58 protein-coding genes and 1 tRNA gene (2 of these 59 cut by a window edge) are annotated in these 56960 nt (G+C 62.3%); 42 read left to right on the forward strand and 17 right to left on the reverse strand.

The features are described from left to right. Positions 1-464, forward strand: the 3' portion of a protein-coding gene (locus ACN0X7_RS05090; protein ID WP_417514792.1) for a PAS domain-containing protein. It extends 70 nt beyond the left edge of the window; only the last 464 of its 534 coding nucleotides appear in the window; its start codon lies off the left edge, out of view; it ends in the stop codon at positions 462-464. Continuing rightward, positions 461-979, forward strand: coding sequence for a PAS domain-containing protein (locus ACN0X7_RS05095; RefSeq protein ID WP_417514794.1), 519 nt, complete (start codon positions 461-463; stop codon positions 977-979). Before ACN0X7_RS05090 ends, ACN0X7_RS05095 begins: the two co-directional genes overlap by 4 nt. Positions 980-1001: 22 nt before the next feature. Here ACN0X7_RS05095 and ACN0X7_RS05100 read toward each other — a convergent pair whose 3' ends face one another. Both ACN0X7_RS05100 and ACN0X7_RS05105 read right to left on the reverse strand, forming a co-directional pair. After that, positions 1002-1715: a glutathione S-transferase family protein gene (locus tag ACN0X7_RS05100; protein ID WP_417514796.1), complete on the reverse strand. Its 714-nt coding sequence runs from the start codon at positions 1713-1715 to the stop codon at positions 1002-1004. A 17-nt stretch (positions 1716-1732) separates the two neighbouring features. After that, positions 1733-2491: a dienelactone hydrolase family protein gene (locus ACN0X7_RS05105; protein ID WP_417514798.1), complete on the reverse strand. Its 759-nt coding sequence runs from the start codon at positions 2489-2491 to the stop codon at positions 1733-1735. A 306-nt stretch (positions 2492-2797) separates the two neighbouring features. On the opposite strand from ACN0X7_RS05105, the gene ACN0X7_RS05110 reads away from it, so the two are divergent. The 3 genes from ACN0X7_RS05110 (at position 2798) to ACN0X7_RS05120 (ending at position 6865) form a co-directional block, all read left to right on the forward strand. Continuing rightward, on the forward strand, positions 2798-4045 hold the full coding sequence (locus ACN0X7_RS05110; RefSeq protein ID WP_417514800.1) for a polyhydroxyalkanoate depolymerase: 1248 nt from the start codon (positions 2798-2800) through the stop codon (positions 4043-4045). A gap of 12 nt (positions 4046-4057) precedes the next feature. Further along, entirely contained in the window at positions 4058-5257 is a 1200-nt protein-coding gene (locus tag ACN0X7_RS05115) for a hypothetical protein (protein WP_417514802.1), read from the forward strand. 96 nt (positions 5258-5353) lie between these two features. After that, positions 5354-6865, forward strand: coding sequence for an acyl--CoA ligase (locus tag ACN0X7_RS05120; RefSeq protein WP_417514804.1), 1512 nt, complete (start codon positions 5354-5356; stop codon positions 6863-6865). On the opposite strand, the gene ACN0X7_RS05125 is transcribed toward ACN0X7_RS05120, so the two are convergent. Further along, positions 6862-7440, reverse strand: coding sequence for a hypothetical protein (locus ACN0X7_RS05125; RefSeq protein WP_417514806.1), 579 nt, complete (start codon positions 7438-7440; stop codon positions 6862-6864). The genes ACN0X7_RS05120 and ACN0X7_RS05125 overlap by 4 nt on opposite strands. 48 nt (positions 7441-7488) lie before the next feature. Next, positions 7489-8013 (reverse strand): response regulator, encoded by a 525-nt coding sequence (locus tag ACN0X7_RS05130; RefSeq protein WP_417514808.1) that lies wholly within the window; start codon positions 8011-8013, stop codon positions 7489-7491. A gap of 154 nt (positions 8014-8167) precedes the next feature. On the opposite strand from ACN0X7_RS05130, the gene ACN0X7_RS05135 reads away from it, so the two are divergent. From ACN0X7_RS05135 to ACN0X7_RS05185, 11 genes are all read left to right on the forward strand, one after another. Continuing rightward, a tRNA-Arg gene (locus tag ACN0X7_RS05135) sits at positions 8168-8244 on the forward strand. A gap of 163 nt (positions 8245-8407) precedes the next feature. Continuing rightward, the gene (locus ACN0X7_RS05140; protein ID WP_417514810.1) at positions 8408-9610 is read left to right on the forward strand and encodes a tyrosine-type recombinase/integrase; all 1203 of its coding nucleotides are present in this window, start codon (positions 8408-8410) and stop codon (positions 9608-9610) included. Between the two features lie 45 nt (positions 9611-9655). Continuing rightward, a complete protein-coding gene (locus ACN0X7_RS05145) occupies positions 9656-10357 on the forward strand; it encodes a hypothetical protein (RefSeq protein WP_417514812.1) in 702 nt (233 codons plus the stop codon). Between the two features lie 132 nt (positions 10358-10489). After that, complete coding sequence (locus ACN0X7_RS05150) at positions 10490-10708, forward strand: helix-turn-helix transcriptional regulator (RefSeq protein WP_417514814.1); 219 nt, start codon at positions 10490-10492, stop codon at positions 10706-10708. A gap of 41 nt (positions 10709-10749) precedes the next feature. Next, positions 10750-11148 carry a helix-turn-helix domain-containing protein gene (locus ACN0X7_RS05155; RefSeq protein ID WP_417514816.1) on the forward strand — a complete coding sequence of 133 codons (399 nt, stop codon included), beginning with the start codon at positions 10750-10752 and terminating at the stop codon, positions 11146-11148. A 46-nt stretch (positions 11149-11194) separates the two neighbouring features. Beyond that, a complete protein-coding gene (locus tag ACN0X7_RS05160; RefSeq protein WP_417514818.1) occupies positions 11195-12316 on the forward strand; it encodes a tyrosine-type recombinase/integrase in 1122 nt (373 codons plus the stop codon). A 225-nt stretch (positions 12317-12541) separates the two neighbouring features. Then, positions 12542-13456, forward strand: coding sequence for a LysR family transcriptional regulator (locus ACN0X7_RS05165; protein ID WP_417515566.1), 915 nt, complete (start codon positions 12542-12544; stop codon positions 13454-13456). A 119-nt stretch (positions 13457-13575) separates the two neighbouring features. Further along, positions 13576-15105: an amidase gene (locus ACN0X7_RS05170; protein WP_417514820.1), complete on the forward strand. Its 1530-nt coding sequence runs from the start codon at positions 13576-13578 to the stop codon at positions 15103-15105. Positions 15106-15118: 13 nt separating this feature from the next. Beyond that, the gene (locus ACN0X7_RS05175) at positions 15119-16402 is read left to right on the forward strand and encodes a TRAP transporter large permease (protein ID WP_417514822.1); all 1284 of its coding nucleotides are present in this window, start codon (positions 15119-15121) and stop codon (positions 16400-16402) included. Between the two features lie 22 nt (positions 16403-16424). Next, the gene (locus ACN0X7_RS05180) at positions 16425-17399 is read left to right on the forward strand and encodes a TRAP transporter substrate-binding protein (RefSeq protein WP_417514824.1); all 975 of its coding nucleotides are present in this window, start codon (positions 16425-16427) and stop codon (positions 17397-17399) included. 138 nt (positions 17400-17537) lie between these two features. Next, positions 17538-17987 (forward strand): TRAP transporter small permease, encoded by a 450-nt coding sequence (locus ACN0X7_RS05185; RefSeq protein WP_417515568.1) that lies wholly within the window; start codon positions 17538-17540, stop codon positions 17985-17987. 88 nt (positions 17988-18075) lie between these two features. Here ACN0X7_RS05185 and ACN0X7_RS05190 read toward each other — a convergent pair whose 3' ends face one another. Beyond that, a complete protein-coding gene (locus ACN0X7_RS05190; RefSeq protein WP_417514826.1) occupies positions 18076-19005 on the reverse strand; it encodes a LysR family transcriptional regulator in 930 nt (309 codons plus the stop codon). 130 nt (positions 19006-19135) lie between these two features. Between ACN0X7_RS05190 and hpaH the strand changes: the two genes are divergently transcribed. The 7 genes from hpaH to ACN0X7_RS05225 are packed head-to-tail and all read left to right on the forward strand — an operon-like array spanning position 19136 to position 26101. Further along, the gene (hpaH, locus tag ACN0X7_RS05195) at positions 19136-19936 is read left to right on the forward strand and encodes a 2-oxo-hept-4-ene-1,7-dioate hydratase (protein WP_417514828.1); all 801 of its coding nucleotides are present in this window, start codon (positions 19136-19138) and stop codon (positions 19934-19936) included. A 14-nt stretch (positions 19937-19950) separates the two neighbouring features. Next, positions 19951-20916, forward strand: a complete 966-nt coding sequence (locus ACN0X7_RS05200) for an MBL fold metallo-hydrolase (RefSeq protein WP_417514830.1) — start codon at positions 19951-19953, stop codon at positions 20914-20916. Positions 20917-20944: 28 nt separating this feature from the next. Next, on the forward strand, positions 20945-22417 hold the full coding sequence (locus ACN0X7_RS05205; RefSeq protein WP_417515570.1) for an aldehyde dehydrogenase: 1473 nt from the start codon (positions 20945-20947) through the stop codon (positions 22415-22417). A gap of 17 nt (positions 22418-22434) precedes the next feature. Next, positions 22435-23313, forward strand: coding sequence for an extradiol ring-cleavage dioxygenase (locus ACN0X7_RS05210; RefSeq protein WP_417514832.1), 879 nt, complete (start codon positions 22435-22437; stop codon positions 23311-23313). Beyond that, entirely contained in the window at positions 23313-24254 is a 942-nt protein-coding gene (locus ACN0X7_RS05215) for a fumarylacetoacetate hydrolase family protein (RefSeq protein WP_417514834.1), read from the forward strand. Before ACN0X7_RS05210 ends, ACN0X7_RS05215 begins: the two co-directional genes overlap by 1 nt. Then, positions 24251-25240 (forward strand): 2-dehydropantoate 2-reductase, encoded by a 990-nt coding sequence (locus ACN0X7_RS05220; protein WP_417514836.1) that lies wholly within the window; start codon positions 24251-24253, stop codon positions 25238-25240. Before ACN0X7_RS05215 ends, ACN0X7_RS05220 begins: the two co-directional genes overlap by 4 nt. A 42-nt stretch (positions 25241-25282) precedes the next feature. Next, a complete protein-coding gene (locus ACN0X7_RS05225) occupies positions 25283-26101 on the forward strand; it encodes a DODA-type extradiol aromatic ring-opening family dioxygenase (protein ID WP_417514838.1) in 819 nt (272 codons plus the stop codon). Positions 26102-26298: 197 nt separating this feature from the next. Here the strand turns inward: ACN0X7_RS05225 and ACN0X7_RS05230 are convergent, their stop codons facing one another. After that, positions 26299-27123 (reverse strand): TauD/TfdA dioxygenase family protein, encoded by an 825-nt coding sequence (locus ACN0X7_RS05230; protein ID WP_417514840.1) that lies wholly within the window; start codon positions 27121-27123, stop codon positions 26299-26301. Between the two features lie 302 nt (positions 27124-27425). On the opposite strand from ACN0X7_RS05230, the gene ACN0X7_RS05235 reads away from it, so the two are divergent. The 3 genes from ACN0X7_RS05235 (at position 27426) to ACN0X7_RS05245 (ending at position 31392) form a co-directional block, all read left to right on the forward strand. Then, entirely contained in the window at positions 27426-27716 is a 291-nt protein-coding gene (locus ACN0X7_RS05235; protein ID WP_417514842.1) for a hypothetical protein, read from the forward strand. Beyond that, positions 27709-28857 (forward strand): TauD/TfdA family dioxygenase, encoded by a 1149-nt coding sequence (locus ACN0X7_RS05240; protein WP_417514844.1) that lies wholly within the window; start codon positions 27709-27711, stop codon positions 28855-28857. Before ACN0X7_RS05235 ends, ACN0X7_RS05240 begins: the two co-directional genes overlap by 8 nt. Positions 28858-29019: 162 nt before the next feature. Next, complete coding sequence (locus ACN0X7_RS05245; protein WP_417514846.1) at positions 29020-31392, forward strand: mechanosensitive ion channel family protein; 2373 nt, start codon at positions 29020-29022, stop codon at positions 31390-31392. Positions 31393-31405: 13 nt separating this feature from the next. On the opposite strand, the gene ACN0X7_RS05250 is transcribed toward ACN0X7_RS05245, so the two are convergent. The 4 genes from ACN0X7_RS05250 to ACN0X7_RS05265 all read right to left on the reverse strand — a co-directional run bounded on the left by ACN0X7_RS05250 (position 31406) and on the right by ACN0X7_RS05265 (position 35889). After that, positions 31406-32560, reverse strand: a complete 1155-nt coding sequence (locus tag ACN0X7_RS05250; protein ID WP_417514848.1) for a phytanoyl-CoA dioxygenase family protein — start codon at positions 32558-32560, stop codon at positions 31406-31408. Between the two features lie 206 nt (positions 32561-32766). Further along, entirely contained in the window at positions 32767-33636 is an 870-nt protein-coding gene (locus ACN0X7_RS05255; protein ID WP_417514850.1) for an NAD(P)-dependent oxidoreductase, read from the reverse strand. Next, the gene (tcuA, locus tag ACN0X7_RS05260) at positions 33633-35141 is read right to left on the reverse strand and encodes an FAD-dependent tricarballylate dehydrogenase TcuA (RefSeq protein WP_417514852.1); all 1509 of its coding nucleotides are present in this window, start codon (positions 35139-35141) and stop codon (positions 33633-33635) included. The genes ACN0X7_RS05255 and tcuA overlap by 4 nt, the downstream gene beginning before the upstream one ends. 31 nt (positions 35142-35172) lie before the next feature. Then, positions 35173-35889, reverse strand: a complete 717-nt coding sequence (locus tag ACN0X7_RS05265; protein WP_417514854.1) for a Crp/Fnr family transcriptional regulator — start codon at positions 35887-35889, stop codon at positions 35173-35175. A 322-nt stretch (positions 35890-36211) separates the two neighbouring features. Between ACN0X7_RS05265 and ACN0X7_RS05270 the strand changes: the two genes are divergently transcribed. From ACN0X7_RS05270 to ACN0X7_RS05295, 6 genes are all read left to right on the forward strand, one after another. Further along, positions 36212-37321 (forward strand): TIGR03032 family protein, encoded by a 1110-nt coding sequence (locus ACN0X7_RS05270; protein ID WP_417514856.1) that lies wholly within the window; start codon positions 36212-36214, stop codon positions 37319-37321. Positions 37322-37334: 13 nt separating this feature from the next. Further along, complete coding sequence (npdG, locus tag ACN0X7_RS05275) at positions 37335-38009, forward strand: NADPH-dependent F420 reductase (protein ID WP_417514858.1); 675 nt, start codon at positions 37335-37337, stop codon at positions 38007-38009. A gap of 8 nt (positions 38010-38017) precedes the next feature. Further along, positions 38018-38770 (forward strand): coenzyme F420-0:L-glutamate ligase, encoded by a 753-nt coding sequence (cofE, locus tag ACN0X7_RS05280; protein ID WP_417514860.1) that lies wholly within the window; start codon positions 38018-38020, stop codon positions 38768-38770. Continuing rightward, the gene (gene cofD, locus ACN0X7_RS05285) at positions 38767-39696 is read left to right on the forward strand and encodes a 2-phospho-L-lactate transferase (protein WP_417514862.1); all 930 of its coding nucleotides are present in this window, start codon (positions 38767-38769) and stop codon (positions 39694-39696) included. Before cofE ends, cofD begins: the two co-directional genes overlap by 4 nt. Next, the gene (locus ACN0X7_RS05290; RefSeq protein WP_417514864.1) at positions 39693-40634 is read left to right on the forward strand and encodes an ABC transporter ATP-binding protein; all 942 of its coding nucleotides are present in this window, start codon (positions 39693-39695) and stop codon (positions 40632-40634) included. The genes cofD and ACN0X7_RS05290 overlap by 4 nt, the downstream gene beginning before the upstream one ends. Positions 40635-40704: 70 nt before the next feature. Next, on the forward strand, positions 40705-41877 hold the full coding sequence (locus tag ACN0X7_RS05295; protein ID WP_417514866.1) for an isovaleryl-CoA dehydrogenase: 1173 nt from the start codon (positions 40705-40707) through the stop codon (positions 41875-41877). 19 nt (positions 41878-41896) lie between these two features. Here the strand turns inward: ACN0X7_RS05295 and ACN0X7_RS05300 are convergent, their stop codons facing one another. Genes ACN0X7_RS05300 through ACN0X7_RS05315 form a run of 4 tightly spaced genes read right to left on the reverse strand, consistent with a single transcriptional unit; the run spans position 41897 to position 45367 of the window. Then, positions 41897-43165, reverse strand: coding sequence for a cobyrinate a,c-diamide synthase (locus ACN0X7_RS05300; protein WP_417514868.1), 1269 nt, complete (start codon positions 43163-43165; stop codon positions 41897-41899). A 24-nt stretch (positions 43166-43189) separates the two neighbouring features. Then, positions 43190-44059: a uroporphyrinogen-III C-methyltransferase gene (gene cobA / locus ACN0X7_RS05305; protein ID WP_417515572.1), complete on the reverse strand. Its 870-nt coding sequence runs from the start codon at positions 44057-44059 to the stop codon at positions 43190-43192. Positions 44060-44097: 38 nt separating this feature from the next. Further along, on the reverse strand, positions 44098-44604 hold the full coding sequence (locus tag ACN0X7_RS05310; RefSeq protein WP_417514870.1) for a prolyl-tRNA synthetase associated domain-containing protein: 507 nt from the start codon (positions 44602-44604) through the stop codon (positions 44098-44100). Position 44605: 1 nt separating this feature from the next. Then, positions 44606-45367, reverse strand: a complete 762-nt coding sequence (locus ACN0X7_RS05315) for an enoyl-CoA hydratase/isomerase family protein (protein ID WP_417514872.1) — start codon at positions 45365-45367, stop codon at positions 44606-44608. Between the two features lie 154 nt (positions 45368-45521). On the opposite strand from ACN0X7_RS05315, the gene ACN0X7_RS05320 reads away from it, so the two are divergent. Together ACN0X7_RS05320 and ACN0X7_RS05325 are read left to right on the forward strand one after the other, a co-directional pair. After that, a complete protein-coding gene (locus tag ACN0X7_RS05320; RefSeq protein WP_417514874.1) occupies positions 45522-46355 on the forward strand; it encodes an MBL fold metallo-hydrolase in 834 nt (277 codons plus the stop codon). Between the two features lie 38 nt (positions 46356-46393). After that, the gene (locus ACN0X7_RS05325; protein ID WP_417514876.1) at positions 46394-47200 is read left to right on the forward strand and encodes a class I SAM-dependent methyltransferase; all 807 of its coding nucleotides are present in this window, start codon (positions 46394-46396) and stop codon (positions 47198-47200) included. Here the strand turns inward: ACN0X7_RS05325 and ACN0X7_RS05330 are convergent, their stop codons facing one another. Then, a complete protein-coding gene (locus ACN0X7_RS05330) occupies positions 47201-47752 on the reverse strand; it encodes a DUF924 family protein (RefSeq protein ID WP_417514878.1) in 552 nt (183 codons plus the stop codon). Positions 47753-47815: 63 nt separating this feature from the next. Between ACN0X7_RS05330 and ACN0X7_RS05335 the strand changes: the two genes are divergently transcribed. Genes ACN0X7_RS05335 through ACN0X7_RS05345 form a run of 3 tightly spaced genes read left to right on the forward strand, consistent with a single transcriptional unit; the run spans position 47816 to position 50798 of the window. After that, positions 47816-48832 carry an LLM class flavin-dependent oxidoreductase gene (locus ACN0X7_RS05335; protein ID WP_417514880.1) on the forward strand — a complete coding sequence of 339 codons (1017 nt, stop codon included), beginning with the start codon at positions 47816-47818 and terminating at the stop codon, positions 48830-48832. After that, a complete protein-coding gene (locus ACN0X7_RS05340; RefSeq protein ID WP_417514882.1) occupies positions 48829-50121 on the forward strand; it encodes an MFS transporter in 1293 nt (430 codons plus the stop codon). The genes ACN0X7_RS05335 and ACN0X7_RS05340 overlap by 4 nt, the downstream gene beginning before the upstream one ends. Beyond that, a complete protein-coding gene (locus ACN0X7_RS05345) occupies positions 50118-50798 on the forward strand; it encodes a gamma-glutamylcyclotransferase (protein ID WP_417514884.1) in 681 nt (226 codons plus the stop codon). The genes ACN0X7_RS05340 and ACN0X7_RS05345 overlap by 4 nt, the downstream gene beginning before the upstream one ends. Here the strand turns inward: ACN0X7_RS05345 and ACN0X7_RS05350 are convergent. Continuing rightward, on the reverse strand, positions 50783-52387 hold the full coding sequence (locus ACN0X7_RS05350; protein WP_417514886.1) for a tetratricopeptide repeat protein: 1605 nt from the start codon (positions 52385-52387) through the stop codon (positions 50783-50785). The two genes, ACN0X7_RS05345 and ACN0X7_RS05350, sit on opposite strands and share 16 nt — an antisense overlap. Positions 52388-52489: 102 nt before the next feature. Here ACN0X7_RS05350 and ACN0X7_RS05355 point away from each other — a divergent pair, with 102 nt between their 5' ends. Next, positions 52490-53512 (forward strand): methyltransferase, encoded by a 1023-nt coding sequence (locus ACN0X7_RS05355; protein WP_417514888.1) that lies wholly within the window; start codon positions 52490-52492, stop codon positions 53510-53512. On the opposite strand, the gene ACN0X7_RS05360 is transcribed toward ACN0X7_RS05355, so the two are convergent. Next, entirely contained in the window at positions 53513-54001 is a 489-nt protein-coding gene (locus ACN0X7_RS05360) for a MarR family winged helix-turn-helix transcriptional regulator (protein WP_417514890.1), read from the reverse strand. Between the two features lie 93 nt (positions 54002-54094). Between ACN0X7_RS05360 and ACN0X7_RS05365 the strand changes: the two genes are divergently transcribed. The 4 genes from ACN0X7_RS05365 to ACN0X7_RS05380 form a co-directional block, all read left to right on the forward strand. After that, the gene (locus ACN0X7_RS05365) at positions 54095-54484 is read left to right on the forward strand and encodes a response regulator (protein ID WP_417514892.1); all 390 of its coding nucleotides are present in this window, start codon (positions 54095-54097) and stop codon (positions 54482-54484) included. A 113-nt stretch (positions 54485-54597) separates the two neighbouring features. Further along, a complete protein-coding gene (locus tag ACN0X7_RS05370; RefSeq protein ID WP_417514894.1) occupies positions 54598-55701 on the forward strand; it encodes a DUF2336 domain-containing protein in 1104 nt (367 codons plus the stop codon). A 64-nt stretch (positions 55702-55765) separates the two neighbouring features. Then, positions 55766-56761 carry a GTP 3',8-cyclase MoaA gene (gene moaA, locus ACN0X7_RS05375; protein WP_417515574.1) on the forward strand — a complete coding sequence of 332 codons (996 nt, stop codon included), beginning with the start codon at positions 55766-55768 and terminating at the stop codon, positions 56759-56761. Between the two features lie 111 nt (positions 56762-56872). Next, a protein-coding gene (locus ACN0X7_RS05380) for an ankyrin repeat domain-containing protein (RefSeq protein ID WP_417514896.1) crosses the window boundary here: on the forward strand, positions 56873-56960 show its beginning. 1745 nt of this gene lie beyond the right edge of the window; the window shows 88 of its 1833 coding nt (coding positions 1-88); the start codon lies at positions 56873-56875; the stop codon falls past the right edge of the window.

Genomic DNA, 56960 nt, shown 5'->3' on the forward strand with positions numbered 1-56960 from the left:
TCGGTGCGCCGCCAGCCGACTATGCGCAGAAGATTCACACGATCTACGACTACTGGCTGGCCAAAAAAGGCACGGCCAGGGTCGCCGACCGCAAGGATCTGGATCCGATCATCGAAATCCCGAAACTCCTGTCCGGCGTCTGGCTCGTGGATATCATCCACACGCAGCCGCGTCGTTTTACCTATCGCCTGATCGGCAGCGACCTGACCCGCGCCGGAGTCGATTCGAAGGTCGGCGACGACATCGATTCACGCACCTCCGGCGAGGACGCCCATGCCACGATAATGGATCTGAACCGTGCATGCGAAGAACAGGTGCCCTACTGGCGCAGCGGCACCCCGCGCATTGTCCACGACAGGTTCGTCAAGGGACTGGAAGTAATTTTCCTGCCCCTGACCGTGGACAGATCACCTGAAGTGAAGATGTTCATGAACATGACGGTCTTTCGCTGGAGAAGCCAGTGAACCCCGATCTCGCATCGCGCATGAGCGCGCTGGGCGATGCGCCGGACGAATCCGGTTTCGGCGCGCCGCCCGCCGATTTCCATGAGGAAATACGGGCGATCCATGAATACTGGTGTTCCAAGCGCGTCTGCGACCGCATTCCGGACAGGTCGGACGTGGATCCGGTCGTCGAGATCCCGCGCCTGCTGGGGAATGTCTGGCTGCTGGATGTCGAAACGGATCCGCGCCGTTTTCGCTATCGGCTGCTGGGCAGCAATCTGACATCCGCCTCCACCCGGCCGAAGACCGGATCCTATCTGGACGAACAGCCGGGCTCGCGCACGATCTCGACCACGCTGGCCTCGATCGAGAAATGCTGCGATACGCAGACGCCGTTTTGGCGCAAGGGCTGGCCGCAACTGATCCACGACCGCTTCGTACCCACCCTCGAATATATTCTGCTGCCCCTGTCGGTCGATCGCTCGAAAGACACGCGCATGCTGATGAACCTGACGATCTACAACTGGCAGAAATGACCCGCGTCGCTTCGCGGCCCTGTCACGCCGCCGCCTGATCCGGGAACCAGAGCAGCCTGCACCGTTCGACATACTCCATCAGATTGGGATGTTTCCGGACCGCCTGATCCAGCGGTCCCTGATCGTGGGCGGGCACGACGATATTCGACACGTGCGCATAGGCGGTCGCATCGAGATAGCTCGGCGCGTCCCCCATCATGAACGGCTTTGCGCCCAGCCACGCCGCCAGCGCGTCGATATCGCTGATGCCGAACGCCATGATCTCCTCCCGGCTGTGGCGGCCCAGCCCATGACCGTGCAGATAACCCCGTATCTGCCGCCGGGCGACGATCGGGATGATGTTCCGCACCAGCGGCGGCAGGCCTGCAAAGAAGGTCTGCCTTGTCACCTCGAAGGCCGCATCGTTCATCCAGCGGCTGTAGACGATCGCCCAGTAGAGCCGTTCCTCGATCATGCGGGCGAACGCATGGCTCACGGCCTTCTGTTCGGTTGACAGTCCCGGCTCGAAATCGAATCCCGTGCGCTTCTCGATCTCCTGCCGGATCAGTTCGGAGTCCCCGATGGTGCGGCCGTCGACCTCGATCGCCGGAAGCTTGCCTTTCGGCCCCTTGCGCGGATCGTTGACGCGGACGTCCTCGTAATCGATCCCCGCCATCTTCAGCAGTATTTCCGCCTTCACACAGAAGGGACTCGGACAGGAAAGCCCGAAAGCCGCCTCATACTGAACAAGCTTCATTGTCCTGTCCTCTCGGGTCAGAGGTTCTTGGCAAGGAAGGCGCTGGTACGCTCCCACGCGAGCGCGGCATCCTCGCGATCGTACCGGGCCGTCGTGGGGTTCGCGAACCCGTGCTGGGCATCGTACCAGTAGGTCGTGACGGGCTTGCCCGCCTTGGCCATCTCGGCCTCGAACTTGTCGACCATCTCATGGTTGATCCACTGGTCTGACTCGGCGAAATGACCAAGCACGGGCCCCTTCAGTTCTTTCAGATCAGCAGCCTGGCGGGCGACATTGCCATAATAGATGACCGTTGCATCGACATCGCGGGCGATGGATGCGTTGAGCGACCATCCGCCTCCGAAGCACCAGCCGATGGTCGCGACCTTGCCGTTGCAGATCGGCTCCTGCTTGATCCAGTCGATCCAGCTCGACAGTGTGTCGATGGCATCCTCGCCGTTGACCTGCCCCATGTAGGATCGCGCGGTCTCGGGGTCGGTCGCCACCTTGCCGCCATAGAGATCGACAGCAATTGCGACGTAGCCCGCCTTGGCAAAGTCTGCCGCCACAGCCTTGATCTGGTCGTTCAGCCCCCACCATTCATGGATCAGGATGATCGCAGGTGCCGGTGTAGCCTCGGGAACCGCAACGAACCCCTTCACGTTCAGACCGCCGTTGGTGACGAGATCGGCTTCGTTGAGCGTCGCCGCGACCGCTTTCGAAAGCAGCGGATCAGCGAGAACCGCCGCCAGGGGCAGCGCCGCTGCGCCCTTCAGTACCGTTCTGCGTGCATACATGGTGAAAACCTCCATCAAACCGGGAACTGCAGTTCCGCAGTTTAGCGGCTTTCGAGACGGATCAAATTCACGCCCCCGTCATCCGACGGACGGGGCGAATGGAGGATTCGAAACGCCGCGCCGCAAAAACCGTCCGGGTTCCCGTAACCGGGATTTCCGTCTTCATCCGCATGAATTCAACGAAACATCAATCTTGACAGTATGTTAGTGAATCTTATGCAGCATGGTGACGATGGTGAGTGACATTGTGCGGCGCAATATGAAATACTCCCGTCACATATCTGTCACCGATCAGGAGACTCCGGCTTGCTCTATCAGCTTTACGAGATGAATCATGCGGCCTTCGCGCCGTTCAGGGCCGCCGCGCAGGTCACGCAGGCCATGCTGCGAAATCCCATGAATCCGGCGGCCTTCACCCTGCCGGGACGGGCGACCGCGGCGGCAGCCGACGTCTTCGAAAGCATCACGCGACGCTACGGCAAGCCGTCCTTCGACATCGATGAGGTTCTGGTCGACGGCCATCCGGTGGCCGTGACCGAACAGATCGTGCTGCGCAAGCCCTTCGGTCAGCTGAAATATTTCAAGAAGGACCGGACGGTGATGAGCGCCAAGACCGCGGACATGCCGCGCGTGCTGATCGTTGCGCCCCTGTCGGGTCACTATGCGACCCTGCTGCGCGGCACGGTGAATGCCATGCTGCCCGAACATGATGTCTTCATCACCGACTGGCGGGACGCACGCCAGGTACCGGTTTCCGAAGGCAAGTTCGGACTTGAGGACTACATCGACTATGTGATGGATTTCCTGCACGTGCTAGGCCCCAACACGCATGTGGTCGCCGTCTGCCAGCCGGGACCGGCCGTGCTGGCCGCAACGGCCCTGATGTCCGAGGACAACGATCCCTGCACGCCGGCAACCCTGACGATCATGGGCAGCCCCATCGATCCGCGGAAAAGCCCGACCATACCGAACGAACTGGCCACCTCGCGTCCGCTTGAATGGTTCAAGAGCCACGTCATCACCACCGTGCCCCTGCCCCATCCCGGCTTCACACGCCGTGTCTACCCCGGTTTTCTGCAGCTGACCGGCTTCATGACAATGAATCTGGATCGCCACATCGATGCGCACCGCAAGCTTTTCGACAGCCTGATTCAGGGCGATGGCGATTCGACCGACGGGCACCGCAGGTTCTACGACGAATATCTGTCCGTGCTGGACCTCGATGCGGCCTTCTATCTCGATACCATCGAGGTCATCTTTCAGAAGTTCGATCTGCCGAACGGTACGATGATGCATCGCGGACGGCGGGTCGATCCCTCGAAGATCAGGAAGACCGGACTGTTCACAGTCGAAGGCGAGAACGACGACATCTCCGGCATCGGGCAGACGCAGGCCGCGCACGACATCTGCACCGGGATACCGGCCAAGAAGAAGGCCGACTACATCCAGGCGAATGTCGGCCATTACGGCGTGTTCAACGGCAACCGGTTCCGCTCGGAGATCCAGCCGCGCATCCGCGACTTCATCAGGTCCTTCCCGACGCTCGGGGCCTGATCCGACCGGCCCATGACAGCACATCCCCTTTCAGTCGGGTTCAGGGGTGTTCTTGCAGCGTGGATCGCCTGGCGTGCGAATCTCGAAAAGCCCGGCATCCGATGGACCCCGCCTTTCGATGCGGTGACCGGATGCGGTCATCCCACGATGCGCGACCTGCTCTACCCAGACACACGTCCGGGGGTGAATCAGCGCTCCGATGCGGACCTGATCGATGACATCGAACGACTGGCACCACACCTGGTCAGGCCCGTCCGGCTGGTTGACCTTGCCGCCGCAAAACCGTCATTCCTGAAGCGGTTCATCGGCGGCGGCCGTTCGAACTCTGAAAATATCGACCTGACGAACCATCAGGCTGGCAGGCCGCTAGCAGTCAGGGAAGCCGCCGCACAACTGGTTCGCTGCATGTCGATCGACAGTTCCCGTCTTTGCGTCGTGCTCGCACGTGATTTCATCGCCCGGGGCGGCGACCTGCAGATTGACCGCACCGCATCAGCCGACGATGTTCCGCTCACCGGTTCGACATCGCCCGACGCGTTCGCCCCCTCCGTTGCGGTCGTCACACGGCGGACCTTCCGCGAGGAATTCGCCTATCGCCTCAGGTGCGCGGACGGGGAACCTCTCATCGTTATGCCGCTGGATCAGGACCTCGTTCTTGTGGAGCGATATCTCGGCACAGCCGGCACCGAAGAAGCGCTTGAGCATCTCAAGGAAACCTACGCAAACTGGTTCGGCACCCCGCTTGCACCGGACGTGCGCGCGGGACCGACATGCCATGACGATCCAACGGATTTCTCGTGTATTCAGGATCTCAGGCAGGGCGATTCATACCTGCAAGATGTCGCCGCGCGCGGTATCCCGCCGGTTGAGCGGGCGGGTCTGTCGTCGGATGGGCATATCGGCGACAGCTACGGCGCGTTCGCCAATACGCTCGCCGCGAATTACAGCCATCTCGATGCGGCCTACATTCGCGGCCTGGTGGCACGTCACGGGCCCGTCGCGCCTGACGTGCTTGGTGCATGCCACCGTGACGAGGACCTGGGCACAGACTTCGGTGGCGGCCTGCGGGCACGTGAAGCGAGATGGATGCTGGATCAGGAATTCGCCCGCAGCGCGGAGGACATCGCCTGCCGGCGCGGCCCCTTCGCCCTGCGTGGCACCGATATCGGCAAGCTTCAGGACTGGATCGACCGGGGCGCGCGCTTGAGGTAACGACGCCAGAGGCACGTCCGGGCGCACGATAGCGCTTCAATCGTTGCGCCGAACGCGATAGGAAGCCGGTTCGACACTCACAAAGGGAGCCGCGCCATGGCGAAAACCATCCGATCACTGCTCGACACCGGCGACCGGAACGCGCCGGCCATCGGTGCCGAGGATCGCAGCGACCTGACGCACGGCGGTCTGCGCGACTTCGCCGACGAAATGGTGGCGAGGCTGAACGCACTGGGCATCGGCCGCGACGACCGCATCGGGATCGTCCTGCCGAACGGACCGGAGATGGCCACGGCCTTCCTGACCTTCGCCTGCGCTGCGACGACGGCCCCGCTGAACCCGGCCTATCGCGCCGAGGAATTCGATTTCTATCTCTCCGACCTGAACGCGAAGGCGCTGGTCGTGCAGCAGGGAGAGGACAGCCCCGCGATCGCGGTCGCCGAGAAGAAGGGCATTGCCGTCTTCCGGCTGGTCCCGCGCACCGGGGATGCCGCCGGCCTGTTCGACCTGCACGGTGAGCCGGTGGGTGCCGCCGGCAAGCCCGGACCGGCGGAAGCCGATGATGTCGCCCTGATCCTGCACACCTCCGGCACCACATCGCGTCCGAAGATCGTGCCGCTCAGCCAGTCCAATCTGGTGGCCAGTGCGGAAAATATCGGCGCGGCCCTGGCCCTGACGCCACAGGATCGCTGTGTGAACATCATGCCGCTGTTCCACATTCACGGCCTGATTGCCGCGGTCCTGTCATCGGTGGCCGCTGGCGGCAGCACCTGGTGCAGCCCGGGCTTCAACGCGCTGCGCTTCTTCAACTGGATCGAGACGGCAAGACCGACCTGGTACACGGCAGTACCGACCATGCATCAGGCGATCCTGACCCGTGCGGGCCGGAACGCCGAGATCGTCAGGGCGCACCCGCTGCGGCTGATCCGTTCGTCCTCCTCCTCCCTGCCCCCGCAGGTGATGGCCGAACTGGAGGAAACCTTTTCCTGCCCGGTGATCGAGAGCTACGGCATGACCGAAGCCACACATCAGATGGCGTCCAACCCCTTGCCGCCTGCGGCACGCAAGCCCGGTTCGGTGGGTATCGCAGCCGGCCCCGAAGTGCGGATCATGGATATGGAAGGCAGGCTTCTGGATGCGGGCGAGACCGGCGAGGTGGTCATCCGGGGCGCGAACGTCACCAGAGGCTATGAGGCCAACCCGAAGGCGAACGCCGAAGGCTTCACCAACGGCTGGTTCCGCACGGGCGATCAGGGGGTCATTGATGCCGAGGGATATCTGACGATCACGGGACGTCTGAAGGAAATCATCAACCGTGGCGGCGAGAAGATCTCGCCGCGCGAGGTGGATGAGGTGCTGATGGATCACCCCGCCGTCGCCCAGGCCGTCACCTTCGCCATGCCCCATCCGAAACTGGGCGAGGATGTCGCCGCCGCCATCGTGCTGCGTGAAGGCGAAACCGCCGATGAGAAAGCCGTGCGCGGGTTCGCCGCCACCCGCCTCGCGGACTTCAAAGTACCGCGCAAGATATTGATTCTGGACGAAATTCCGAAAGGCGCGACCGGCAAGCTGCAGCGGATCGGTCTGGCGGAGAAACTCGGGCTCTAACCCGCGTCGGCTGCTGCCCTGGCCGCGGCTTCCGCCTCGGCCTCCTTTTTCCGTGCCGCACGCGCATCGGCATTCTGCTGCCGCAGCTTCGCGTCCGGATCGGGAAAAATTTCTGTCAGGCTCTTGAGGTTGGCGGCGAGCTGGGCGACGGCGGCTTCAGGCAGCGTGTCCATGTCCGACCTGTGGACCAGCTTCAGCGCGTTCAGGTGGGTCTGCAGAGCTTCTGCATGAAAGGCTTTCGCTTCGGTCATGCGAAAGATCAGTTCGCAGAAGCTGTCGGCCACCAGGCAAAGGCTGTTCTGACCGAAATGCCCGCTGGTATCGCGGATCGAACAGACGGTGCGATAGGCCTGGTCGCTGGTGTCAGGATCGGTCAGGCCCGCCGCCTTCCAGCCGCCGACCAGTTCGGACAGTCTCGCGATATCCTTGTCGATCCATTCGCCCGCTTCATCCTTCAAGCCGACCATGGCGCTGTTGGCCTTCATCAGGGCTTCGGACCTTTTGACATGCGCCGGTTTGGTCGCCATCTCTGTGAAGCGGGTCTTCACATTCTCGATTCTTACATTACTGGTCATCGAACACTATTCCTGACACCCGTGACGGGCAGATGCGGTCTGAAAAAATCATGACGCTGCCTGCGTTGTCTTTTCGCCGTCGGCACTGGCAGCCCCGTCGCCACGGCGATCTTCCTCGACCTCGTCATCCTTGAATCGCCGGTCCGGTCCCTTGTAGCCTTCGGCCCAGACGAAGGGACGCGGCCGGTGGGCGATCCAGGCGAGCCGGTCGTACAGCGAACTGACGCTGTAGGGTTTGGCAAGCAGCATGTTCACGCCGCAGTCCCGGGCTTCGCGCAGATCGCGCAGCCGCGTGTGACTACAGGTCAGCAGCATCGGTATCTTGCCGTTCGGATGTCCTTCGATCGATCTGATTTCCTTGATCAGCGCGGCCCCCCTGTCGCCCCCGAGATGGGAGTCGCAGATGAAAAGATCGACCGGTTCGGATTTGATGAACTGCTGGGTCAGATCGAACGTGCTGGTCGCATGCAGATCGCGCGCACCGATGGCATGCAGCAGTTCATTCAGGATCCGCCGGGAACCGTCATTCTCGTCAGCGATCAGGATCGTGAGCTGATCCAGGCTGACTTCCATTGCTGGCTTGGCTGCGCACACGCGGCGATCCTCAACCCGTCCAAACGAAACTGCAGACAGGTTAGCCGGACCCAGTTAAGCAAACGCTAAGAGCCCCGAACCGTCCGCAGGCCCTATTCCGTCGGGCCGGAAACGCTGATATATCAGCCGGACCGGCCCCTTAGCTCAGCTGGATAGAGCGACAGATTCCTAATCTGTAGGTCGCAGGTTCGAGTCCTGCAGGGGTCGCCAAATCAACCTCCGACATTGTCCAATACCGTATAAAAATTACCTTGATTTCAGATCATTAATGAACTTTCTGGAACAGAATTGTCCGAATACATCCGTTGGCATCCGGTGAATCTGTTGGTACTAATGTTGGCACACGGAATCCAGCTGCGCGCGAGATACCAACATGTCGTTGACGGATGCGAAAGTACGAAACGCTAGGCCGCAAGACAGGCCTATCAAGATTTCGGATGGCGGCGGACTTCACGTGCTGATTACATCGGGCGGATCAAAGCTCTGGCGACTGGCCTATCGTTACAGCGGCAAACAAAAGACGCTTGCGCTCGGCGGCTACCCGGCAGTTTCGCTGGAGAAGGCCAGGGAGGGCCGGCAAGAGGCCAAGCGGCTTTTGGCTGAAGGTATTGATCCGAGTGACCGGAAACGGGAGGAGAAACTCCGCGCACAAGCCCACGCGGAAAACACCTTCGAGGCCGTCGGCAGTGAATACCTGCTGAAACTGGAGCGGGAAGGCCGCGCGCCCGTCACCTTGGACAAGGTCCGCTGGCTGCTGGGCATGGCCAACGACAGGCTGGGCAACCGGCCGGTGACCGATATTTCATCCGCCGAGGTGCTTGAGGTGCTCCGGCGGGTCGAGCGACGCGGGCATCTGGAAACAGCACGCCGTCTTCGGAGTACCATTGGCAGCGTCATGCGCTATGCAATCGCGACAGCAAAGGCGGAGAACGATCCCACTGTGGCGCTGAAGGGTGCGCTGGTTGCGCCGAAGGTGAAACATCACGCAGCAATTACGGACCGCAGGGCACTTGGCGGCCTGTTGCGAGCCATCGACGGGTTTGACGGCCAGATCATGACGCGGGCGGGCCTCCAACTGTTGGCGCTCTTGTTCCCACGCCCGGGCGAACTGCGTGCAGCCGAATGGTCCGAGTTTGATCTTGATACCGGGATCTGGACCATGCCGGCCACGAGGACAAAGATGCGACGTGAGCATCGGGTGCCACTTCCTGCTCAGGCCGTCGCCATTTTGCGAGACCTGAAAGAACTCCACCTGAATGAGGCGCTCGTATTCCCATCGGTGCGTTCCTCCCGGCGTTGCATGTCCGAGAACACACTCAACGCAGCACTGAGGCGCTTGGGATATGGGAAGGACGAAGTCACATCACACGGCTTCCGGGCGACTGCATCTACGCTGCTGAACGAGTCAGGCAAATGGGCACCGGATGTGATCGAACGCCAGTTGGGACACATCGAAGCGAACGATGTCCGGCGCGCCTATGCGCGCGGCGAGCACTGGGATGACCGGGTTGCCATGATGACATGGTGGGCGGACTTTCTTGACGAGGTACGTGATCTCCAAGTGCAGCGGCCTTGACTGGCTCCGATTGAAGAAATGCCGATTCGAGTTCAGGATGGGTGGATGGCCTTCTTAAATAAAGAAGACGACGAGGATCCTGCGATCCGGAAGACGCTGGGGCGATCAAATGACTGGATCGTCGAGCGTGATCGCTTGATTTCACTTTGGGCAAGAGCGTCAAGCTGGACGCTCGAAGAAGGCATTGCGCTCGCTTACAACGAGGACCCGGCCAAGGCCATTCGGACGATTGATTCAGCGTTAGGCGAAACCGCCCTCGTTGTGCCCGATCCAGGTGATCACCACCTGCAGCTTGCCAAGCGCGCCCGTTGGGATGGCCAGCTCTCAATGCCCATCACGCCGATGAAGTTCATGTCCTGGGCAGAGAACGTTGGACTGAAGTTCGATAGCGCCTGGCGCATGGCCGCCATACCGGATGGGAGCGTCGTGGAACCAATTTCTCCCAAGGAGATTGCGTTGACAGGCGTCGGCGAAGGCACCTTATCACAGCAAAACAGTGAGCATCTTCACGACGATGACGACATCAATGCCAAGGCAAAAGCCAGCCTCCTCAGGCTGGTGATTGGCATGGCTGTGGGCGGATACAGTTACAATCCGGCCGACACACGTAGCGATGTCACGAAGGAGATTTCTGACGATCTGGATCGGGTCGGCGTTTCTCTGAAGCGGGATACGATTTTGAAGTGGCTGCGACAGGGGGCAGAATTACTGCCTCAAGACACGTCGGTCGATGAGAGCAATCGCTAACCGTCTGGCAGTTGCAACGATATCCCAAATCGTGCTCGGTAGCCCAAATGGGATTGGCGTTGTCCCATTTGGCACACGAACCTGATCGGACATCACAATACAGCCTCGTCTTTTGTTGAACGAGGTCGAACCATGCATACCCTTCCCGAGACCGGTTATCTCCGCATTCGCCAGATCATCGGCGATCCGAAGTCTGATCCGCCCGTGCCCCCGATTGTGCCTGTGAGCAAGTCCACGTGGTGGGATGGCGTAAAAACCGGCCGCTTCCCCGCGCCTGTCAAACTAGGGCCACGCATCACGGCCTGGCGGGTAGAGGACATCCGCGAGTTGCTCCGTCGGCTGGGCGATTGATTGTGCCCGGTCATGGCAAGTTGAACTGGCGGGCGGTGAAGATGCATCGCAACTACACGGTCGATGAAGCTGCCCGGCTTCTGAACTGTAGCAAGAGCACGATACGCCGCTTGATTGCGAAGGGGCTACCAGTCATCAAGGATCAGAAACCACATCTTATCCTCGGCAGCGACCTTATCGAGTTTCTGAAGAAGCAGCGCCGGCCGAAAGTCAGGTGCGGGCCCGGCGAGTTCTATTGCCTTCGGTGCCGCGCGCCGCGCCAACCTGCGCTGGGGATGGTGGAGATCAGGAGCCGCAACGTCTCCAGCCTGAACATTCGGGCGCTCTGTGATGTCTGCCAGGCGGTCATGCACCGACGGGTTTCCGAACGCCAGATGCCCTCATTCTCGGCGAATTTCGAGATCTCCGATCCACAGGCTCAAGGACACTTAGGGGAGTGATCCTCCCCCTGCCTGAATGATCACATCGAACAGGAGCCAGAAACCCATGCGTAAGCATCACCCGGACAATGAGCGTATCAAGCGCCGGCATCTTCAGTATCTGCGGGAAGCCAAGCGTCTCTCAGAGGCATCGGTCGATCAGGCCGCCGCTGCCATCGCGGCTTTCGAGGCTTCCACCGGATACCGGGATTTCAAGAAGTTCCACATCGAACAGGCCCGGAAGTTCAAGCGTGATCTTGCCGATCAGATCAATCCCAAAAGCGGCAAGCCGCTGGCCAAGGCGACCGTGCGCAGCCGGTTGATGGCATTGAAGGCCTTCTTCCAGTGGCTGGCGGGTAAGCAGGGCTATCGCTCACGCATCGGGTACTCGGATGCGGAATATTTCAACCTGTCCGCCAACGACACGCGGATCGCACGCGCGGTGCGTGAGAGACCGGTGCCGTCGTTGGAGCAGATTCGTAAAGCGATCGCGGGGATACCGACAGAGACTGACATTCAGCTGCGCGACCGGGCCCTGATCGCCTTCACGCTGCTGAGCGGCGCGCGCGACAACGCCATCGCCTCCATGTCATTGAAGCATGTGGATGTCGAACGCCGGCTGGTCCATCAGGATGCACGGGAGGTGCGGACTAAGCGGGCGAAGACTTTCACCTCCTCGTTCTTTCCTGTTGGTGACGACATCGAAGTCATTGTGATCGAATACTTCGCCCATCTTCGCACCAATCTGCTGTTCGGCGACGACGATCCCCTGTTTCCTGCGACCCAGGTAGCGTTAAACGAAGCCGGTGTGTTTGCGGCCGTCGGGTTGGAGCGTCAGCACTGGACTAATGCCACCCCGATTCGACGTATCTTCAAGAATGTCTTCGAAGCGGCCGGCCTGACCTATTTCAACCCGCACAGCTTCCGAAAGACATTGGTGCAGCTCGGTGAGCGTATTTGTCGGACACCCGAAGAGTTCAAGGCGTGGAGTCAGAGCCTGGGTCACGAACAGGTGCTGACGACATTCACGAGCTACGGCGTCGTTTCTGGCGAACGGCAGGCCGAGATCATGACAGCGCTGAAATCCCAACAAGGGACCGAGGGCGAGGATTTTGATCAACTGGATGATGCCGCCATCGAGAGGATTGTTGCGGCGTTCAGGCGCGAAGCAAGGGCGATCCGGGGATGATACTCCAATCCTCGTGCCACCATGTCGCGAGCGCACCCCCTGATCATGTCACATCACACAACGACCAGGTTTCAGCTCGGAATGAATCAGATTGCATCGTTTCAAGGCTGACCTGTGTTGGCCTATTGTTGTCGAGACAGTTGGAACGCGCGGGACTACGCGCATTCAGAACACGCAGATGGGGGGCAGGCCATCCTTGGTAATGAGTTCCAGAAGGCCATAACGATCAGGCATCTGCGAGTGATTGCGGCACTGGCAGACCTGAAGCTGGTTGCGCGGGTCGCGGAGACCCTGAATGTCACGCAACCGGCTGTATCCAAGCAGATTGCCGATCTGGAAAACATCATTGGCGTTCCAATTGTGGAGCGTGATCGAAATCGGCTCTATCTCACCGCCATGGGCAGCCGGCTGGCCGATCATGCGCGGCAGGTCCTGAATCAACTCGATCGGGCTGCCTTCGATATCGAAGCAATGGCGAGTGGCGTCTCGGGGTCGGTCTCTATAGGCGTCGTGAGTTCGGTCGCGCCGACCTTGCTGCCTGGCACCATCTCCCTGTTCAAACGCAGCGCACCCCTGGCAACCGTATCGGTTTCCGAAGGACACTTTGTCGAACTGGTACCGGCGCTGGAAGCCGGATCAATCGACGTATTGATTGCACGGATATGGCAGCCACAGGAACTGCCCGGCATCAGTCAGATGTCGCTGTTTTCAGAACCTATCGTCGTCGTTGCAGGACGTGACAATCCGCTGGCACAGAGAGAGAATCTGGAATGGTCCGATGTCGTAGGATCGCCTTGGATCATGCCACAGGGAAATTCGGTGGCCCGGCGCGCCGTTGACGCATTGTTCGCCGAACATGGCCTGACACCTCCCAGCAACATCATTGCTTCGCTTTCTCTTACACTCAATCTCGAGATCCTCAGAGTCATGCCCGCGCTTGGCCTTCTGCCACAACGTCTGGCGCAAAGGCATGCGACCCGCGGCGAAATCGTCAATCTGTCACTGGACACACAGGGGCTGCTGTCCGAGGCGCGCTGCTTCTGGCGCGCGGACCGGGTGCATGAGAACGGTACGCTGTCGCTGTTCCTGAAATGTCTGCAACAAACAACGGGAGAACTGCAAACCATTCCATTTGATTAATGTTTTGATGCGATTTTTCATTATTTTGAGCCATCAAGCCCAATTATCATAACCTGACTAGAAGTTGGGAGGGCTTTGGGCGTGCTGTATCTGGGCGAAACGGATGGCGGGGTCTGGTCGTGAACCCTGCGGCACTTGTTGCACTCTCAGCCACTGAGATTCTCGCCAGATTCGAGCAACGGAGTCTGACCCCCACTGAATATGTTTCCGCCTGTCTTTCCCGGATTTCCGCCATCAACCCGAAGATCAATGCGCTGACAGCCATTGATGCCGAGAGCGCGATATCGGAGGCGGCCAATGCGACTCGCAGATGGCAGATCGGCAGACCGAAGGGCGCGCTTGATGGCCTACCCATCGGCGTGAAGGATCTCCAGGACACTAGGGGATTGCTGACGACGTATGGCAGTGTGCGGGCGCGTGGGCACGTCCCCCGGCAGGATATCCCGATGGTCGCCAAACTGCGCACCGCCGGGGCCATCATTCTGGCAAAGACGAATGTTCCCGAGCTGGGCGCTGGCGGAAACAGCCGCAATCCGGTCTGGGGCGCAACAGGCAACCCGTTCAATCCGAACCTGACTGCCGGAGGCTCGTCGGGTGGTTCTGCGGCGGCATTGTCGGCTGAACTGCTGCCATTGTGTACCGGCTCCGATACAGGCGGGTCCCTGCGAACACCGGCAGCACTGTGTGGTATCGTTGGCTATCGGCCTTCTGTTGGCGTCATCGCCCATCCGACCCGGCCCCTGGGATGGTCTGGCATTTCCGTACTCGGTCCGATGGCCCGAACAATGGACGATCTGTGTCTGATGCTCGGCGTATGTCAGGGCGACGATCCGGATGATCCCCTGTCTGTCGCCGGCGCCGTGCCCAACCCTGCGGCGCTTCCACCGGCTGATCTCAAGAGTCTGCGGGTGGGCTTCAGCGAGGATTTTGGCGATCTGCCCGTCGACCCGGCCATCCGGCAGACCTTCAGGACGCGGATCAGGCTGCTGGAGAACCATGTCGGATCATGCCATCGGGCCGAACTCGACCTGGGCGAACTGGATCGCACATTCGACATTCTACGCGGGGAGAGTTTTGTTGCTGCTTTCGCAGATGCGATGGAAGCCACACCGGATGCCTTCGGCGAGCACATCAGAGAGAACGTCGAGCTGGGCCTGTCCATGTCGCTGGCGGACAGGGCATGGGCCCACGGTGAACAAACCCGAATCTTACGTAAATTCAACGCGTTGATGCGTGATTACGACGTTATCCTCATGCCCACGAGCCCGGTATCTCCGTTTCCCTGGATGCAATCTCACCCCGCGGAGATCAACGGACAGGCGATGGACATCTACTATCGCTGGCTGGCATTGAGTTATCGGAGCTCGCTCATCGGAGGACCGGTGATCACAATCCCCACGGGGCGAGATCCATACGGTATGCCATTCGGCCTTCAGATGCTGGGCCCAACCCGGGGCGATGAGAGTCTGTTGTCGGCGGCAAAGGCGCTGCAAGCGCTGTTCGCCTCCGATTCAGAGACTGCCCGTCCCGTGCCGGATGTGGCCCGCATTGCCCCGTCGACCATGGACCTCAGGTCGATCGTTACCCATCCACCCATCCTGAAATCATCGACACAGGCCGAGCCGCTGTCGATGAAGACAGCTGTGTGAGCGCGGTGTAGCAATGTACGTCATTCCCATCATCTTCCTGATCCTTCTGATAAGCGGCACCGCCTTCGCCTATCTGATGGGTTCGGTCTCGGTCCTGACGTTCATTGCGGTCGACAAGGCGCAGTTCCTTTCGATCCTTCCGCAGCGCATTTTCGCCCAGCTTGACGTCTTCGCCTTCATGGCGATGCCGCTGTTCATACTGACCGCCGAGATAATGAGCCGGGCCGGCGTGACGCAGCGCCTGATCAACTTTGCCCTGTCGATCATGGGCCGTTTTCGCGGCGGATTGGGTCATGTGAACATTCTTACCAGCGTGTTCTTTGCCGGCATTTCCGGTTCCGCCATCGCCGACAGCGCGGCACTCTCCCGCATCTTCGTGCCGGAGATGAAGGCGCGGGGTTACGACCCCTACTACGCCGGCGCCGTGACGGCCGCATCGTCCATGATCGGGCCGATCATACCGCCTTCGATCATCATGATCATCTACGGCGGCCTTACCGGCGCATCGGTTGCCGCACTATTTGTGGCGGGCGTCCTGCCCGGACTCCTGCTGGCCGCGGCCCTGATGCTGCTGAATGCCGGAATAGCGTTCGTCAAGGGGCATCCAGGCGGAAAGTCCGACGACCTGCCGCGGTTCCTCCCAAGCCTGCTGAATGCGGCGCCTGCCCTTTGTCTTCCGGTGGTGATCCTGGGTTCACTTGTTTTCGGGCTGGCCACGCCGACTGAAGGCTCCGCCATCGCGGTTCTTTTCGCTCTGATGGCCGGTCAGTTCTACAAGGGGCTGACCTGGCGAATGATCTTCGATGCTGTCGAAGCAACGGCCCGAATGACGGGTACGATTTTCATCATTCTCGCCGCAATTTCCGTCCTCGGCTATCTCGCCGGCCAACTGGGATGGTCACAGCTACTGGCAAGCTGGGTCGAGTCTTTCGGGCTTACCGGCACGAACTACCTGATCTTCCTGGTCGCGATCTTTCTGATTGCGGGCATGTTCATGGATACGCCTGTGGCCCTGACGCTGCTGATCCCGTTGTTCGCGCCTCAGGCCCTGGAGCAGGGGATCAGTCCAATCCATCTGGGCATTGTGCTTTGCTTCAATCTCTGCGTCGGTCTGATCACGCCGCCTCTGGGCAAATGCCTGGTTGTCGTGTCGGCGCTGACCTCACTCAACTACTGGCGGCTGGCCTATGCCGCGCTGCCATTCATCGTCGTTCAGGTGCTGTTGTTGCTGGCCCTGGTCTACTGGCCGTCGATCAGCCTCACCTTGCCGCGCCTGTTCGGTTTTTCGGTCGACTAGAACTCAACAAGGGAGAACTCAAATGAAGCTGAAAGCATTCGCCATTACGGCAATGTTGGCTCTCGCGACCACTGCAAACGCAGAGGTCAAGATCGCACTCGATACCAAACCGAATCTGGACACCTCCGGTTCCTACAACTGGGTCCAGGCCTTTGGTTCGGCCCTGACGGCTGCCGGCATGGAAGTCCGGGAAATGCCGCGTGGATCTGTCGGAAACGAAGCCGAGAAATTCGATCAGGCCTCGACCGGTCTGCTTGAGGTTTCGATGTCGGACGTCCGTGCGGTCGCTCAGGTCGATCCGTTCATCTACGGCGTTCGCCTGCCGTACATCTTTGACGACCTCGCTCACATGGATCGGGCTCTCGCCGCAGGCAAGGTGTTCGATCGGGTGAACGAAAATCTGGCAAAGCAGGATGTAATGCTGGTGTCGTTGGTGCCGCTTGGGCCGGCCTCCGGAATCATCACGACCGATGCTGTGGTCCGGTCACCCGCCGACATGGCAAAGCTTCGCATGCGGGCACTGGATGATGCACAGATCGCCATGTACACCGCCTGGGGTTCCAGCGGGACCATCGTCCCGTGGGGTGAAGTTCCTGCCGGCCTGCAGACGGGCGTGATCGATGGCTATCTCAACTCCCCGTTCGTGCCGGTGATGTTTGGCCAGACAGACTTTGTGAAGAACTTCGCGGATGCTGGCGTCATCATTCCCCTGCGCGCCGTGATTATCTCAAGGTCCTGGTACGATGGCCTGTCCGACAAGGATCGTGCCGCAGTTGACGCGGCTGTTGTCGCTGCCGATGCGGCCGTGCGGACCTGGCAAGCTGAAGCCTCGGTCAGGGGCCTGACAGCGCTAGAAGAGAAGGGTGTGACCGTTCAGCGCCTGTCGGCCGACGAACGGGCAGCCTTCAGGGAAGCTTCCAAGCCGGTCTATGACTCGGGGCTCATGCCGACCGAAGACGTGAAGACCTGGGTCGACCTGTCCAACAACAACCGTTGACGGATGAGATGGGGACGGGTTGGGCCAACAACCCGTTCCCGTTGTCCGGAGGGACAAACGATGCGCCGAACAATCCTGGCTGCAAGCAATAACCTTCATGCGGTCACGCGTCGGATTGCCGTTCTGGCAATCTGCGTCATGTTCCTGGTCGTGATGATACAGATTGTAGCGCGATACATTTTCTCTGCGCCGCCCATATGGACAGAGGATGTCGCACGCTACGCGATGGTCTGGACCGGCCTACTGGGCGCAACCCTGTCATTTAAAACCAGGTCGGACGCTGTCCTCATGGACAGTGTCTTTCCCAGGCGCCCCAGCTTTCTCGGCCTCTGCGCCGAAGCCATCCAGAGCGCGGCGATCCTGACATTTGTCCTGCCTGTCATCTATTTCTGTTTCGTCGGACTGCGTGGCGGCTTTGCGAAAGGCTACCTGATGCGGCAGTCCGGCCTCACAGCCGATACCCTGGGTATTCCGATGGTCTGGATTTCCGTTTCGGTACCCCTCGCGATGATCATCATACTCGTCCATCTGGCCGCAAGGTGGGCGGGGGATACGACTACCGATACCCAGGATGCGCAACTCGATTAGCCTGCGATCAACCTCGACCGGGCATGCTTGCCGGTTTTTGCAATGACCGGCTGCCCTTTCGGCGGGCAACAGCCTGGAGGGGCGTCTCTCAGAAATACCGAAGGATGGTCCTCTCGTTCCAGTGCCGTGCCCACAAGACGAGAAACTCACCGAAAGCTTCCGCCGCGGGTGGAATGGAGCGCAGTTCGGGGCGATAGAGGCAGACTTTCCGGATGACCTCGGGGTTTCGGATACGTCTCATCAACAGCCCGCGCGGCGTGGCCGCAACGCCGACATATGCGGGACTGAGAGTCGCCGCCAGACCCTCGGCGGCGATGCCGAGAGCCGTGGTGATATTCTCCACCACATCAGCGGGTGTGACGGGGTCGGAGTGCGAACCACCGGTGCGCATCTGCGCGACACTGACTTCGTGATCCCGTCCCGCAGCAACCAGATCGATATCCCTCAGGTCGGACCATTCCAGCACCGGCCGCGCCGCCAGCGGATGATCAGCCGCACACCAAAGCACCCATGGACTGTCGAACACCAGTTCGTTCGCGACAGCGTCGTCTGCCGGGCGATCCGGACCGATGGCGAGATCGAGATCACCGGTCGAGATCCGTTCGACCATCTGTTCGACCGCAACATCCCGGATGTAGATGATCACCTTGGGATGCAGTTCACGAAACGCCCGGACGGCTGCCGGCAGTAGGGTACTGGCAAGCACCTGCGGCGCGCCGATCCGGACCACGCCTGCCGCCCGATTGCGAATGTCCTCGGCGAAGGATTCCACAAGACCGAGATTCCGCATCGTGGACTGAGCCTGGCCCAGCAGATCCCGTCCGGAGCTGGACAAGGCGACACGACGCGTCGTGCGGTCGAACAGGCGGAATCCGAAAGTTTCCTCCAGCTCGGATACCAGTTGACTTACCGCGGAGGCACTCAGGCCAAGATCGTTGGCGGCGGCGGCAAAGCTGCGTTGCCGCGCGACGGCGACGAAGGCTTCCAGTTGCCGGACTGTCACGCGTGTCAGGGACATAACCAATTATTAAGCATGACTAATCAATAAGCAATAATTCATCGATTGTTGAAATGGGTGCTGGCGCTGAAAATGATCGCTGTTGGCCTGCGAGCCACCGGGATGAAAACTTGTACAGTGGAGCGGCCGCATGGATTCCGGACAATATCTGGTGCTTGCGCGTGAACTGGACCAGGCTGAAAAGAGTCAGCAACCCATAGAGCAATTCTCCATACGGTTTCCGGATCTGAAGATCGAGGACAGCTATGCGATCCAGCGCGAATGGATCAGGCTGAAGCTGGCATCAGGCCGCCGCGTGATCGGCCACAAGATCGGTCTGACTTCACGCGCCATGCAGCTGGCGTCCGGCATCGAGGAGCCGGACTATGGCACCCTGCTGGACGACATGCTGCTGCCTGATGGCGCGCGTATCCCGGCGGCCCGGTATCTGGTGCCCCGCCTGGAAGTGGAGTTCGCTTTCGTACTCGCCGAACCATTGACCGGTCCTGACGTCACGCTGATCCAGGTCCTGAACGCCACGGACTATGTGATGCCAGCCCTGGAACTGATCGATGCGCGGATCGAGCAACTGGACCGGAACACCCGGGTGCCCCGGAAGGTCACGGATACAATCGCCGACAACGCAGCCAACGCCAGCATCATTCTGGGCGGCCGACCGATGCGGCCTGACGATGTGGACTGGCGCTGGGCGGGCGCGCTGCTGTTCAAGAACGGGATCATCGAGGAGTCCGGCCTAGGTGCCGCCGTCCTGAATCATCCCGGCAATGGTGTTGCCTGGCTTGCCAACAAGCTCGCGCCCCATGGTGAGCGGCTTGAGGCCGGCGAGATCGTACTGGGTGGCTCGTTCACCCGGCCGGTCCCCTGCGCCGCCGGCGACAGCTTTCACGCGGACTACGGTCCGCTCGGTTCAATTTCTGTCCAGTTCACCTGAGGAGGAAATCCATCATGTTGTTTCGCAGAATGATCCTGAGCCTTGCAGCGCTCGGCTTTCTGGCTTCGCCTGTACTGGCCGAGCCGCCGGTTCTGACCGACAAGTGCGAGTCGCATCCCATCATGGCCAACTTCATCGAGTTCGGAAAAGCGGGCAAGATGCCCCCGAACCTCGGCAAGTTCCTGCGTAACCCGGCGGCCCAGAATATCGAGCCATATCAGGCGTTCGACAATGTCTACTATGTCGGGGTTTGCTGGGTATCCGCCTGGTTGATCACCTCGCCCAACGGACATGTCCTGCTCGACACCCTGTATGGTTCCTACACGGATCGGCTGCTGCAGAACATCGAGACGCTTGGCCTTGACCCGCAGGATATCAAGCTTGTTGTCGTTACACATGGCCATTTCGACCATGCGGGTGGCATGGCGAAACTGAAGGAAGTGCTGGCACCCGGCACCCGCTATGCCATGACCGCAGGCGGGTGGGCCGAGGCACAGGCCGGTTCCGCTGCCAAGCGCCCGTTTCCCTGGCCGATGATCGAGACGGACATGGTTCTGACTGACGGTCAGATCGTGAAGGGTGGTGATGTTGCCATTCAGGCCTATGAGACGCCCGGCCACACGATGGGAACCGCTTCATATGCCTATGACGTCCAGGACGGCGAAACCAGCTATCGTGCCTTCACAGTCGGCGGGCTGGGTCTGAATGCCATACGCGGACCGGAACAGGTGGAAGCCTATATCGCCAGCGTCAAACGCATCCGCGCGCTGACCGAGGCACAGGAAAAACCGGTCGAACTGCACCTCACGACCCACGGCTTTTCCACGGGCCTGCCGGAATCTGCTGCGGGCCTGAGCACTCGCAAGGCCGGTGACCCGCATCCGCTGGTCGATCAGCAGGGCTTCCGCAATCAGCTCGACGCGTTGCAGGACCGGGCCGAGAAGCGCCTCGTCGTCGAGCAGAACAAGACCAAACAGTAAGCGGTCGAACCGCACGAAAGGCTTTCAGATGGGCAAACTTCTCAGCGTCGCGGACATCAGCGTGTCCCCTGACCACTATATCGATGGCCAGCGCGTGTCATCGACCCGATACTTTGATCTTCATAGCCCGATTGATCAGCGGCTGCTCGGTCAGATCGCCGAGGGTCTGGACGAGCACGTCGATCAGGCCGTTTCCGCCGCCAAGGCCGCGTTTCCCGCGTGGAGCGCGCTCTCGGCAGCGGATCGAAAAGTCTTTCTGGACCGGCTGGCCGAAGAAATCGGCAAACGCGCCGATGCATTCTGTCAGCTGGAGAGCAATGACGCCGGCGTCCTGCTCTCCCGGATGAGTCATGGTGTCGTTCCGCGGGCGATGCTGAACATCACCCACTTTGCGGAGCACGCACTCAGCCTGCAGGACCGGCCAATCGACACGGCGCAGGCACATCATATCGTCCGCCACGATCCGGCGGGCGTAACGGCCATCATCACGCCATGGAATGCACCCCTTATGCTGGGGACCTGGAAGCTCGGACCCGCTCTGGCAGCCGGCAATACGGTCGTCATCAAGCCACCGGAGTGGGCGCCGTTGACCATGTCCCTGCTGGCAGACTGTGCGGATGCAGCGGGCCTCCCCCCAGGTGTCCTCAACATCGTGCAGGGGTACGGTGCTACAACGGGTAATCGCCTGGTGTCCGACCCGAGAATTGCCCGGATTTCCTTCACCGGTTCGGTGCCGACGGCCCAGAAGATCGCTCAGGTCGCAGGCGCGAATCTGGTCCCAGTCAGTCTGGAACTCGGCGGCAAGTCGCCGTTCATCGTGCTGGCGGATGCCCACATCGACAAGGCCGCCGCGACCGGCGCGCTGATGTACAGGAACGCCGGGCAGGTCTGCCTGGCCGGAACCCGGTTTCTGGTTCATTCCAGCATTGCCGAACGGTTTGTCGAGGCGATGCGGGGCTATGCGGACGGGCTGCGCATCGGCGACCCGCGTGAGCCGGAAACCGAAATCGGTCCTATCATCCACCCCCGTCAGGTGGAGCGGGTCAGCGGTTTCGTCGACCGGGCAATCGCCGATGGCGCCAAATTGCTGTGGGGCGGCAAGCAGCATCCATTTGGCGCGCAGTATTACAGCCCGACCATGCTGACCAACGTCAGCCAGGACTCGGAGATCGTCCAGAACGAGGTGTTTGGCCCGGTTTTGACCTTGCAGACCTTCGAGACTGACGACGAGGCCGTCGAACTGGCAAATGGCACCAACTATGGGCTGGGTGGTGTTTGCTATGGCGACGAAGGTCACGCAACCGAAGTGGCAAAGCGCATGGAGACCGGATTCATCTGGGTGAACAGCTTCGGCATCCGGGACCTGGATGCGCCGTTCGGCGGCATCAAGCACAGCGGCATCGGCCGCGAAGGCGGCGACTGGAGCTTCGAGTTCTTCTGCAACATCAAGGATGTTGTGGTGCCGAAGAAGCCGTTTGAAGCCAGTTTCAGCCAACGCTGAGAAACAGGGAAACCGATATGGGCAGAATAGTTGGTTCCGCGCTGGTGTCGCATCAGCCCGGCCTGATGCAGAGCGAAGACATGCGGCGGCTGATGGGCGCTGGTACGGATTCGGATCTGATCGCCGGCTACGCGCGCCTGCGGGAGAGGATCGAGGCGGCAAAGCCGGACCTGATCCTGATCTTCGACACGCACTGGTTCTCGACCGGGTATCACCTGATCGACGGTGGCGAGGGCTATCAGGGGACGTATCTCTCCGACGAGATGCCCTGGTACCTCTATGGCGTGCCCTACAAGTACCGGGGTGACCCTGAGTTCGCGCTTGGTGTCGAAGCCATGTCGAAGAAGATGGGCGGCTACAACCGGGCGGTTCTGAACCCGGATCTTGCCCGCCACTATCCGACCATCAACCTGATCAAACATCTCCGGCTTGAGATCAGCGATATTCCGGTCGTCTCTTCCAGCATCTGTCAGAACTGCCGGCCCGAGCATTTCCTGAAGTCCGGTGAGATCATCGGAGAAGCAATCCGGCAGGGCGAGCAGAACGTGATCATCCTGGCCTCTGGCGCACTCAGCCACCGCATGACGGATATCGACTGGAAACCCAATCACCCCAGCGTCTTTCACGAGAGCAACGTCTCCTCCCCGGAAGCCGCCGCAAGCGACAAGCGTGCGATCGAACTGATGAAACAGGGCTGCCACGACCAGATTCTTGATGGCTGGGAGACTGATTTCATGCCGCATTTCTGGGAAGCCTGGGGCGGTCACTACCTGCAGATGCTTGGCGCGCTCGGGGGAACCGACTGCAGGGCCGAAGGCGTACCCCTTTCGGCCTACGAGAACGCCCGCGGCACAGGTAACATTCACATCTGGTTCGATGAACAGGGAGCGGCATGATGGAATATCCGATCAGGGAACTGCCCGCGATCATGCGGGGCCCGCGCGTGGAGCGCCGCCGTGTTCTGATCGGCGGGTCGGCCTACTGGGGCACGATGGTCGAAGGTGGCAGCGACGTTGGCAAACTGCGCCTCGATGACGGACGTCTGCTGGACGCCGGGGCGGCGACCTATCTCCCCCCCGTCAGCCCTACCAAGATCATTGCCGCGCACATCTGCTACACATCACGCAGCATGGAGACACGCAACAAGCCGAAGCCGACGGAAACGCCCACTTATTTCACCAAGCCGCCAAGCTCGCTGAACGGCCATGGTGGCCAGATTCTCAAGCCGGCCGACTGCACCTACCTGAACTATGAGGGTGAGTATGCCGTCGTCATTGGACGGACATGCCGCAACGTGCTGCCCGATGAGGCCTGGGACCATATCGAAGGCTTCTGCCCCCTGTTGGATATGGGATTGCAGGATTTCCGCGACACCGATCAAGGCTCCATGCTGCGGGTCAAGGGCGCGGATACACTGCTGCCGATCGGCCCTGGCATCACGCGGGGCGTGAACATCTTCGAGCAGACACTGACGACATACGTAAACGGCCACATCGTCCAGCAGGCACACATTGGCGACGAAACCATCTGGGGTCCGCAGTACATCATCGCCGATATCGCGCGTCACATAACGCTGGAGCCGGGAGACGTCATCTGCATGGGCACGCCCTGCCATTCCCGCAGCATCGGTCCCGGCGACCACGTGGAATGCGAGATTACCGGCCTCGGTAAGGTCGGCGGTACCGTGACAGCAATCGATACGCCACGCGCCAGTGCGCTGGGTGTCGGGCATCCGCCTGCTGATACGCCTGAGGTCCGGCGCGTCGCCCTGGGTTTCGACGAACGTGTGCCGGAGCACTTCAAGGCGAACCTGAAGAAGGCCAGGTCGCAATCATGAAACGAGTCTGCATTGTCGGCGCTGGCGCCATCGGCGGACTGATCGGCGCGCGTCTCGCCGCGACCGGGCAAGTTCGGGTTTCGGCCCTTGCGCGTGGGGACACGCTTGCCGCGCTGCGCCAGCATGGATGGCGTCTGAAAAGCGGCGAGAAGCTTGTTACGTCCCCCGCCAACGCAAGCCAGTCCGCCGGAGAACTAGGGGCCCAGGATGTCGTGGTGATTGCCGTCAAGGCCCCGGCGCTTGGTGATCTGGCCCCCGCCCTGGCGCCGTTGATGACGCCGGAGACGATCGTCGTTCCGGCGATGAACGGCATTCCCTGGTGGTTCTGCCAGAACCAGCCTGGTCTGGCCGACAAACCGCTGGAGAGCATCGATCCCGGCGGGCGCATCTCGACTGCGTTTACAGTCGATTCCGTATTGGGGTGCGTTGTCCATGCCAGCGCGAAACGGATCGAACCCGGCTTCGTCCAGGAAGTTATGTGGCATCAGATGCTGATCGGTGAACCGTTCGGCGGGGAAAGCAACAGGGCCGCCGAACTGGCGGAACTGTTCAGCGGCGCAGGGTGTATGACCCATGTCTCGATCGATGTACGTACCGAGATCTGGTACAAGCTGTGGGGCAACCTGACCATGAATCCGGTCAGCGCGCTTACCGGCGCGACCATCGAGCAGATACTGGGCGACCCGCTGGTGCGTACCCTGTGTTCAGCGGCCATGATGGAAGCGCAGCAGATCGGTACCCGGCTCGGCTGCCCGATCGGGCAAAGCGCCGATGAACGGCACGAGGTCACCGCGAAACTCGGCGCATTCAAGACATCGATGCTGCAGGACGCCGAGGCCGGCAGGGACCTGGAACTGGACGCCATCGTCACCGCCGTGCATGAGATCGGCCGGAGACTCGGGATCGGGACGCCTAATATCGACGGCATTCTTGGCCTGACGCGCCTGTTCGGACGGGTAAGAGGCATCTATCCCACCGCCAAATAGATCGCGCGTCGGCAATCGACCGGATCACAAGGAGACGCTGCATTGGGCAAGGTACTTTTCATTCCGCACGGCGGTGGCCCCCTGCCCCTGTTGGGCGATCCGGGATACGCCCGACTTGCAAGCGCGCTGACATCGCTGGGCCCCCAGCTTGCCGGGGCCAGGGCAATCATCGTGGTCACGGCACATTGGGAAATGGCGCAACCCTGTCTTTCCAGCGCTGCGCGGCCTGGAATGCTCTACGACTACTATGGGTTTCCGGAGGCTGCCTACCAGATCACCTATCCCGCGCCGGGTGCGCCGGAACTGGCGGCGACTGTGGCTGAACGGCTCTCCAGAGCCGGCTTCGGTCCGGAGTTCGATGCCGAACGCGGTTTCGACCATGGCACCTTCGTGCCGATGCTCCTGATGCGGCCCGAAGCCGATATTCCGATCCTGCAGATGTCGCTGCTTTCATCGCTGGATCCCGGGCAACACATCGCATTCGGGCGGGCCCTCGGCGAAATGATAGACGGCGACATTGTGCTGATCGGCTCAGGCTTCAGCTTCCACAATATTCCCGCGTTGATCGGGCGGCTGTCCTTCGACGAGGCAAAGGAAGGGCCTTCTCTCGCAAAGGCCTTTCACGACTGGATGGACGGCATCATCTGTGATCCGGAGCAGAATGATGCCCGGCAGCACAGAGAACTTGTCGGCTGGGCACAGGTGCCGGGCGCCCGCTTCTGCCATCCGCGCGAAGAACACCTTCTCCCCTTGCATGTCTGTTTCGGGGCCGCTCAGGCCGCCGGCCTGTCCGCCAGCCAGTTCTTTGGCGAGCCTGTGAAGGGCTACCAGACATCCGGTTACTTCTGGCAGTCCAGTTAGCGTGCGACGACCCGATCGTCGGCATCCGATCACGAAACGTGCAGTTGCCTACTGAAAGTTGCCAGGCACCGGCACACTCCTTTCCGCTGGATGTTGGTATTTTTGTTGGTATTTACAATTTCTCTGCAACATATTTCTCATTAAATTCAATGCGATCAATGTCTTTTTAGATGCCTGCAGGGTCACCATTCCCGTGCTCAGGCCGGACGATCGCCCGCCAGGGTGATGCGATGCATGATCCGCCGGTGGCCGTGATAGTCGTTGATCGGGTTGTGCTGGGCGCAACGGTTGTCCCAGAAGGCCAGCGAGTCCTTCTGCCAGACGAAACGGCAGGTGAATTCCGGCCTGATCTGGTGCTGGAACAGATACTGCAGGATCGGCCTGCTCTCATCCTCGGTCATGCCCTTGAAGTGCGAGGTGTGCGCCACATTGACGAAAAGCGCCTTCCTGCCGGTCTCGGGGTGCGTGCGCACCGCCGGATGCTCTGACAGGAATTCCTTCCCGGCTTCCGCTGTGCCGCCGGACTTGATCCGGTCTTCCCGCGTCTTCGAGACATCCGCCTTGGCCGAACTGTGAACCGCGACAAGCCCGTCCAGAATGGTCCGAAATCGCTCAGACAGCGCTTCGTATGCCAGATACTGATTGGCGAACAGCGTATCGCCGCCGAAGGGCGGCACTTCCCGCGCGAGCAGCATCGAGCCCATCGGCGGCTGTTCCAGATAGACGGTATCGGAGTGCCAGATGCCGCCGAAATTGTTGCGCTCATGCTCCAGTTTGGCGACCTCGATGATCTCCGGGTACGCCTCCATGCCCTTCACGAAAGGGTATTCGACCGGCGTGCCGAAACTCTGTGCGAACTGCCTGAACTGCGCCGGGGTCAGGTTCTGATCGCGAAAGAAGATCACCAGATGATCCAGCAGCGCCTGGCGGATATTCTTCGCGGCATTCTCGCTCAGTGGCACGGAGAGATCGACGCCTGAAATCTCGGCCCCGATGGCGCCTGCGACCTGTCTGACTTCCATGATGCTCAAATCCGCCAGGACCAGCCGTGCCGGCGCAGTTCGCCCGCTTCCCCGCGATCGAACGGCGCAGGCCCGAACCGAACGGAATCCAAGCCCCATATGATGCCGGACCCGGCCTGAGCGGGCACGGTCATGACAGCCGTCTGCATGGTCACCTCCCCAGATGAATGTCTTTCAGAGTACAGGCTAACGCGATTGAATTCACTATCCTTTCAGATGACGGGGCCTTCATTCGACCGTGCACGCCCGCCGCGCACGCGCTAGAGTCGCCTCACAGAATCCCTGATGCCGAAAGAGAAGCCATGACGAGTGATACCGAAGTCACCGACGCGCAGATTGCCGGACTGTTGCTGGGGGTCGCGGCCCTGATGGGGGAAATCCGGCGCAAGGGGTTGCTGGACGAGACGGAGGTCGATACCGCTCTCGGCAAGCTGGCCGATGACATCAACGCCTCGAAACTGGCCCAGGCCACCCCCGATGACCGCCTGGTGGGCGCGACGCTGGCACCGCTGGAACAGCTCCGGCGCATGAACGCCCTGTTCGATGCGGAAACCGGCACGTTCAAAGGCTGGATGACCGCCGGCGATGGCTGATCGGCTGGCGGCGGTCGAACGGATCAATGATGGCGCGGCCGTGCGGGTCACCTTCGGCGACGGCAGGCAGGTCCGCTACCACGCCATCTGGCTGCGCGACAATGCGCTGGACGCCGGCACACGTGATCCCGGCAACGGGCAGCGACTGATCGCCATCGCCGACATCCCCGCGGATACGAGGATCCGGCATGCGGGGATCGGCGCAAACGGCGCGCTCGACCTCGTGTTCGCGCCGGACGGTCACACCACGACATTTCCGGCGGACTGGCTCGGAAGGCACCGCTATGACCAGTCCCCGGCGAGGGATCGGGGATGGATCGACTACGGGCTGCATCTCTGGTCGGGAGATCACGAACCGGCCCGTCACCGCTGGCCGGCGCTCGCGTCCGACAGGACGGCACTTCTGGCGATGCTCGACGCGCTGGCGACCCGGGGTCTGGCCATCATCACGGATGCGCCCACGGTCCCGGGCACGGTCTGCGAGATCGCCGGACTGTTCGGGCCGGTGCGCGAAACGAACTACGGGCGGCATTTCGATGTCCGATCCGAGGTGAAACCAGTCAATCTCGCCTATTCGGGACTGGGTCTGCAGGCCCACACCGATAATCCCTACCGCGATCCCTTGCCGACCGTTCAGATCCTGCACTGCCTCGAAAACAGCGTGGCGGGCGGAGATTCCTCGGTCGTCGATGGTTTCGCCGTCGTGAAACGGCTGAGGGAAACCGATCGGGAGAGCTTCGATTTCCTGTCCGGCTATCCCGCGCGGTTCCGTTTCAACGGCGACGGGATCAGCGATCTGACCGCCAAGCGCCCGATGATCGAACTGGGTCCCGACGGCGAAGTGCTCGCGGTCCGGTTCAACAACCGCTCCGCCGCCCCGCTGGTCGATATCCCCTATGAGGAGATGGCCGGCTATTACAGGGCCTACCGGCGGTTCGCCGATCTGGTGGACGATCCAGAAATGGCCGTCTCGTTCAGACTGACGCCCGGCATGGCCTTTCTGGTCGACAACAGGCGGGTCATGCATGCGCGCACCGCCTTTTCGGGGACCGGAGAACGGTGGCTGCAGGGCTGTTACGCCGATATGGATGCCGTCCGCTCGCGCAGACGTGTCCTGAGGGCTTCCATGACGAATAGCTGACACAAGGTGCCCCGCGCCCGACGGAATAACATCGGATTACTCTGCGGCGGGTTTCCATTAGACTTCGCGACTGGGGAACGGTTGTCGTCGCGGCAGGACCGATCCGGGGTTGGGGGCAATATGATGCTGACAGGAACTTTCCGTGCGAGATCAACGCTCCTCGTGCTGTTCGCCATCTGGCTTCTCAACGCGCCCGTTGTGCAGGCGCAGGCGCCCCTGACCGTGCAGCAGCGCGCCGCCGTGCAGGATCGGAACACCGAGGCCGAGCAGCCTGAAACCCAGAGCCTGGAGCAGTTGCTGCAACCCACCGTCCGCCGACTGGTCGAGGAAGAACTGGCGCGGGAAACCGTCACGCAGGCCCCCGCCCCGTCGGCGGCGGCAAACGATGGCGATCCCTTCGCCAACCTGATCGACAGTGCGCGGAACAGCGTGCGGGACCTGTCACAGAACTTCAAACGCGGCGTCGATGTCGCGCCGCGCCTGCCCGAACACTGGTCGCGCGCCTTCATTCTGCTGACCGACCTGCAGGGCTGGCCGCGCATGTGGGAAGGCATCTTCAATCTGGCCCTGATGCTGTTCGGCGGCTGGATCGTCGTCTCGGCGCTCGGACGTCTGCTCAACCGCATCCTGATGATTCCCGAAACCGTACCGCCCTTCGGCTTGCAGCGGCTGGCCGCGTCCGCCGTGGACCTGATCCGCAACGCGGTTCTGCTGGCGGCGTTCATCGCAACGGGATTCCTGCTCTCCCTCGTCTGGTTCGATCAGGTCGACCCGATGCGGATCTTCCTGATCACCTACCTGGGTGCGGTGTCGGTGGGCTATGCGGGCTGGATCGTCGCCCGATTCCTGTTCGCGCCGACCGTACCCGGTCATCGCATGATCGATGCAGGCGATGCTGCGATGCGGTCCCTGTCGGTCTGGACGACCGCAGTCTTTGCCATCATCGGACTCGTCGGCTTCAGCGTCGGCATGATCCGGCTGCTGGGAATGCCCGCCGCCACCTTCGATATCATGCTGCTGGCCACGGGGCTTCTGATCGCCACGCTGACGGTCATCGTCATTCTGCGGACTTCCGGAAACCCGGAAGCACCCGCCGCCGGCATGTTGGGGAGCCTGTTCACCCGCTACCGGCGCGCGTGGCTGCTGATCCTGACGGGTCTGTTCCTGCTGTTGTGGCTGGTCAGCGTGCTTTCCGGAGACGGCACCAAGATTGCCGCGATCCTGATCGGCTCCGCGGCCATCGGCATGGCGCTCTATCTCGGTCATCTCTGGCCCATGACGCCGCCCGCGCCCGAAATCTACGAAAGTGCGCCGTCATCGGCGATCCCCGTGGACCCGGAGGATCCGAAACCGGCAGAAACAGAAGCGCTGCCGCCCGTCGAGGAAGAGATCACCGAACCGGCTCGGGTCACGACCGGCGACGGCCTGTTTCCCTCACTCCGCACCATCGCCCGTGCATTGCTGGGACTCGCCGCAGCGCTGTCGGTCCTGCATGTGCTGGGCCTCGACATGGTCGCCGCCTTCGGCAGCCGCGTCGGGCAACTGGTATCGCTGGTCCTGCTGGACGTCGCCATCATCCTGCTGGTCGCGGGGGTCTGCTGGGCGCTGGTGGAGCGCACGATCAACCGGTTCATGCGGCGCGAACACGACAAGGCCATGGCGCTGGCTGCGGACGCCGCGACCGACGAGGACGGCCTGGGCGGAGTGATCACCTCACGCTTCGGCACGCTGCTGCCGCTCATCCGGGGTTTTGTCCTGTCGGTGCTGGTGTCGGTCACCATCATGGTCGTGCTGTCGTCCATGGGCATCGACATCGGCCCGCTGCTGGCCGGTGCCGGTGTGGTCGGCATCGCAATCGGCTTCGGCGCCCAGGCGCTGGTGCGTGACATCATCTCGGGCGTGTTCTTCCTGATCGATGACGCCTTCCGCGTCGGGGAATACGTCGAATTCGGCGAGATCCGCGGTCAGGTCGAACAGATATCCATCCGTTCCATGCGGCTGCGCCACCATCGCGGCGCGATCCACACGATCCCGTTCGGCGAGTTGCGCTCCATCACCAACTACAATCGGGACTGGGCGATCTACAAGCAGGAGTTCCGGCTGCATTACGAAGTCGACACCGACAAGGTGCGCAAGATCATCAAGAAAGTCGGCCTGCGTCTGCTGGAGGATCCCGAACTGGGACCCAAGTTCATCCAGCCCCTGAAATCGCAGGGCGTCTTCAAGATCGAGGAAGGCGCGCTGATCCTGCGAACCAAGTTCATGTGCAAGCCACGCGAACAGTTCATCATCCGCAAGGCCGTCTTCCAGGAAGTGAAGAACGCGCTGTACGAGCAGGGAATCGAACTGGCGCAGCGCCGGGTGCAGATCGACTGGCCGGAATGGATGCAGGGTCAGGAACTGGAAGGCGAAACCCCGACCAGCGATGCGCCCAGACCGCAACCGCCCTCACCCGCCGCAGTCGCTGCGGCAGCCGGTGCCGCCCAGATCGCGACCGAGAACAAGACCAGGCCCGTCTATCCGGACGAGCCGTGAGGCGACTTCGACCTCAGATGCTCAGGTCTTCCAGATTGTAGTCGAAGACGTCCTTGCGGGCCGCGTCATCCCACGCCCATTTCTCACCTGACTCCGCATGCGGGCGATAGGTGAAAGGTGTCTCGTCGGGGAAGCGCTGGCGGCGGGCATCGATGGCATAACCGATCATGCGCGCACGGCGGCGAATGCGTTCTTCGTCATAGACGGCGGGTGCGTTGTGGATGCCGCCGCCCTGCACACCCAGTACCGACCTGCGGCGGTGGAAACCGAAATTCAGCGTCACGCGCCAGTCGGGACTGGTGTTCGCGAAAGAACCATGGACGAGCTGACGGTTGGTCATGGCGACATCGCCGGGCTGGCAGATCAGCGGCACGGCATCAGGCAGACGGTCCGACCCGGCATCGGCCACCATCTGGGCGATATCGACCTTGTTGAGCTTGTGCGTGCCCGGCACGATCCAGAGCCCGTTCGCGGGCGTGCAGCCGTAAAGCTGTGCCATGAAGTTGAAACCGTGCGTGCCTTGGTCCCAGTCTTCGGCGTCCCAGTGGGTAACCCCGTCGCGATGCCACGCCACCGACGCCCCCAGCCCCGGTGCCTTGATGAAATAGGCTTCATTGAAGGGCACGAAATCCTGCCCGTTGATCGCCGCCGCAACACCCAGAATGTCGGGATGACCGTAAACACGCAGATGCGCCTCGGAGAATTCCAGCGTTCCCAGCATCAGATAGACGATTTCTTCAGGTGCTTCACTGGCCGCGACCGGTTCATACATCTTCACCGGATGACGTCCCGCCGCCGCCTTCGTGCCGCCAAACGGATCGCCCAGCGGCTTCGACCAGAACAGCTTCGGGGCCTTGTTGTCGATCGCGATGGCGGGTCGGCCTTCGGCATCCACCGCGGCGTCCTTCTTTTCGGGGAACCGGCTCATCATGTCCTGCAGATCGGCTTCGATGTCGGCCAGTTCATCAGGCTTCAGAACGTCTTCGAACACGTAGAAGCCGCAGCGCCAGTAGGCTTCGACGATATCGGGATGCAGCACGCCGTCACCGATGAACCGGATCGGCCCGCGATTGCCCAGCGCCCTGGCGCGCTCCGCGCCCTCGGCCATATAGCGGTCCATGGCTTCCTGATGTTCGCCATAGGATGTCGTCGGAACCGGTGAATTCATGATGCCCTCCCCAGAGCGTCGTTGCGTGGGGTCATGATACGCGAAAGCGGCACAATTGGGAAATCTGAGAGCGAGAGGTGTCACGTCTGTCGGCCCTCCGCGGTCCGATCCCCGCGCGCCTGCGGCGACGGGAATAACAGATTTCAATTGGTGTCATCGCCGTTTCGTGCAGCGAACACGAGGATCGCGTGCCGAGCAGGACTACGTCAGCTTTTCAAACGCCGCCGGATGACAGGGTGATAGAGGTCGCCCTCGCCCGCCTCGATGGCCGCATTGAACAGCCGCTCCACATTCTCGGCACCTGGCACGGGTAATCCGGCTTCCTGCGCCATTTCAATGGCATAGGAAAGGTCTTTCAGCGCGTACTTCACCGAAAACGCCCGGTCCGGATAGCTGTCCGGCACCATGGCCTTCATCGCATGGTTGCGCAGGGCAAAGCTGTCACCCGACCCTTTCGACATGGCTTCCAGCAGAGTCCCGCCATCCATGCCATTGGCCTCGGCGATGTTCAGGGCCTCGGCCAGCGCCACATTGTTCTGGAAAAGCACCATGTTGTTCATGATCTTGACCATCTGCCCCGATCCGACGGGACCGCAGTGCAGGATGTCGCTGCCCATGCAGGCCAGCACAGGTTCGATATCGGCGAAGGTCGCATCGTCCGCACCGACCATGATGGCCAGCGTGCCGTCGATCGCAGCCTGACGGGTCCGTGCGATGGGTGCGTCGGCGAACCGCGCGCCACGAACCGCCGCGGCTTCCGCGATCTCCCGCATCAGCGCGGGCTGTGAGGTCGACATGTCGATCAGGGTCTGACCGGTACGCAGCATCCCCGACAGACCGCCCTGCCCCAGCACCAGTTCCCGCACCTGGGCACCGCCGGGCAGACAGGTGATGAGCAGATCCGCGCGGGCCACCAGATCCTCCAGCGTGGCCGCTGTCCCGGCCCCCTGCGCCTGCAGACGCGCGACAGGTTCGGGGTTCAGATCGAAGGCGATGACCGGCTGCCCTGATTTCGCGACAAGATTGGCGCACATGGCCTCCCCCATCACGCCAAGGCCGATGAAGGCGATGGTCATTCAGCGGCTTCCGCAATGCTGGCAGTCGCAGCCTGAGCAGCGCTCTTGCCCGCCTCACGTCCGAAGACCGCGCCGGACATCAGCCCCGTCCCGCCGGGATAGTTGTGATAGAACAGCCCGCCGACCAGTTCGCCGGCCGCGTAGAGGCCGGGTATCGGGCGCATGTCGGTATCCAGGACCTGCGCCTCGTTCGTCACGCGCAGACCACCGAAGGTGAAGGTGATTCCGCAGGTCACGGCGTAGGCCTCGAACGGCCCTTCATCCAGCCGATTGGCCCAGTTGCTCTTGGGCACGTCGAGACCGTCGGTGCAGCGCCCGTCCTTCACGTTCGGATTGAAGTCGATGTCGGTCCGGACCGCAGCGTTGTAGCGCGCCATCTCGTCGATGAAGCCCTGCGGATCCACGCCTTCCATCTTCCCGGCCAGTTCCTCCAGCGTGTCGCTGGTGACCTTCGTGACCTGCTTGATGTTGTATTCGCCGCGCAGCAGATGCTTCACCTTGGCATCGAACACCTGCCAGGCGAATTCTCCGGGCTGGGCCAGGATCACACGCCCGTATTTGGCATAGGTATAGTTGCGGAAGTCGGCACCCTCGTCGACGAAGCGCTTGCCCGTCGCATTGACCATGACGCCGAACGGATAGGAGTGTTTCTGGAACTGGTCGCCGACTTCCAGATCGCCGAATTCAGGCGCATTGCGCTCCCAGCCGACGGCGTGACAGCCGGACCAGTTCCCCGCCGGAGACGCCCCGATATCCAGCGCCATACGGATGCCGTCGCCGGTGTTGAAGCGGCTGCCGCGCACCTTGGCCATCTCCCAGCCCGGTCCCAGATAGCGGGTCCGCCATTCGGGGTTGGCCTCGAACCCGCCGGAAGCGATGACCACCGATTTCGCCCGCAGCGGTTCCGGCTTCCCGCCGTCGCGGCGGACCATCACGCCGGTCACGGCAACGCCATCGGTGATCAGTTCCGTCGCACGGGCGTCATATTCGATGCCGATGCCACGGGCCCGGCATGACTCCGTCAGGCTGTCGACCAGTCCTTCGCCGCCGCCCCAGGCCTCGACCGTCAGGCCGCCCCAGAACTTGAACCGGCCATCGATCTTGAAGGCCTGCCGCCCGTAGATCGGCACGAAACGAACGCCCTTCTCTCGCATCCAGACCATCGTGTCCCGGGAGCGCGTGACCAGCATCTCCACCAGTTCGGGGTCGCAGCGGTACTGCGTGACCCGGAACATGTCATCGAAGAACTGGTCGCGGTCGTAGGTGCCGAAGTCGGTGGTCGCGATCTCCTCGTCCGACAGGTCCGGCATGACGGCCTGCAGGTCGTCCAGCCCCTCGTAGGCAAACCGCATCGCGCCGGCGGTGAAACGACTGTTGCCGCCGTTTTCGGCCTGCGGTGCGCGTTCCAGCACGTGCACCTTCTCCGCGATTTCGCGCGCGGACAGCGCCGCGCACAGTGCGGCATTGCCCGCCCCGATGATCAGGACATCTATCTGTTCGGCCATAGGATCGCTTTCGGCAGGTGTTGAAGAAATCTCAGCGCGCGGTGGCGTCGTTCATGGTCAGTTTCTCCGCACGGACGGCCAGCGCATCGCGGTCCCAGAGGTAGAGGCTCTTGCCCTTCTTCTTGACCAGTTCCTCCTGCGCCAGCTGGCTGATCACGCGGGCCACGGTCTCGCGCGTCGTGCTCGCGCGTGCCGCGATATTGCTCTGGGTCGGCATGGGATAGATCACGAAGGTGCCGGGCGTCACCGGGTCTTCCTCGGCCAGCCGCAGGAGTTCCAGATAGACGCGCTGCACGGCACCCAGGGTCGACAGGTCCATGATGCGCTCGTCGCAGGTACGGATGATGCGTGCCAGACGCTCCATCACGCGCAGGCCAACGATCGGTTGCGAACTGACGAATTCCATGAAGACGCTGGGCGAAATCTGCGCAAGCACGCACGCGCCCTGTGCCACCGCCGAGGCCGAGCGCGACTCGCCGTCTATCGCCGCCAGTTCACCGAAGTAGCCGCCCTGTTTCACGGTTGCGTAGGCGATTTCGCGTCCCGACGCGGAATAGTTGACGATCTGGACCTGCCCCTCGACCACGAAGAGCACGTCACGGGAATCGCTGTTGCGATCGAGAACCTGTTCGCCGTTCTTGAAACGGCGCCACGTACAACGACGCTCAAGCGCGACCACCTCGTCCTTGGGCAATCCGTCAAGCAACTCACATTCCGAGAGCGTGCCCAATACCTGTTGCTGTGTCATGTCGCCCCGCTCAATTTACGATGGAACGGGACCCCCTCCCGCCATCGGATTCTCTCATCCCATTATAACGACTCACATCAACCTGTCCGCCACGGAAATAGCGGCCAGGGTTTCATGCCTGCCGTGCATGCGCATGGACGGACTTTCCGTCCGGCACTTCCTGCAACACTAACATCCGTAAGCATGCAATATTCATCCGCGCCGTCGAATGATCTTGGTCACGCCGCCGGATGTACGACGGTTTCGTTTGTACCAGACGTGTCATTGTCGGGTCGATCTCTGCTGTGCTAGAGCCTGCACGATCCGGGGGAGAAGGCCGCTCATGACAGAATCTGCAGAAGACAGCGGCACGCCCGACGCATCGGCCGAAACCCGGGAAAAGCTTCTGCTCACGCCTTCGCGGCAGTTTCCCGACTGGCTTGCGGAGCAGAACATCAGCCTCTCCTTCAGCACCTATCAGGCGGGCAAGCTGTTCCTGATCGGACTGCAGCAGGACGGACGGCTCTCCATCTTCGAGCGGACCTTCAATCGCTGCATGGGCCTGTGGGCCGACGGTCAGACCATCTGGATGAGTGCGCTCTATCAGCTCTGGCGCATGGAAAACATCCTGCCGCCTGGCCAGCTCTATCAAGGGTACGACCGGGTCTATGTTCCCCAGGTCGGCTACACCACCGGCGATATCGATATCCATGATGTCGCCGTCGACGATCAGGACCGGCCGGTGTTCGCGGCGACCCTGTTCAGTTGCCTCGCCACCTGCAGCGAACGGTTTTCCTTCAAGCCGCTCTGGCAACCGCCCTTCATCTCGAAGCTGGCCGCCGAGGACCGCTGTCACCTGAACGGGCTGGCCATGCGTGACGGCAAGCCCGCTTATGTCACTGCGGTCAGCCGGTCGGACGTGAACGACGGCTGGCGCGACCGGCGGATCGATGGTGGCATCCTGCTCGACGTGGACTCCGGCGAGATCGCGCTGCAGGGTCTGTCGATGCCGCACAGCCCCCGCTGGCACAACGGCAGGCTCTGGCTGTCCAACGCCGGCACGGGCGAATTCGGTTACGCCGATCTGGAAAGGGGCCGGTTCGAGCCGATTGCCTTCTGCCCCGGCTTTCTGCGCGGTGCCGCATTTGTCGGCGATTTCGCGATCGTCGGGCTTTCCCTGCCCCGCGAGAACCGGACATTTACCGGCCTGCCACTGGACGACCGGCTGAAAAAAGCCGACACGGATGCCAGATGCGCGCTTCAGGTGATCGATCTGAATTCCGGCGACATCGTACACTGGTTGAAAATCGAGGGTGTCGTGCAGGAGCTCTACGACGTTTCTGTACTGCCCGGGGTCCGGAGGCCCATGGCCATCGGGTTTGTTTCCGATGAAATACGGCGGGTTCTGACCGTCGACGATACGGACTGGGATCCAAAAACGGGTCTCGCATGAGGAGAATCTGAAAATGAGTGACAGCAAACCGGTTATCGCCGTGCTCGGCGGATCAGGAGACCTCGGATCGGGACTGGCGCTGCGCTGGGCACGCGCGGGCTATCCGGTCATCATCGGCTCGCGCACCGAGGAGAAGGCGAAAGCCGCCGCCGACGCAATCTCAGGACGGTTCCCGGACGCCAGCGTGAAGGGCCTCGAAAACGTGGCCGCCGCCGAAGCCGGGACCATCGTCGTGATGACCGTCCCCTTCAGCAATCATGCAGCGACGCTTGGGTCGGTGCGGGCCGCCGTTCAGGGCAAGGTTTTCGTGGATGTCACGGTTCCGCTGGTGCCGCCGAAGGTCAGCCGGGTGCAGATGCCGCCCGAAGGCTCGGCCGGCAAGGCCGCGCAGGAGATTCTCGGCCCCGAAGTCCAGGTCGTCTCCGCGTTCCAGAATGTCGCCGCCGATCATCTCGCCGACCTGGATCACGATCCCGACTGCGATGTGCTGGTGGCCGGCAACGTGGTCGCGGCCCGCGAACAGGTGGTCGAGCTTGTGGAAGCCTGCGGCATGACCGGCTGGCATGTCGGCCCCATCGACAATGCGGCGGTCGCCGAATCGCTGACGTCGGTGCTGATCTTCATGAACAAGCGCTACAAGAGTCCCGGTGCGGGTATCCGGATCACCAACATTCCCGACGCGGACTGACGGGAAGCGTGACCGCGCGGCTGGACATCATCGCGCTGCCGGGAATTCCCGAGATCTGTCCCGGCGACGATCTCGCCGCAGAACTTCGGTCATCGGCGGAACGCATGGGCGGTTTAGTGGACGGCGACATTCTCGTCGTCGCCCAGAAGATCGTTTCCAAGGCCGAAGACCGCTTTGTCGATCTGCGCGATGTCGAACCGGATGCCCGCGCCATCCGCATCGCCCGCCAGTGCGACAAGGATCCGCGGCAGGTCTCGGTCATCCTGTCCGAAACCGCTGAAGTGCTGCGGCACCGGCCCGGCGTGCTGATCGTACGGCACCGGCTGGGGCACGTGCTTGCAAACGCCGGCATCGATGCCTCGAACGTGCCGCAGGACGGCAGGTCCGAGCGCGTGCTGCTGCTGCCTGTCGATCCGGACGGGAGTGCGGACCGGTTGCGCGCCGCGATGCCGTGCAAGATCGGCGTGATCATCAACGACAGTCCGGGTCGCGCCTGGCGCGTCGGCTCGGTCGGCATCGCCATTGGCGTGTCGGGCGTCAAGGCCATGATGGACCTGCGCGGCAACCGTGACCGGGACGGACGCGAGATGCAGGCCAGCGACCTTGGCGTCGCCGATGAGCTTGCCGCGGCGGCCTCGATCGTGATGGGGCAGGCCGCCGAAGGCGTACCGGCCGTGATCATCCGGGGTGCCGCAGCCTTTCTGGGCAATGGCCGGGCCTCCGATCTCGTCCGGCTGCCCGAGATGGACCTGTTTCGATGAAGGTCGCCTATCTTTCCGGCGGTGTCGGCGGCGCCAAGCTGGCGCTCGGGCTGTCGAAGATCCTGAAGCCCGCAGAGCTTTCGATCATCGCCAACACGGGCGACGACTTCGAACATCTCGGACTGCCCATCTGTCCGGACATCGACACGCTGGTCTACACGCTCTCGGACCTCGCCAACACGGAACTCGGCTGGGGCCGCAAGGACGAAACCGGGCATTTCATGGAAACGATGAAGGCGCTCGGCGGGCCGGACTGGTTCTTCCTCGGGGATCGCGATCTGGCCATGCACACCGAACGCCGCCGGCTGATGAAAGAAGGGCTGGGCCTGACCGAGATCACCGCCCGGCTGGCGCACAAACTGGGAGTCCGGCACCGGATCCTGCCGATGTGCAACGACAGCGCGCCCACATCCATCAACACCGCCGAGGGCTGGCTGCCCTTTCAGGATTATTTTGTGCGGCTCAGGGCGGAACCAAAGGTCACCGGGTTTGGTTATCACGGCGGCATGACTCGCGAAATCTCCCCCAATGTCCACGACGCGCTGGCGAAAGCTGACCTGATCGTCATCGGTCCGTCGAATCCGCTGATTTCCATCGCGCCGATCACCAGTCTGGGGAAGTTCGACCGGGCGATCGCGGAATCCGGTGCGCCTGTCGTCGCTGTGTCCCCGATCGTGGGCGGCCAGGCGATAAAGGGTCCGACCGCCAAGATGATGCGCGAACTGGGAACCGACCCGTCGGTCCTCGGGATTGCGAAACACTACGCCGGATATGCCACCCACATGGTCATCGACGCAGCGGATCAGGACCATGCAGCCGAGGTCGAGGCGATTGTCGGCGGTGTCTCAGTTACCGGCACGGTCATGCGCTCTCTGGAAGACAGGGTCGCCCTCGCCCGCCATGTGCTGGACCTGAAAGCCCAATGAAACTGCACCCGAACGAGATCAAACAAACCGGCGACGACCGTCCGGTGGATACGCTGCTGAAATACGTCTGGCGAATGAGCGGATACCACCAGCTCTGGATATGCCTGCTGGCGCTGACTGTCGCGGCACTGACCATGCTGCCGCTGGAACTGCAGCGCAGGATCATCAACGGCGCGCTGGAATCCGCCGAAATGGACCGGCTGCTGCTGCTAGGCGGCCTGTTCTTCGGCGTCCTGCTGATCAGCGGGCTGCTGAAGTTCGCGCTGCGCATGTATCAGTCCTGGCTGAGCGAGAGCGCGGTCCGATACGGTCGCCGTCATCTGCTGGCCATCAACGACAGGAAGAAGCGGAACGGCGACGACAGCGAGGAAAGCGGACGCGCCGTCGCGATCATCGGAACCGAGATCGACAGTCTGGGCGGCTTTGTCGGCTCCGGTCTGTCACAGCCGGTCGTCAATGGCGGGATGCTGCTGGCGATTCTCGGGTACATGTTGATTGTCGAGCCAATTGTCGCCGCGCTCGGGCTGGCGCTTCTGATACCCCAGGCCGTGCTGGTGCCGATGGCGCAGTCGCGCATCAACCGGCTGATCGAGCGGCGCCTGGAGGTCGTCCGTGAGATGAGCGACACCATCAGCAATGACGCGGACACCGATGAAACCCGGGTTCTGATCGACCGGCTCTACTGGAACCGGATCAAGACCTTCTTCATCAAGTTCATGATGAAGGGCCTGATCAATCTGATGCATGGCCTGGCACCGCTGGGCGTGCTGATCTTCGGCGGCATCATGGTCATCAACGGACAGACCAGCGTCGGCGTCGTCGTGGCTTTCATCTCGGGCTTCGAACGCATGGGCAGCCCGCTGAGAGAGCTGCTGACCTACTATCGTGTTGCCGCACAGGCTTCGGTCCAGCACAAGATGATCGCGCGCTGGATGTAGCCTTGCGCCGCACTGGTGTTTGACGCGGCGCTCCCTTATGTCAGGCTCATCAAAACGACGGGGAAGCGCCATGATACCGAACCAGTATCCGACATTGAATTTCAACCTGGGCGAAACGGCGGACATGATCCGCGACACGGTATCCAGCTTTTCGTCGGATCGCATTCTGCCGCGCGCCGCGGATATCGATCAGAAGAACGAGTTTCCCCGCGATCTGTGGCCGGAGATGGGTGAACTCGGCCTTCTCGGCATGACAGTGGAAGAGGAATACGGCGGCTCGGGTCTCGGTTACCTCGAACATGTGATCTCGATGGAAGAGATCAGCCGGGCCTCCGGATCGGTCGGTCTGAGCTACGGCGCGCACTCCAACCTCTGCGTCAATCAGCTCCGGCTGAACGGCTCGGACGAACAGCGCAGGCGCTATCTGCCGAAACTGGTATCGGGGGAACATCTGGGCGCGCTGGCCATGTCGGAACCCGGTGCCGGGTCCGATGTCGTCTCCATGAAACTGCGCGCCGAGAAGAAGGGCGACCGCTACATCCTGAACGGCAACAAGTTCTGGATCACGAACGGTCCGACCGCGGATACGCTGATCGTCTACGGCAAGACCGACCCGGCTGCGGGTCCGCAGGGCATCACCGCCTTCATCATCGAGAAGGGCTTCAAGGGATTCTCCACGGCGCAGAAGCTCGACAAGCTCGGCATGCGGGGTTCCGATACCGGGGAACTGGTGTTCGAGGACTGCGAGGTACCGGAAGAGAACATCCTGGGCGGGCTCAACAACGGCGTCCGCGTGCTGATGTCGGGACTGGACTACGAACGCGCGGTGCTGGCCGCCGGACCGCTCGGCATCATGCAGGCCTGCATGGATACGGTGATTCCCTACATCCACGAACGCAAGCAGTTCGACACGCCCATCGGCGAGTTCCAACTGATGCAGGGCAAGATCGCCGACATGTACACGACGATGAACGCCTCACGCGCCTACGTCTATTCGGTGGCCCAGGCCTGCGACCGGGGCGAGGTCACGCGCTACGACGCGGCGGGCTGTATCCTCTACGCTGCGGAGAAGGCCACCTGGATGGCGCTGGAGGCGATTCAGGCGCTGGGCGGCAACGGCTATATCAATGAATATCCGACGGGCCGCTATCTGCGCGACGCCAAGCTCTACGAGATCGGCGCAGGCACGTCGGAGATCCGGCGCATGCTGATCGGACGGGAGCTGTTCCAGAAGAGCAAATAGCGCGACCGGAGCACATCTCTCAGGCGATCAGATGGGCGAAGGATCCCAGGGTGGTGCCGATGCGGCGCCCCATGGGATCGAGTACCCGCCCGTCCGCGGTTGTCGCATCGAACAGCGCCGCGTCCCCGTCCTCGGCAATGACACGGGTGTAATGGAATTCATGGCCCTTCAGCGGCTGTGACCAGGGCGCGCCCGCGCGCGGCACCAGATCTCGGTATCCCAGGTGCAGCCTGCGCTGTGCAAACGACGTCTCCAGCGGCAACAGGCCCAGCATGCCGTGCCTTGCGCCGGTCGCATCGGTCATGCCCTGCCCCAGCACCATGTATCCGCCACATTCACCGTAGATCAGGGCGTTCTGCGCTGCGGCGCGCGCCATTCCGGCCCGGAACCGATCCGCACCGGCCAGCGCGGCACCGTGCAGTTCGGGATAGCCGCCGGGCAGAAAGACGGCATCCGCGTTCGGGTCCGGTGCCTCATCGGCAAGCGGCGAGAACGGCACGATCTCGGCACCCTGCCGGTGCCAGCCGTCCAGCAGGTGCGGATAGGCAAAGCAGAACGCCGTGTCCTGCGCCATCGCGATCCGCTGGCCCAATGGCGGCAGTGTTCGCGCCATGCTGCCATCGGCCACGGGCCGTGCCAGCGCCTGCAAGGCGGTCAGATCGACGCTTTCCGCGACCTGCAGCGCCAGTTTCGCGATCCGCTGTTCGATTCCGTCGATCTCGGCAGCGGGCACCAGCCCAAGGTGCCGTGAAGGCACGGCGAACTTGTCGTTGCGCGGGATCGCGCCGATCACCGGGATGCCCAGCGGCTTCAGCGCGGCCTCGATCATGGCCGCATGACTCGGCATTCCGATGTGGTTGAAAATCACACCTGAAATATGAACATCATGCCGGAAGCTATTGAATCCGTGTACAAGTGCCGCCAGAGACTGGGCCTGATGAGACGCATCGACCAGAAACACGACCGGCAGCCCAAGGGTTGCGGCCAGATCGGCAGTCGAGCCCGATCCGTCCCGCGCCCCGTCGAACAGCCCCATGACTCCCTCGACGATCAGCAGGTCGGAGTCACGTGCGGCCGCGGCGGCCAATCCCCGCAAGGCGGGCGCATCCATCGCCCAGGGGTCGAGATTGACCGACGCATGGCCACTCGCCACGGCATGAAACATCGGGTCGATGTAGTCCGGTCCGCATTTAGCCGGGGTCACCCGAACGCCCGCATCGCGGAATGCCCGCAGCAGCCCGACCGTGACGGTCGATTTACCGGCACCCGACGCCGGCGCAGCGATCACGACCCCCTTCGGCGACGTCACGGTCTAGCCCGTTTCGCGTGTGCGACGGCCCAGCGCTTCCAGAATCTCCGGTGTCGCGCCCCTGTTCTCACGCCAGTTGAGGGCGTGACGCAGCGGGACGACTCCGCCGACGCAGACCAGCGCGGGCGGCTCGAACCCCGCTTCGGCGACATCACGCGCGGCGCGGCTCAGCGTCGTTTCCAGCACCTGCTGGGTCGGCAGGCTGGCATTGCTGACGACGGCCACCGGTTCTGCCGGATCGCGCCCCGCAGCGATCAGGTTTTCCGCGATCTGATCCAGGTGCTTCATCGCCATGTACATCACGATCACCGGCGATCCCTGCGCGATGGCGCTCCAGTTGATCTCGGATGGTGTCAGGCCCTTCTGATCGTGGCCGGTCAGGAAGGTCACGGCCTGATTGACGTCCCGGTGGGTGACGGGAATGCCGGCATAGGCCAGGCCGCCCACTCCCGCCGTGATACCGGGGATGATGCGGAAGGGTATGCCTGCCTCGACGAGGCTCAGCGCCTCTTCGCCGCCGCGCCCGAACACGAAGGGATCACCGCCCTTCAGGCGCAGAACCCGCTTTCCCTCGCGCGCCAGATCGATCAGCCGCAGGGAAATATCGCGCTGCTTCGGCGACGGCCTGCCGCCGCGCTTGCCCGCGTACTCGACCGTCGCATCGGGTCTCGCCCATCCGAGAATCCGCTCATCGACCAGCGCGTCATAGACAATGACCTCCGCCTGCTGCAGCGCGGAAAGGGCGTGCAGCGTCACCAGACCGGGATCGCCCGGTCCCGCACCAGCCAGCCAGACCCAGCCGGCCTCGAAGGTCGGCCAGTCCATGCCCTGCGGCAGGGTTATGACACGGGCGTTCATCACGGGACCGATCATAGCGTCCATTCACCGTGCAGTCTGCCAGCGAACGTCATTCAGGTGTCGCTCGTTTCATCGATCTCGCAGACCACGGGTTCGTGCCCGGTGGATCTGGCGAATTTCAGGAGATCTGCCCACGAGATCTGCGTCGTGGCGTCGTTCTTCAGCGGATGGAAATTCAATGGATCGAAGTCCTGCATCCCTTCGTCGAAGACGACAGTGACCGACTGCGCCCGGTCATTGATCAGCGCAAACGGCGTGACAGAGCCGGGCTCGATGCCGAGAGTTTCCACCAGCAGTTCCGGTTTGCCGAAGCTGATCTGCGGCGCGCCGAGGCGTTTGCGCAAGGCTTTCAGGTCGACGCGCCGGTCCTCAAGACAGACGACCAGCCACAGACCGCCCTTCTTGTCCTTCAGGAACAGGTTCTTGGTATGCCCGCCGGGAAGATCGCCGCGCAGGGTCTGAGCCTCTTCAACGGTAAAGACCGGAGGATGTTCGACGGTCGAGGTCGTGATCCCGAGATCGTCGAGATACGCCATCAGATCGGCGCGCGATGCGGCCATCTCACTCTCCCCTGTAGACAGGCTTGCGTTTCTCGGCGATGGCCCTCTGCCCCTCGCGGAAATCGCTGGAACGGACACAGGCCTCGACATTCTGCCGCGCGATCGCCGGATCGAACGTGCCGCGCGCCACCGTGTTCAGGACGTATTTCATGCCTTTCACCGCCAATGGCGCCATGCCCGCAAGCTCGGCAGTGTACGCACTCACCTGCGCCTCGAAATGTTCGGGCGCGACCAGGTGATCGACAAACCCGCACCGCAGCATCTCGTCGGAATCGAAGGTCTCGCCCCCCAGATAGAGGCGTTTGGCGGCATTCAGTCCGATCCGCTCAACCGCGCGGCGCAGTCCGCTCACCTGATAGTGGATACCGAAACGCGCGGGCGGGATGAAAGTCCGCTGCCCCGCCTGGCCGATCCTGAAGTCGCATGCCAGCGCCAGATCCGTGCCGCCGCCATAGACCGATCCGTTCAGGGCGCACAGCGTCGCGCAGGGGAAATCCTCCAGCCGGTCCGTGATCCCGCTCAGCGGATCGTCCTCCCACGGATAGTCATCGTCGACATTGCTGAGATCGGCACCGGCGCAGAAAGTCTTCTTGCCCGCCCCGGTAAGCACCAGAACACGGATGTCCGTTTCGCGCGACAGCGTCTCGATGATCTGCCCCAGACGACGCATCGCGGGCACATCCAGCGCGTTGTGTTTTTCGGGCTGGTTCAGCGTCAGGGTCACGATCGCGCCGTCACGCGCCATCAGAAGCGGTTCACTCATAGTTCATGTCCGGTGCAGGTTGGACGGATATCAAAAACCCGGCGCGTGATGTCCGGTTATCTTCACTTTATTGCGGCTTTCGCGCAGTATTGGTAATCAATGAGCCAGTCTCCTGTCCACTTCTGGATGGGGACGGCAGCGGTTGGGGGACCAATTGAGCGGTAACAAGGACTTTTCCGTCCGCTTCTGGGGCGTGCGCGGATCGATCGCCTGTGCGGCGTCCGATGTCATGCGCTATGGCGGGAACACCTCCTCGCTGGAGATCACGGCGGGCGACCGGACATTGCTGTTCGATGGCGGCTCGGGCATGCGCTATCTGGGCAAGAAGATGGCTGCGACGCCGCCGCGCGAGGCCGACGTGTTCCTGACCCACACGCATTTCGACCATGTCTGCGGCCTGCCGTTCTTCGTGCCGTTCTTCATCCCCGGCTGGAAGTTCAGGGTCTGGGCCGGAAACCTGTATCCGAAGCACACGCTGAAGCAGGTCATCGAGGACATGATGATCGCGCCGCTGTTTCCCGTACCGCCGACCATATTCAACGCCGATATCGAGTATCTGGATTTCCCGGCGGGAGACGTCCTCGAACCCGCGGAAGGCATCACGGTGAGAACCGTCGCCCTCAACCACCCGAACGAGGCCACCGGATACCGCGTCGAGTTCGACGGCCGGTCGATCTGCTATATCACCGACACGGAGCACCCGCCCGAGGGCAACGACAAGGCGCTGGTCGAGTTCCTGAAGGACGCGGATATCGCGATCTATGATGCCAGCTACACCGACGAGGAATATCAGCAGCGCGTGGGCTGGGGCCACTCGACCTGGGAGGCGGGCATGCGCCTCTGCAACGCGGCCAACGTGAAGACCTATGTGGTCTTTCACCATGATCCCGAACATGACGATGATTTCATGGATGGCGTTGCCCGCGATGTCGAGGCCGCCCGCCCCGGTTCGATCGTCGCCAGAGAAGGCATGGTGCTGACCCCCTGACCGATCGCAAACAGAGCTTCGCCGAACGACGGCGACAGATGGGCGAACGCACCCTTTCCGGCGCGGCGCGCGAAGGCTGGTTCATTCCCTACCGCTACGCCGGGGACGTGGATGAGCAGACGTCCTATCGGCGGATGCAGACGGAGTTCGGACAGCTTCACGATCGGTTCTCGGACGTGCTGACGCTGACAGGCCAGTGCCGCAACGATCTGCTCGCCATCGGTCTCAACGATCCCGCACCCGCGCCACGATGGGATCAGGACTGGTTTGCAGGACTGGACGCCGCGGTCGCCTATGCAATGGTTCGCCATCACCAGCCGAAACGCATTGTCGAGGTCGGGTCAGGACATTCGACGCGCTTCATGGTCCGGGCGATTGCCGACGGGCACCTGTCCTGCCGGTTCACGGCCATCGACCCGGCCCCTCGCGCCGACATATCCACCCTGCCTGTCGAGGTCATTGCAGACGTGGTTCAGCGGGCCGATCCAAAGGTCTTTGAAGATCTCGCCTCGGGCGACATGCTGTTCATCGATTCGAGCCACATCCTGATGCCGGGCACGGATGTCGACCTGCTGTTCGGCGAAATCATCCCGTGCCTGCCGCCGGGCGTGATCGTGCATGTCCACGATATCTTCCTGCCGTTCCCCTATCCGCCCGAATGGCAGCCGCGCGGCTACAACGAGCAGAACGCGCTGGCCCCGATGATCGCGGGCGGCGTGCTGGCTCCCCTGTTCCCATGCCAGTACGTCCGGCGGGAGATGCATGCGGAAGTCGAGCGGCTGGCCGGGTTCCTGCCGCGGCCAAGGCCCAATCACGACGCAAGCTTCTGGACGGTCAGAAGCTGATCAGAATGAACTGTGAGGTTCCTTGAGGAAGGCTTCTTCCTCCGGCGTGGTCTCACGCCCCAGAACCGCATTGCGATGCGGGAAACGCCCGAAACGCTCGATGATCTCGTGGTGGCGGACGACAAAGCCATAGGTATCTTCGGGCAGGTCCAGCCGCTTGAATATCTCCAGCGACTGCTTCTGTATCTCGATGTCTTCCGAATGCTCGAACGGCATGTAGAGAAACATGCAGCGATCCTTCGGGATCTGAAGGTCCAGTCCCTTCGCGATGGCGTCCTGGGCCACTTTCAGCGCCTTGCCGTCGGTCGCCCAGGCACGCGGGTCCTTGCGGAACATGTTGCGCGGAAACTGGTCCAGGACGATGACCAGGGCGAGCGCCCCCTCAGGCGTTTCCTGCCAGTGATCGCAATTGCCACCGGCGGCTTTCTCATAGAGGTCCGAAAACACCGCAACAATCCGTGCATCGACCGCATCGCTCTGCTGCCAGTAGTCCTCGCCGCTCAGTTCCTCGAACCAGAAGCTGAGCACCCTTGCGATTTCGGGGTCTTCCATCGGGTCTGCCTCCGCGTTAAGTCCTGAGACTTCAGACTAGCTGTGTCCTCTGGAGGATCAACCGTGCGTCTCAGCGTTCTAGACCAGAGTCCGATCCGTGCGGGTGCGACCCCTGCCGATGCCATCGCCGAGAGCGTCGAACTCGCCAGGATCTGCGACCGTCTCGGCTATCATCGCTACTGGCTGGCCGAGCACCACGCGTCCGGCGGCCTGGCGGGTGCGGCACCGGAGATCCTGATCGGCCACATCGCGGCGGCAACGAAGGACATCCGCGTCGGTTCCGGCGGTGTGATGCTGAACCATTATTCGTCGCTGAAGGTCGCGGAGACCTTCCGGATGCTGGAAACCCTGCATCCCGGCCGGATCGATCTGGGCCTCGGCCGCGCGCCCGGCAGCGACCAGCACACGATGCAGGCCCTGCGCGCCGGTCCCGGCTCCGCATCCATCGACTATTATCCGCGCCAGGTGCTGGACGTGATCGGGTTCATGGCCAATGACCTGGAAGAGGACCACCCCTTTCGAGACATCGTGGCGCAGCCCGCCGGTGACACGTCGCCCGAGGTCTGGCTGCTGGGATCATCGATGGACAGCGCCTCCTATGCCGCCCATTTCGGGCTGCCCTTCTCGTTCGCGCATTTCATCACGCCGCGCGGCGGTGACATGGTCGCCGAAGCCTACCGCAACCGCTATCAGCCCTCCGAGAGGCATCCCGAACCGCACATCAATGTCGGCGTCTTCGCACTTGCCGCCGACACGGACGAGCGGGCGCAATATCTGATCAAGTCGCGCAATCTCTGGCTGATCCGCCTGATGAAGGGCGAATGGGGCCCTTTCCCCACGCCGGAGGAGGCAGACGCTTACGACTATGGCCCGCAGGACATGGCCATGCTGGAGGCGAACCGGGGCCGTTCCATCGCCGGTACGCCGGATGTCGTCGGACGGCAGTTGCGCGAACTGGCAGACAGCTATCAGACCGATGAACTGACCATCGTCACCATCAGTCATGACTTTGACGCCCGTGTGCGTTCCTACGAACTTCTGGCCGAAGAATTCGGGCTGACGAGAAGGGCCGCCGCGTGACCGCAGCAACCACGGCAGAAGTGGCCACCGGCAGCCGCATCGGCAGCTTCCGCGCCTGGCTGGTCTGGTTCCTGGGCGCGAACGCATTCTTCTACGCCTTTTTCCAGCGGGCCGCGCCCAGCGTAATGGTCGATCCCCTGATGGGGGCGTTCTCGGTCGGTGCGGGCGTCATGGGCAACCTTGCGGCGCTCTATCTCTATATCTACGCGGTTCTGCAGCTTCCGGTCGGTCTGCTGCTCGACCGCTGGGGTCCGCGCGTGTTGCTGACCGGCGGCATGGTGCTCGTGGCGATCGGAGCAGGACTTTTCGCCTTCGCCGAGACCATCTGGATGGCCTACGCGGGCCGGTTCCTGATCGGTGCGGGTTCGGCCACCGGTTTCATCTCGGCACTGACGCTGGCCGCCGCGTGGCATCCGCCCAGCCGGTTCGGCATGTTCTCGGGCATGACCATGGGCTACGCCATGATCGGCGGATTTCTGGCACAGGGGCCGCTGGGCGCGCTGGTCGATCTGTTCGGCTGGCGACAGCCCATGGTCGCGACCGTCCTGTGGGGACTCGCGCTCGCCGCCCTGATCTGGCTGGTGGTCCGCGACCGGCCCGACGGCGGACGCGTGCAACGGACCGGCGACCAGAGCCTGGGACGTTCCCTGATGCAGGCGATGAGGCTGCCGCACAACTGGGTGCTGGCCATTTATGGCTGTCTGCTGTCGGGACCGTTCCTGAGCTATGGCCTGCTGTGGGGCGTACCGCACATGATGCTGATCTATGACGTCGGGCGCGACACCGCCGGTTTCAGTGTCTCGCTGATGACCATCGGATTTGCCGTCGGCGGCCCCCTGGGCGGTTTCCTGTCCGACCGGTTCCGCCGCAGGAAGCTTCCCCTGATCATCGCCGCCGCCGCTTCGCTGGTCGTGTGGAGCATCGTCCTGTACGGCCCCGCACTGCCCGTCTGGCAGTATCAGATCGCCCTGTTCCTTGTCGGGCTGTCGGGCGGATCGATGATCCTGACGCTGGCGCTGGCGCGGGAACTGTCTCCGCCGTCGATCAGCGGGGCGGTGACGGGTTTCGTCAACGGTGCCTTCGTCGGCGGTGGCGCGTTGCTGCAGCCCGTCGTCGGGATCGTTCTGGACATGGTCTGGGACGGCACGATCAGCGCCACGACCGGCATTCCCTATTACGCGCCGGCCCATTTCGATGCTGCCTTGGCGATCCTGCCCGTGTGTTCCGCCATCGGTTTGATGTCGGCGTTCTTCATGCGTGAAAGCTATTGCAGGCCGGTGCAGTCATGACCGGCGAGCACAAGATCACGCGGGAGAAGATCCTGGCCGGTGAGGTCGAGACGCGGCTGAAGGATGCGGAACGGCAGGGCCTGCTGACCCGGATGCCCGACGCCGAGCGGATTGCCCATCGAAAGCGTGTGCAGGCGGCCTTGCCGGAGGGAGATATCTGGGTCTTCGGCTACGGCAGCCTGATCTGGAACCCGGCCTTTCATTTTGTCGAACGGCGAATGGGACGGATCTACGGCTGGCATCGCCGGTTCTGCCTGGAAACGCTGACGGGCCGCGGATCGACCGACTGTCCCGGTCTGGTGCTGGGGCTGGATCGCGGCGGCTCGTGCCATGGCGTCGCGTTCCGGATCGCGGCTGAACATGCCGAGCACGAACTGGACATCATCTTCCGGCGGGAACTGGTCACAGATGCCTATCTGGCCGGCATCGCCGAGGTTCATACCGATCAGGGAAAGGTCCCCGCCTCAACATTCATGATGAACAGGCGAAGCGAACGCTATTGCGGCAACCGCGATCTGGAACAGACGGCGCAGCAGATCGCCAGGGCCGAAGGCTGGCTGGGCCCGTGCTCGGACTACCTGCTGAACACCGTCGATCACATGATCGAACTGGGGCTGAACGACCGCTCACTCTACTGGCTTGCGAAACGGGTTCGGGAAATTCAGGCTGCGGCCTGACGCCGGGCCAGTGCCGATACCTCTTCGGCGACGGATGCCATCGGACCTGACCAGTCACGATCCGGCAGGCGCACGAAGTCTGTCATGTTCGCAAAGAACGGATTGACGGGCTGGCCCAGACCAAACTCATATGGCAGCCGCGAGAAGACCAGCGTGCGGACGCCCAGCGATGCGGCGAGCTGGCGCGATGCGTTGGTGGGGCCGATCACCAGATCCAGTCCCGCCATCAGATCCGCGGTGCCTTCGAAATCGTCTTTCAGATCGAGGCCCGGAACCTGCTCGATGCGCATGCCGAAACGTGCCTCAGCCTCGGCAATTTCGTCAGCAACATCCCCGTATTGCAGGTTCACCCAGCGTACGCCGGGAACCAAGAAGATCGGCGCCCAGTGCTCAAGCGGCACATAGCCACGATCGCGCAGACGGCTGCGTTTCGTGCTGGTCCAGGAGACGCCGATACTCACAGGCTGGCGGACCGTCGGATTGCGCGGCACCAGCACCGGCCCCGCTTCGGGAAATGAATCCATCGTCCGGCGGAAGATGGTCTGCAGGCTGCCTGCCTCGATACAGGCATCGAACCGTGGCGCCTCGCTCAGCCAGTCATACCCCCGGTGCATTCCCGACTTGTCCGACCCCTGCCAGGGCACGAACGTCACATCTGGAAAGCTGCGTGAGAGCAGCGACTGCAGTCGGGGATCGCACTCCCACCAGACGTCGCTGCAGCTTGCCGCGACATCGGGCAGACAATGCAGGAAATGCAGTTCATCGCCGACGCCCTGTTCGGCAAGCACCAGCAGGCGGCCCTCCGGCATCGGTCGTCCGCTCCAGCGCTTCAGTTTCAGGTCGCGGCGCACATATCCCGGATAGCCGCGCGACAGGCGGGCTTCGTAATCGCGCCAGCCAGCCTCCAGATCGCCGCCGGCGAGTGCGAACAGGCTGTGATTGAACCGAAGCGCGGCGTCGTTCGGGCGCAGCCTGAGCGCCTGCGCGTACATCGCCGATGCGGCGTCGGGCTCACCATCGGCGAACAGGACTTCCGCCAGATTGCCGGCCGCGGCACCGTCCTTCGGATTCAGCCGCAGCGCCTCATTCAGGAAAATCCGGGCGTTCGCGTGATCTTCGAGGTCGGCCATGACGGCCCCCAGCGCCGTCCAGAGGTCGCCCGATTCGGGCTGCATCTGCAGGGCCGACTGCAGCAGTTCGGAGGCTTTCTCCTGCTGGCCGATATCGCGCAGGGCATGCGCCATCCCCGTCTGGGCCGGGACCGAACCGGGTTCGGCCAGCGCCGCCTCCCGGAAAAACCCGACCGCCTGTTCGGACGCGTCGAGATCCCGAGCAAGACGGCCCAGGGCGATCAGGGTCTCGGCATTGCCCGGGGCGACGGCAAGGGCCTTCTCGAAAGCCTCGATCGCGCCGGACGGATCACCGAGCGCCTGTCGCGCGGTCGCCAGCCCGTGATAGGCCGAGAAACGATCCGCCTCCGCCGCAGCGGCGCGCAGGAACAGCGCCGCCGCCTGATCGGGCCGTCCCCGGTCCATGGCCTGCCAGCCGAGCGCGACCGTCTTCAGGCCGGATTTCCGCAACTTCTTCATGCCGCCTATCGTGCCCCGACATGGTTAAGGAAACCCTGCCATGTCTTGCATCCGGTGACGATTGGGCGGACCCTGCAATCGGGGAATTCAGGGAGGAAACACATGAGCGGGAAAACATCAGACACCGCGCGTCCGGATACGACGCGCCTGCAACGCACGGCCAAAGCCTACTGGGAGACCGGTGCCCTGTTCGCGGCCATCGATCTGGAAGCCTTCACCCTGATCGACCGGGGTCATGACACCGTTGCGAAGCTGGGGGATGCGGCGGGGATCGGCGCGCTGAACGCCGAGCGGCTGCTGGACGCGCTGGCCGGGATGGAGCTTGTGCATCGCAGTCCCGACGGCATCTACACCAATGCGGCGGATGTCGACCGGTTTCTGGTCAAGGACCGGCGGGGCTATGCCGGTGAATGGATGACCTTCATGCGCGAGAAGTGGGGCGACTGGAACCGCATGGCTGAAATCATGCGCGAGGCCGACCCCGGCGACCGGCTGGGCATGTATGAGGACCTGACCGAGGAAGGCGCCAGGAAATATCACGCGGCGACCTATTCCATCGGCATGGGCGCGGCGCGCAAGTTTCACCGCGAGGTCGATCTGTCGAACCGCCGGAAGATCATGGACCTGGGTGGCGGGTCAGGGGCCTATTGCATCAATGCAGCGTCGAAGTACCCGGATATCGCTGCCATCGTGCTGGATCTGCCGCCGGTCGTGCCGGTCGCGCGTGACTATGTCGCCGAGAACGGCATGTCGGACCGTGTCACCGCGAAGGCGTGCGATTTCACTGCCGATCCGCTGCCCGGAGGATGCGACGTTGCCATCCAGGCATCGAACCTGCCGATCTACGACCGACCGGTGATGCGCGCGCTGGTGAAGAAGATTTTCGACGCGCTGGAACCCGGCGGCGAATATCACCTGATAGGCGAGATGGTGAACAATGACCGGATGGGACCGATCGCACCGGCACTGTGGGGACTCTATGAAGCCATTCCCCGCTCCGTCGGCCATGCCCATTCCATCGAGGAGTGCGAAGGTTACCTTGCGGATGCGGGCTTCGAACGGATCAGCGTCGCCGAATTCATCCCCGGAACGCTGACGCGCGTGACCGGCTACAAGCCAGGCTGATCAGCTCATCGCACAGACGCGGATGTGATGGCTCCAGGCGTGTTCAAGACCACCCAGACGATCCAGAAGGTCGCCGAGGCCGCCCGATTCCGTTTCGAATCCTTCGGCAAACGCGGTCTCCAGATCGAGGATCTGCTGACAGAGCGTCATGCCCTGCTCCGTCAGCCGGACGATGGTCGCGCGGCGGTCATTGGGTGACTTGAACTGTTCGATATAGCCGGCCTCGACCAGTTTCTTCAGGTTGTAGGTCGCGTTCGAGCCCTGGTAATAGCCGCGCTCCATGAGGGTCTTCACGTTCACTTCCGCATCGCCGATGTTGGTGAGCAGCAGCGCCTGTACGGCGTTGATGTCGTTGACGTGCATGCGGCCGAGTTCGGCGCGGATAACATCCAGATACAGCCGGTGCAGCCGCTCGATCTGGCGGGTGACGGTCCGGTATTTCTGCGAGATTTCCTGTCGTGGGTCATACGGCGTGATGGTGTCAGGCATCGGTCGTTCCATCGGTTAAGCACTCGGTAAGGTGCACCGTGGCATGGTTTTCTTAACAACGTGCTGACATCCGCCACGAAAGCCCGAACGGTCATGACCCAGAAACACGAAAGCCGTGCGTCAGCCACCATCGACGTCCTGGTCATCGATGATGACCGGGCCAATGCCGAATTGATCGCGCGCTACATCAACAACAGCGGTTTCCGGGCACAGGTCGAAACCAACAGCTTCGCAGGCATGAACGCACTCAGGCGCCTGCAGCCCCCGGTGATCCTGCTGGATATCCAGATGCCCGGCATGGATGGCATCCGGGCAACCGGCCTTGCGCGAACCTTTTCCCCCGGTTCCCGGATCATCCTGATGTCCGGCTATCCCAACGAACTGTCCGAAGCCGGTCAGAAAGCCATCGGCGCATTCGCGATTCTCGAAAAACCGTTGCCGCTGCCGGCGGTGCTCGACTTCATCCGCAGGGCCGTCGCGTGAGCGGAAGAACCAGCCTTATCCGTTCGTTAACCGGTCTGCGGATAGCCTGACCATCCCGAACGATTGATGGATCAAGAAACGTGTTTGACCAGACACCAGATTCAAAACCGGACATGTCCAGCCTGTTTCAGCTGGCACACCGCAAGAGCCGCGAGGGCCGCGCCCAGCTCTATGAAGATGTCTGGAACCTGTTCGAGAACGACGGGCCGACCCTGAACGACGCGGAACGGTCGATCATGACCGACATCCTGCGCCGGCTCAGCCACGACGTCGAGATGACCGTGCGCCGTCGCCTGGCCGAACGCCTGGCCGCCAACGATGATGCGCCTCCCGAACTGGCCGCGATGCTGGCCAATGACCAGATCGAGGTCGCCTACCCGATCCTGATGGACAGCAAGGCCCTGCGCGATGCCGACCTGATCGAGATCATCCGCCATCGCACGCTGCAGCATCAGCTCGCAACCGCCATGCGGTCGGGGATCTCAACCGAAATCTCCGACGCCCTCGCCGCAACCGGCAACGAGGATGTTGTCGTCGCCCTGCTGGAAAATGACAGCGCGACCATGTCCTCGGCCCTGATGGAGCATCTGGTCGCCGAGTCGCAGCGCGTGGACCGCTACCAGAAGCCCCTGCTCCGCCGCCCGGACCTGCCAAAGGATCTGGCCAAGCGGATGTATGCCTGGGTGTCGGCGGCACTGCGGAACTACATCATCGAGAACTACCGCTTCGATCCCTCCGAACTGGACGATAACGTGGTGTTCGCCATGAACGACGCCGTGCGCGAGACCACAGGCGAGGTCGAATCCAACGATCCCTCCGAGCGGCTGGTGAACAAGCTGCACGCAGCCGGGCAGTTGAACATCGGATTCGCGCTGAAAGCCCTTCGGCAGGGCGAGGTCCGACTGTTCGAGTTCGCGCTGGCGAAACTGGCCGAACTGCGCGTGGAACTCCTGCGCAGGCTCGTCTACGAACCGGGCGGGGAAGCCTTTGCAATGGCCTGCCGCTCGCTGGACATGGATCGCCAGGTCTTTCTGACCATCTTCGATCTGACCCGCGCGGCGCGCGGTCCCCTCACGGCGACCCATCGCCAGGAACGAAACGCCCTGCAGGCGTTCTATGCCGATCTGGATCAGAACGACGCCCTCGCCGTTGTGCGACGCTGGCGGCAGGACCCGGACTTCCTGTCCGCTCTCAATCAATTGTCCGCCACCGACTGAGCTGCGCTTTACACGTACCGGCCTCCGCGCAATATTGCAGGCATCCTGCATCATTCCGGGAGCTATACGGTTGATCGATCCATTCGGCAGACACATCTCCTACCTGCGCGTCTCCGTGACGGACCGCTGCGATTTCCGCTGCGTGTACTGCATGTCGGAAAACATGAGCTTTCTGCCCAAGAAGGACATCCTCTCGCTGGAGGAACTGGATCATCTGTGCGGCGCGTTCATCGGCAAGGGCGTTAGGAAACTGCGCATCACCGGTGGAGAGCCGCTGGTGCGGCGCGATGTGATGAGCCTGTTCCGCAATCTGGGCCGCCACCTTGAGACCGGCGCGCTGGAAGAACTGACCTTGACGACCAACGGCTCGCAACTGTCCCGTTTCGCCGACGAACTCGCCAGCATCGGTGTGCGGCGGGTCAATGTCTCAATGGATACGATCGATCCCGCCAAGTTCGAACGGATCACCCGCTGGGGCAAGCTGGACAAGGTGCTGAGCGGGCTCGATGCCGCCCAGAACGCCGGCATCCACGTGAAGATCAACGCCGTTGCGCTGAAAGGCGTCAACGAGGACGAGATCTCGGACATGGTCGGCTGGTGCGGCGCGCGCGGCTATGACCTGTGCCTGATCGAGACAATGCCGCTTGGCGATATCGACGGGGATCGCACCGACCAGTATCTGCCGCTGTCGCTGGTCCGGGCGCGCCTGGGCCAGGACTGGACCCTGGACGAGACCGACTATCAGACCGGCGGCCCCGCGCGGTATGCGACGGTGCGCGAAACCGGCCACAGGGTCGGCTTCATCACGCCGATGACGCACAACTTCTGCGAAAGCTGCAATCGCGTCCGTCTGACCTGCACCGGCACGCTCTACATGTGTCTGGGTCAGGAGGATGCGGCCGACCTGCGTGGCCCCCTGCGGGCCGATCCGACGGGTATCCTGCTGGACCAGGCCATCGACGAGGCCATCGGTCGCAAGCCGAAAGGGCATGATTTCGTCATCGACCGGCGTCAGGCCGCACCGGCTCTCAGCCGTCATATGAGCGTGACCGGAGGCTGAAGACCGTGCCCTCAGGGCATGCTTCTTGCTTTACAACGGGTTAACTGCCGGGTTTTGTATTTTTGAGGTACACTCCGGCTGAATGCTATTCGGATCCGGTGATTTTTCGTCATGTCGCGACGGCTGATACCCAAATTTCTGGCGATTACCGAAAACATCGGTCGCGGGACCGTCGTGTCCGGCGCTTTCCACGCCGTGC

The sequence above is a fragment of the Minwuia sp. genome (assembly GCF_048263705.1).
Lineage (GTDB): Bacteria > Pseudomonadota > Alphaproteobacteria > Minwuiales > Minwuiaceae > Minwuia.

Bases quoted from the DNA above. Each gene is read 5' to 3' on its own strand.
- ACN0X7_RS05100 (WP_417514796.1), bottom strand. From the start codon at position 1,715: ATGAAGCTTGTTCAGTATGAGGCGGCTTTCGGGCTTTCCTGTCCGAGT.
- ACN0X7_RS05105 (WP_417514798.1), bottom strand. From the start codon at position 2,491: ATGTATGCACGCAGAACGGTACTGAAGGGCGCAGCGGCGCTGCCCCTG.
- ACN0X7_RS05115 (WP_417514802.1), top strand. From the start codon at position 4,058: ATGACAGCACATCCCCTTTCAGTCGGGTTCAGGGGTGTTCTTGCAGCG.
- ACN0X7_RS05120 (WP_417514804.1), top strand. From the start codon at position 5,354: ATGGCGAAAACCATCCGATCACTGCTCGACACCGGCGACCGGAACGCG.
- ACN0X7_RS05125 (WP_417514806.1), bottom strand. From the start codon at position 7,440: ATGACCAGTAATGTAAGAATCGAGAATGTGAAGACCCGCTTCACAGAG.
- ACN0X7_RS05130 (WP_417514808.1), bottom strand. From the start codon at position 8,013: ATGGAAGTCAGCCTGGATCAGCTCACGATCCTGATCGCTGACGAGAAT.
- ACN0X7_RS05140 (WP_417514810.1), top strand. From the start codon at position 8,408: ATGTCGTTGACGGATGCGAAAGTACGAAACGCTAGGCCGCAAGACAGG.
- ACN0X7_RS05145 (WP_417514812.1), top strand. From the start codon at position 9,656: ATGGCCTTCTTAAATAAAGAAGACGACGAGGATCCTGCGATCCGGAAG.
- ACN0X7_RS05150 (WP_417514814.1), top strand. From the start codon at position 10,490: ATGCATACCCTTCCCGAGACCGGTTATCTCCGCATTCGCCAGATCATC.
- ACN0X7_RS05155 (WP_417514816.1), top strand. From the start codon at position 10,750: ATGCATCGCAACTACACGGTCGATGAAGCTGCCCGGCTTCTGAACTGT.
- ACN0X7_RS05160 (WP_417514818.1), top strand. From the start codon at position 11,195: ATGCGTAAGCATCACCCGGACAATGAGCGTATCAAGCGCCGGCATCTT.
- ACN0X7_RS05175 (WP_417514822.1), top strand. From the start codon at position 15,119: ATGTACGTCATTCCCATCATCTTCCTGATCCTTCTGATAAGCGGCACC.
- ACN0X7_RS05180 (WP_417514824.1), top strand. From the start codon at position 16,425: ATGAAGCTGAAAGCATTCGCCATTACGGCAATGTTGGCTCTCGCGACC.
- ACN0X7_RS05185 (WP_417515568.1), top strand. From the start codon at position 17,538: ATGTTCCTGGTCGTGATGATACAGATTGTAGCGCGATACATTTTCTCT.
- ACN0X7_RS05190 (WP_417514826.1), bottom strand. From the start codon at position 19,005: ATGTCCCTGACACGCGTGACAGTCCGGCAACTGGAAGCCTTCGTCGCC.
- hpaH (WP_417514828.1), top strand. From the start codon at position 19,136: ATGGATTCCGGACAATATCTGGTGCTTGCGCGTGAACTGGACCAGGCT.
- ACN0X7_RS05200 (WP_417514830.1), top strand. From the start codon at position 19,951: ATGTTGTTTCGCAGAATGATCCTGAGCCTTGCAGCGCTCGGCTTTCTG.
- ACN0X7_RS05205 (WP_417515570.1), top strand. From the start codon at position 20,945: ATGGGCAAACTTCTCAGCGTCGCGGACATCAGCGTGTCCCCTGACCAC.
- ACN0X7_RS05210 (WP_417514832.1), top strand. From the start codon at position 22,435: ATGGGCAGAATAGTTGGTTCCGCGCTGGTGTCGCATCAGCCCGGCCTG.
- ACN0X7_RS05215 (WP_417514834.1), top strand. From the start codon at position 23,313: ATGGAATATCCGATCAGGGAACTGCCCGCGATCATGCGGGGCCCGCGC.
- ACN0X7_RS05220 (WP_417514836.1), top strand. From the start codon at position 24,251: ATGAAACGAGTCTGCATTGTCGGCGCTGGCGCCATCGGCGGACTGATC.
- ACN0X7_RS05230 (WP_417514840.1), bottom strand. From the start codon at position 27,123: ATGGAAGTCAGACAGGTCGCAGGCGCCATCGGGGCCGAGATTTCAGGC.
- ACN0X7_RS05235 (WP_417514842.1), top strand. From the start codon at position 27,426: ATGACGAGTGATACCGAAGTCACCGACGCGCAGATTGCCGGACTGTTG.
- ACN0X7_RS05240 (WP_417514844.1), top strand. From the start codon at position 27,709: ATGGCTGATCGGCTGGCGGCGGTCGAACGGATCAATGATGGCGCGGCC.
- ACN0X7_RS05250 (WP_417514848.1), bottom strand. From the start codon at position 32,560: ATGAATTCACCGGTTCCGACGACATCCTATGGCGAACATCAGGAAGCC.
- ACN0X7_RS05255 (WP_417514850.1), bottom strand. From the start codon at position 33,636: ATGACCATCGCCTTCATCGGCCTTGGCGTGATGGGGGAGGCCATGTGC.
- tcuA (WP_417514852.1), bottom strand. From the start codon at position 35,141: ATGGCCGAACAGATAGATGTCCTGATCATCGGGGCGGGCAATGCCGCA.
- ACN0X7_RS05265 (WP_417514854.1), bottom strand. From the start codon at position 35,889: ATGACACAGCAACAGGTATTGGGCACGCTCTCGGAATGTGAGTTGCTT.
- ACN0X7_RS05270 (WP_417514856.1), top strand. From the start codon at position 36,212: ATGACAGAATCTGCAGAAGACAGCGGCACGCCCGACGCATCGGCCGAA.
- npdG (WP_417514858.1), top strand. From the start codon at position 37,335: ATGAGTGACAGCAAACCGGTTATCGCCGTGCTCGGCGGATCAGGAGAC.
- cofD (WP_417514862.1), top strand. From the start codon at position 38,767: ATGAAGGTCGCCTATCTTTCCGGCGGTGTCGGCGGCGCCAAGCTGGCG.
- ACN0X7_RS05290 (WP_417514864.1), top strand. From the start codon at position 39,693: ATGAAACTGCACCCGAACGAGATCAAACAAACCGGCGACGACCGTCCG.
- ACN0X7_RS05295 (WP_417514866.1), top strand. From the start codon at position 40,705: ATGATACCGAACCAGTATCCGACATTGAATTTCAACCTGGGCGAAACG.
- cobA (WP_417515572.1), bottom strand. From the start codon at position 44,059: ATGATCGGTCCCGTGATGAACGCCCGTGTCATAACCCTGCCGCAGGGC.
- ACN0X7_RS05310 (WP_417514870.1), bottom strand. From the start codon at position 44,604: ATGGCCGCATCGCGCGCCGATCTGATGGCGTATCTCGACGATCTCGGG.
- ACN0X7_RS05315 (WP_417514872.1), bottom strand. From the start codon at position 45,367: ATGAGTGAACCGCTTCTGATGGCGCGTGACGGCGCGATCGTGACCCTG.
- ACN0X7_RS05325 (WP_417514876.1), top strand. From the start codon at position 46,394: ATGGGCGAACGCACCCTTTCCGGCGCGGCGCGCGAAGGCTGGTTCATT.
- ACN0X7_RS05330 (WP_417514878.1), bottom strand. From the start codon at position 47,752: ATGGAAGACCCCGAAATCGCAAGGGTGCTCAGCTTCTGGTTCGAGGAA.
- ACN0X7_RS05345 (WP_417514884.1), top strand. From the start codon at position 50,118: ATGACCGGCGAGCACAAGATCACGCGGGAGAAGATCCTGGCCGGTGAG.
- ACN0X7_RS05350 (WP_417514886.1), bottom strand. From the start codon at position 52,387: ATGAAGAAGTTGCGGAAATCCGGCCTGAAGACGGTCGCGCTCGGCTGG.
- ACN0X7_RS05355 (WP_417514888.1), top strand. From the start codon at position 52,490: ATGAGCGGGAAAACATCAGACACCGCGCGTCCGGATACGACGCGCCTG.
- ACN0X7_RS05360 (WP_417514890.1), bottom strand. From the start codon at position 54,001: ATGCCTGACACCATCACGCCGTATGACCCACGACAGGAAATCTCGCAG.
- ACN0X7_RS05365 (WP_417514892.1), top strand. From the start codon at position 54,095: ATGACCCAGAAACACGAAAGCCGTGCGTCAGCCACCATCGACGTCCTG.
- ACN0X7_RS05370 (WP_417514894.1), top strand. From the start codon at position 54,598: ATGTCCAGCCTGTTTCAGCTGGCACACCGCAAGAGCCGCGAGGGCCGC.